Source organism: Escherichia sp. AM3 (assembly GCF_032029835.1).
GTDB classification, from domain to species: domain Bacteria; phylum Pseudomonadota; class Gammaproteobacteria; order Enterobacterales; family Enterobacteriaceae; genus Escherichia; species Escherichia coli.
The window spans coordinates 1-57671 of sequence record NZ_JAVUPQ010000011.1 but is presented as its reverse complement, the minus strand read 5'-3'; the positions used below and the strand labels follow the sequence as shown (position 1 = coordinate 57671).

Sequence of the window (57671 nt, the reverse complement as noted above, 5' to 3'; positions counted from 1 at the left end):
CACTTCTCCGTTAACCAGATGATCAACAAAGAAGCGGTTAAGCAGCGTCTCAACCGTGAAGATCAGGGGATTTCGTTCACTGAGTTTTCCTACAACCTGTTGCAGGGTTATGACTTCGCCTGTCTGAACAAACAGTACGGTGTGGTGCTGCAAATTGGTGGTTCTGACCAGTGGGGTAACATCACTTCTGGTATCGACCTGACCCGTCGTCTGCATCAGAATCAGGTGTTTGGCCTGACCGTTCCGCTGATCACTAAAGCAGATGGCACCAAATTTGGTAAAACTGAAGGCGGCGCAGTCTGGTTGGATCCGAAGAAAACCAGCCCGTACAAATTCTACCAGTTCTGGATCAACACTGCGGATGCCGACGTTTACCGCTTCCTGAAGTTCTTCACCTTTATGAGCATTGAAGAGATCAACGCCCTGGAAGAAGAAGATAAAAACAGCGGTAAAGCACCGCGCGCCCAGTATGTACTGGCGGAGCAGGTGACTCGTCTGGTTCACGGTGAAGAAGGTTTACAGGCGGCAAAACGTATTACCGAATGCCTGTTCAGCGGTTCTTTGAGTGCGCTGAGTGAAGCGGACTTCGAACAGCTGGCGCAGGACGGCGTACCGATGGTTGAGATGGAAAAGGGCGCAGACCTGATGCAGGCACTGGTCGATTCTGAACTGCAACCTTCCCGTGGTCAGGCACGTAAAACTATCGCCTCCAATGCCATCACCATTAACGGTGAAAAACAGTCCGATCCTGAATACTTCTTTAAAGAAGAAGATCGTCTGTTTGGTCGTTTTACCTTACTGCGTCGCGGTAAAAAGAATTACTGTCTGATTTGCTGGAAATAATGCATTAAGTGGAAAGGGGGAGTGAGAAATCACTCCCCCTGGTTTTTATACAGGGAACATGATGAAAAATATTCTCGCTATCCAGTCTCACGTTGTTTATGGTCATGCGGGTAACAGTGCGGCAGAGTTTCCGATGCGCCGCCTGGGCGCGAACGTCTGGCCGCTGAACACCGTTCAATTTTCTAATCACACCCAATACGGCAAATGGACTGGCTGCGTGATGCCGCCCAGCCATTTAACCGAAATTGTGCAAGGCATTGCCGCCATTGATAAATTACACACCTGTGATGCCGTATTAAGTGGCTATCTGGGATCGGCGGAGCAGGGTGAACATATCCTCGGTATCGTCCGTCAGGTGAAAGCCGCGAATCCGCAGGCGAAATATTTTTGCGATCCGGTAATGGGTCATCCGGAAAAAGGCTGTATCGTTGCACCGGGTGTCGCAGAGTTTCATGTGCGGCACGGTTTGCCTGCCAGCGATATCATTGCGCCAAATCTGGTTGAGCTGGAAATACTCTGTGAGCATGCGGTAAATAACGTCGAAGAAGCGGTTCTGGCAGCGCGCGAACTCATTGCGCAAGGGCCACAAATTGTGTTGGTTAAACACCTGGCGCGAGCTGGCTACAGCCGTGACCGTTTTGAAATGCTGCTGGTCACCGCCGATGAAGCCTGGCATATCAGCCGTCCGCTGGTGGATTTTGGTATGCGCCAGCCGGTAGGTGTTGGTGATGTGACGAGCGGTTTACTGCTGGTGAAACTGCTTCAGGGGGCAACGCTGCAGGAGGCGCTGGAACATGTGACCGCTGCAGTCTACGAAATCATGGTGACCACCAAAGCAATGCAGGAATATGAGCTGCAAGTGGTGGCTGCTCAGGATCGTATTGCCAAACCAGAACATTACTTCAGCGCAACAAAGCTCTGAAATATCTCATTTCGGCCCACAACGACCTGTGGGCCGATGGCTATTACTTTAAGCCTTCCGCTGACAGCGCGTCTTGTACTTCCGGACGTTCAGCCATACGTTGCATAAATGCTGCAATGTGCTCTAACCCTTCCAGATTCAGTTTCACCGCGTATGCCCAGCGCAGAACCGTAAACAGATAGGCATCAGCAATTGTAAATCTTTGCCCGCAGATCCAGTGCTCATCCTTCAGTGCCTCGTTCACATATTGCAGCTTCTTCTCCAGCTGCGCGCGAACTGTCGGTTTGTACTCTTCCGGTGTATCAGGGCGAAACAGAGGTGTGAAACCTTTATGCAGCTCGGTGGCGATGTAATTCAGCCATTCGATGGTTTTATAGCGGGAAATACTGTTTACCGGTGCCAGCAACTGGCGGTCGGGGACGCTGTCGGCAAGATACTGCATAATCGCTACGCCTTCCGTCAGCAAAGTACCGTCATCCAGCAGCAATGCAGGCACCTGCCCCTTAGGGTTAACGGCAAAGTAATCGTCACCGTTTTCGAGACGTTTTTTCATTAAATCCACACTGACGAGGGTAAAATCCTTTCCGCTCTCACGCAGGGTGATATGGGAAGCGAGAGAGCAGGCACCCGGTTTGTAGAACAATTTCATCGGTAACTCCTTTTGTCTGTGGTTTAAAGTATGGTAGTGCGTTGCTGAACAAAAAAAAAGCCGCTAACGAAAAGTTAGCGGCTTGTAAAAGAGTTTCCCTGAATTTTACGCTACGGCTGCTTTCGCCGCTTTGTCTGCAGCGTCATCCTGCGTCATGCGGTGCAGTTTCGGCGCGGTCAGCAGCATCAGTACTGCAATAACGGCAGTAGCGACACCAATCTGCAAGAATACGCGACCATAGACTTCCAGTGACATCAGCGGATCGGTAACGTTATCCGGCACAGCCATCATACCCGCAACATAACCACCAATCAGGTTTGCACCGGCAGTGGTCAGGAACCAGCTACCCATAATGAAGCCCATCAGACGCTGCGGAACGAGTTGAGCAACCATTGCCAGACCCAGACCAGAGATCATCAGTTCCCCGATGCTCTGCAGGCCATAGCTTGCGACCAGCCAGCTTACAGACACGATACCAGCGTCAGACGCGAATTTCGCACCCAGCGGCAGAATCAGGAACGCACCAGAACACATCACCATGCCGATTGCAAACTTGGTTGGCATCGGCAGGGTATCGCCCATCTTGTTATAGATAGCGGCCAGAATCGGACTACCGATGATGATCCAGAACGGGTTCAGTGCCTGATACTGCTCAGGTTCTACGGCCAGACCCAGAATGGAGTGCTCAACGTTACGAATCGCAAAGAAGTTCAGTGACGTTGGCATCTGGCTGTACAGCACGAAGAAGATAATGGCTTCGAGCATCAGGATGAAGGCAACGATCATTTTACGACGCGCAGCACCTTTCATCGCGAAGGCTTCTTTACCGAAGATAACCACGATACCGAAGGCAACAACGCCCAGCGCCATACGCGCAACTTCCTGATTGTGCAGCAGCCAGGTGGCGATAGCGATCAGTGCCACAACACCAATAATGGTCAGCAGCAGGTTACGGTAGTTGATAGGCTCGAAGTCTGGTTTTGAACCGTACTGTTTAACCCAGCGTTGGCAGAAGGCGAAGTTAACGATAGTGATCAGCAGGCCTACAACGCTCAACGCAAACGCAACACTCCAGCCGTATTTCGCGGCCAGCCACGGCGTAGCAATCATAGAGAAGAAAGAGCCGATGTTGACGGACATGTAGTACATGGTGAATGCACCGTCCAGACGCGGGTCGTTTTTCTCATAGCATGTAGAAAGCAGAGAAGACGGGTTAGCTTTAAACAGGCCGTTACCGACCGCAATAGCCGCCATACCCATATAAACGATACCGGCGTCGTGACCAGACCAGGCAACCAGAGCATAACCAATCGCCAGCACAATAGCGCCGAGCATAATTACGCGTTTAGTACCCAGTACCTTGTCACCTAACCAGCCGCCGATAGCGACCAGACCATAAACCAGGGCACTAAAGGAAGAGAAAAGGGTGATTGAATCCGCTTCAGACATACCCAGTTGTTTAACCAGGTAAACAGCCATAATTCCTTGTAGGCCGTAATAACCAAAACGTTCCCATAACTCAATCGAGAAGATGAGATAGAACGCCTTCGGTTGTTTGAAAGCGTTCAAACTGACGCTTTCAGTTGGTTTTTGGTTTGCAGTGGACACTTTTACCTCTTTTTTTACATCCCATATTAACGGGGGTGCTTTCTCGCGTTATGTATAAAAAACATACGCGCAATTGTTATAGTGGGAGGGGAAACGGCAGGTAATGTTCACTATCTTGCACTTTCAGACAAGTCCTTTGTAATAATCTGTTACATATAACTGAGGCGGGGAATTCAACCATTCCGGGAAATGTTATCCAGCGTTAAATTTTTCAAAAAACGTAACGGCAGATTTTTTCACTGCACTGAGAGGGGGGTGATGGCTTAACGGCGATATGTTCTGCTATTTAGCGTTTTTACTAGTGAGATAGTCCAGTTTCTTAAAAATAGCCAGTGTAATGTTTTGTAGGTCAATATTTGTTGCGTGTGTAAATTTAAATGATTTTAACCTGATTCTTGCAATGTTTTTACATTGCGACAGCATCGTGATCTTGATCACGAATGAATAGAAAATTTCGCTATTAAAAAAACAATTAACCTGCATTTTTGGTTATCCGCAAACGGATTACCTGATGATAACGCTAAGCAATGGCATCATTGACGTTAAAAAGATGTTTTAAAAGAGGATAAAGAAAGGTTATCAATGGGGTAATCGGTGTTACCCCTTTTCTTCAGATGTCAACTTTCTCTTTGTATTCACAAAGATCTTCAATAATACAAGAGCCACAGCGGGGCTTGCGGGCAATGCAGGTATAACGCCCGTGCAGGATCAACCAATGGTGGCAGTCGACTTTAAACTCTGCCGGAACCACTTTCAGTAGCTTTTCTTCTACCTGTTCGACGTTTTTCCCCGGCGCAAATTGAGTACGATTACAAACGCGGAAAATGTGCGTGTCGACAGCAATAGTCGGCCAGCCGAATGCAGTGTTTAATACGACGTTGGCTGTTTTACGACCTACGCCGGGCAGGGCTTCAAGCGCAGCACGATCTTCCGGAACCTCGCCATTATGCTGCTCCAGCAAGATACGGCAGGTTTTGATGATATTTTCTGCTTTGCTGTTATAAAGCCCAATCGTTTTGATATAGGTTTTCACCCCTTCAACGCCCAGTTCAAGCATCGCTGCAGGCGTATTCGCCACCGGGTAGAGTTTCGCCGTCGCCTTATTAACACTGACATCGGTCGCCTGAGCGGAAAGCAGTACGGCAATCAGCAATTCAAAAGGCGAACTGAAATTAAGCTCGGTGGTGGGATGAGGATTGTTCTCACGCAGGCGAGTGAGGATCTCCAGGCGTTTTGCTTTATTCATCAGACATTCCCTGTTTCACCGTTTGGCAATGCACGTTCTGCAGCTGCTTCAGCACGGCGCTTTTTCATTCTTTCATCAATCAGGTATTTTCCTGCCAGCATCAGTCCCAGACCAATAAATGCACCTGGTGGCAGCATCGCCAGCAGGAAAGGGGAGTCGGTGTGGAAAATCTCCACGCGTAATACTTTTGCCCAGCTACCTAACAGCGCATCTGCACCGTCAAACAATGTGCCATTGCCGATAATTTCGCGTAGTGAACCCAGCACGAACATGGCGCAGGTTGCGCCCATACCAATTGAAAAGCCGTCCAGTGCCGAAAGCGCCGGACCTTTTTTGGCGGCGAAGGCTTCAGCGCGGCCCACAACGATACAGTTAGTGACAATCAGCGGAATAAAAATCCCTAATGATTGATACAGGCCAAAGGCGTAGGCGTTGATCAGCATCTGTACAGCGCTGACCACCGAGGCGATGATCATCACGTAAATGGGAATGCGGATCTCGGCTGGCGTCCAGTGACGCAGCGTCGAAATGGTCAGGTTGGTCAGCGTCAGTACCAGCGTAGTCGCAAGTCCTAAACCCAGAGCGTTAGTGGCAGTGGACGTGACCGCCAACAGAGGACAAAGGCCGAGCAACTGGACCAGCGCAGAGTTGTTTTTCCACAACCCCTGAACAATAACGTCTTTAATTTCGCTCACGCTTTATTCTCCACAGGCAGGAAGTTGAGAAAGTTGTGCCGGTAACGTCTGAGCGTACAATCCGGCGCGTTTTACCGCATTAACCACCGCGCGGGGAGTAATCGTCGCGCCGGTGAACTGGTCGAAATCACCACCATCTTTCTTCACCGCCCAGTGCGCATCATCTGCACCACTGATTTTTTTACCCGCAAAATGGGTGATCCAGTCAGAAAGGCGCAGTTCGATTTTATCGCCAAGCCCTGGCGTTTCGTGGTGCTCTGTCACGCGCGTGCCAAGTACCGTGCCGTTAAAATCGGCTCCCACCAGCAGCTGAATCGCACCGGAATAGCCATCTGGCGCGGTTGCTTCCAGAACGGCGGCTACCGGTTTGTCATCCTGTTTGGCGATGTAAACCCGATGCTCACCTTTACCTAACTCTGGCGCAGTTACCAGATAGCAACTCTGTGCCAGCGCATTGTTATAGCGTTCGGCTGGCAGCACCTGATCAAATAACGCCTTTTGTTGCAGACTGGCCTGTTCAGCAATCGTCGTTTTGGTCATCTGGTTGATGGCCGCAGTTAACCCTGTTGAACCCGCTGCAAATAGCGCCAACGTAATGCCGTGTTTTCGGATAGTTTTCAGCATGGTTTACCCTTTGCGATGGCCGTAGACGCGCGGACGCGTGTAGTAATCGATCAGAGGAACCGTGATGTTCGCCAGCAGGACGGCAAAAGCCACGCCGTCAGGATAGCCGCCGAAACTGCGGATCAACCAGACTAATAAGCCCGCAAGCGCGCCGAAAATAAGACGACCACGATTGGTCGTAGAAGCGGTAACCGGGTCAGTCAAAATAAAGAATGCGCCGAGCATGGTCGCTCCAGACAGCAGATGAATTTGCGGTGCTGCCAGTGTTTCTGGTGAGAACAACCAGCCCAACATTGCGCATAACGCCAGCGTTACTAAGAAGCTGAGGGGAATATGCCAGCGAATCGCTTTCTGCCATAGCAACCATACGCCGCCAGCCAGCCAGGCGAGATTTACCCATTGCCAACCAGCGCCCGCCAGAATACCGCTGTAGATCGGATATTGCATAATCTGTTCAACCGAATGACCGGCACGGACAGAGGTTTTAAATGTATCCAGCGGTGTCGCCTGACTAATGCCATCAATACCTAAGCGTAGTGTGTTCATATCACCACCACTGGCGGTATGACCGCTAAAAATAACCTGGATGGCGTCGATAAAACCAGGGATGTTGACCGCAATTTCATGTGGCGGTAACCAGCTGGTCATCTGCACGGGGAAGGAGATCAGTAAGACCACATAACCAATCATTGCCGGATTAAACGGGTTTTGTCCCAGACCGCCATACAACTGTTTAGCGATGATCACCGCAAACACCGTACCCAGCACGACCATCCACCATGGCGCGAGGGGGGGAATACTTACCGCCAGCAATAAGCCTGTCAGCAATGCTGAGTTATCTTTCAACGTTGCGGCTACCGACTGCTTGCGTAGTTTGAGTACGAGAGCTTCGGCTAACAGAGCACTAACCGATGCCAACAGGATCTGAACGAGAGTACCCCAACCAAAAAACCACAGTTGCGCTGCGATTCCTGGCACGGCTGCGAGCAACACCAACAGCATAATGCGCGATGTCTGGCGCTGGTTATGGGTATAAGGGGAGCTAGCTATTCTGAATACCATTTAGTCCTCGTTTACAACCTTCTGCTGGGCGGCTTTTTTGGCCTGAGCGCGGGCAATAGCCGCGGCAACTGCCGCTTTGCGCGGATCAACCTGTTCTTCTGGTTCTGCGTTAGTCTGTTGCTGTTCCAGCTTGCGCGCTTTGGCACGGGCAATAGCGGCTTCGACGGCGGCTTTGCGCGGATCAACCTGTTCTTCTGGTTCCGCATTAGCCTGTTGCTGTTCCAGCTTGCGCGCTTTGGCACGGGCAATAGCGGCTTCGACGGCGGCTTTGCGCGGATCGACCTGTTGTTCTGGTTCCGCATTAGCCTGTTGCTGTTCCAGCTTGCGCGCTTTGGCGCGGGCGATAGCTGCTTCAACGGCAGTTTTACGTGGATCAGCAACGGTTGCTGCGTCGTTAGTTTGCTGCAGTTCTGCCTGTTTCGCTCTGGCTTGCGCTTTACGGGCTTCCCGTGCTGCAATAATTGCACTGTTATCCGGGCGTTCGCCCGCTTTAATCACAATAGGCTGTGTAGCCTGGGCCTGTTTCTCTTTCACCCGCGCCAGAGCGGCAGCAATCGCATCTTTATCTTTGGCTGCAGGTTGAACGGCTGCGCTCTTATGTCGTTCAAGGCGAGCCGCTTTTTCGCGCTCCAGACGAGCCTGGCGCGCTTCGAAACGCGCTTTGGCTTCTGCGGCGCGCTTTTCTTCCTGACGAATAGCCGCAATTTCAGCTTTTTCCTGACGGAAATATTGCACCAGGGGAATATTGCTCGGGCAAACCCACGCGCAAGCCCCACATTCAATGCAATCAGCAATGTTATGCGTGGTAGCTTTATCGTGTTGCTGACCTTTGCTGAACCAGTACAACTGTTGCGGCAAAAGATCCGCAGGGCAGGCGTCAGCACAGGCGCTACACCGGATGCAGCTTTGTTCTTCCTGTGGTTCGCCAAGTTCATTGGCAGAGGGAGCCAACAGACAGTTGGTAATCTTTACGACCGGGACATCCAGCCATGGCAAGGTAAAGCCCATTAGCGGGCCACCCATAATCACCATTTGATCGGCAGAGGGGCAGAATCCGGCATCATTCAATAAATGACGCACTGGCGTCCCCAGCCGTGCCCAGACGTTGCCCGGGCGAGCGATTGCTTCGCCAGTCAGGGTTACAACACGCTCGGTAATCGGCTCGCCATCAATAACGGCACGTTTCACTGCATAAGCAGTGCCGACGTTTTGCATTAATACGCCGATATCGGATGAACGCCCGCCATGTGGAACCTGCTTCCCGGTCAGAATGTAGGTTAATTGTTTAGCACCGCCAGAAGGATATTTGGTTGGAATCACCCGCAGAGAAATATCGTTAGAGTCCGCCAGCACCGCGCGCAGCATGGAAATCGCCTGCGGTTTGTTATCTTCAATGCCGATAAGAATTTCGCGTGGCTGCAGAATATGCGCAAGAATGCGAATACCCTCTACGACCTGAGCCGCGCAATCCTGCATCAAACGGTCATCGGCGGTAATGTACGGCTCGCACTCAGCCGCGTTGATAATCAACGTTTCAATCTTATCTCCGCCACCCTGCAATTTAACGCCTGTCGGGAATCCTGCACCGCCCAGCCCGGCAACACCAAACTGATGTATGCGCTCGATTAACTCTTCGCGACTGCGAGTGCGATAATCGGCCCAGCCGTCGCGCGGGATCCAGCAGTCTTCACCATCGGCATCAATAATCACGCTTAATTCAGCTAAAGCTGAAGGATGAGCCGTAGAGTGGGGCGCAATAGCCGTAACGGTACCCGAGGTGGGCGCGTGAACAGGCAGCATTTTGCCGCGACCACGGGTAAGCGGCTGGCCGCGCAATACTTTATCGCCGACGCTAACGCACAACTCACCTTCAGCGCCAATATGCTGTTTCAGTGGAATAACAAAACGCTGCGCCAGGGGTACCTGGCGCAGGGGTGTACCGTTGGACTGGGTTTTCATCTCCGGTGGATGGATGCCGCCGTTGAAATCCCAGATTTTATTTTTTCTGAATGCAGAGAATAACTTAAGCATGGTGTTCCACGGGAATGATACGCACGGGAATGGTGTTCAGATCCCATTTCCAGGAGTCAGGTGTTTCTGCGACCGGTTGCAACGAGATGCAGTGCGTCGGGCACGGATCAACACATAAATTGCAGCCCGTACAGAGATCACTCATTACCGTATGCATGGCACGGGTAGCGCCAACGATGGCGTCTACCGGACACGCCTGAATACATTTAGTGCAGCCAATACAGTTATTTTCATCAATAACCGCCACCATCCGCGCAGGCGTTATCTCTTGCGCTTCGCCATCCAGCGGCTGCGGCTCGACATTAAGCAACTCGGCAATTTTTAGCATCACAGCTTCGCCACCTGGGGCGCAACGGTTGATTTTTTCACCGTTACAGCTGATGGCTTCCGCGTAGGGGCGACAGCCGGGATAACCGCACTGACCACACTGGCTCTGCGGTAAGATTTCGTCAATTTTCTCAACGACCGGATCGTCTTCCACCGCAAAACGGCGGGAGGCATAACCCAGAATGGCGCCAAACGCCAGGCCCAGCAGGCTCACGGCGGCAACGGCAATCCAGATAGCATTCATTACAACTTCACCAAACCACTAAAGCCCATAAAGGCCAGAGACATAAGACCTGCGGTAATTAACGCAATGGCATTACCGCGAAAAGGTGCCGGGACATCAGCCACAGCAAGGCGTTCGCGGATGGCGGCGAAGAGCACCATCACCAGCGAGAAACCGACAGCGGCGGAAAAACCGTACAGCGCCGACTGCAAGAAATTGTGCCCGAGATTGATATTCAGCAACGCCACGCCGAGCACTGCACAGTTGGTGGTGATAAGCGGCAAAAAAATCCCCAGCAGACGGTAAAGCACCGGGCTGGTTTTGCGCACCACCATCTCGGTGAACTGCACGACCACAGCAATCACCAGAATAAATGCCAGGGTGCGCAGGTAAATCAGATTAAGTGGGATCAAAATCCACGTATCGATAAGCCAGGCGCAAATAGACGCCAGCGTCATCACAAACGTTGTTGCCAGCCCCATGCCCATCGCGGTTTCCAGTTTTTTGGAAACCCCCATAAACGGACAGAGACCGAGAAACTTGACCAGTACAAAGTTATTGACCAGTACAGTTCCGACAAACAGTAACAGGTAGTCAGTCATTTTTCGGCCTGAAATAAAAAAGCCGCCTATTATCCGTTAATCCAGAGCAGGCGACAACAGGTTAACTGTAAGGTTATTACGGATTCACAAACGTCGCTTTTACCCGCGACGAGCGTTTGAAATAGGGGACGATCAATGCGGTTGCCAACAAAGTAAACAGCAACTGGCGAACGGCTATGCCATCTTCCACGGGTGAAAAAGCGAATGCTTTTACTGCCAGCAATACGGAAATAAGCAGCCAGATAATATAGTGTTTAGGAACACAACGCCGACGTTTAAAGAAAGCGATGGTCAACCACAGTGTGTAATACCACATGGCGATAGCGGTAATAAAAGAAACGCCCCATAAGATTTGTGTCGTCAGTGCTTGTCCGCCGAGCGTTTGAAATGTTTGCGGAGAAGATAACGCAGCGGTATACAGCAACAACGCCAGCGTCGTACTCAACAGAGCGACTAAAAGCCAGGCCAACGGGCCAAGCAACCAGCCTCCAATACGTTGTGGCGTTGTGGTGGTCATAGGTTCTCCAGAATAGCGACGCAAACAGGCAAATCTAATTTTAGGGGCGTTATTATAAGGCTTTTATAACCGATCGCTACTTTCTTTATTGGACATAGTGCCAGACGGACTTCGGTACCTGGCCGAGGTCAAACAAACGCCCGCCAGAAACCAGCTCTGCGCGACGGTGATCGGCAGCACGATACATATTGATCAGTTCCTGATCGTCCGTCAGGGTGTAATTAAGATGGTCGTAGAGTTTTTCCAGACTTTCGAGTGAACTGATTTTGCGAAATTTTAATAAGTAGTCCTGAACAGTCATAAAAGGTCCATAAAATAATTAATACCAAAGGGGTAGGTATTATTAGTGATGATAAAATTTCACCAAAAGTGAACGCTTGTGTTATTACAATAATAAGAATGCGCTGATGGCAAATATTCAGGGATGAAAAACTGCTCTGAAAAGAGTAACGCGCTTTACTATCCCTGACAATCACCAACAACATCGAACAAGATAATAAATTCCTGGTTTAATATCCGACAAGTGAAAACATGCACCCGGACGGGCAGCATGTCGCTCCACAAGTGCAGAGCTTACTTGTGTTGTACCGAAGCACTCTGTTCAGGTGGCTGATAGTTGTCAATGTGACTCGCCACGCCAAGAAGAATGACTGAAACGACAAGAACGATCCAACCTGTTAATTCAATAAGACGATTCATTACAGCCCACATCTCTCTTGATTGATCCATTAACTTCAGGGGGTAAATGTTACTTAGCAATAATAGCTCCAGCAAGATTTTTACTGAGGTTTTTGCGATATTTAGCTTTTGTCGTTGGAAAATTCGCTATTTTTTTGACTTAAGTTAAACAACATCCCTTATTGCTGGCAGGTTATTAAACTGTTGAGCGTGGGTAAAGGATAGTGTCAAATAGCCATCATACTTCAATGAGAGGCAATGACATGAGCGACAACATCCGTGTTGGGTTGATTGGGTATGGTTATGCGAGCAAAACCTTCCATGCGCCCCTGATTGCGGGCACGCCCGGGCTGGAACTGGCGGTAATCTCCAGCAGTGATGAAACAAAAGTAAAAGCCGACTGGCCAACGGTTACGGTTGTCTCTGAGCCGAAGCATCTGTTTAACGATCCCAACATAGACCTGATTGTCATTCCTACACCCAACGATACCCATTTCCCGTTAGCCAAAGCGGCGCTTGAGGCGGGTAAACATGTGGTCGTTGATAAACCCTTTACCGTGACACTGTCACAAGCGCGAGAGCTGGATGCGCTGGCAAAAAGCCTGGGGCGTGTGCTGTCTGTATTCCATAACCGTCGCTGGGATAGCGATTTCTTGACGCTAAAAGGTTTACTCGCGGAAGGCGTGCTGGGTGAAGTTGCTTACTTTGAGTCTCATTTTGACCGCTTCCGTCCGCAGGTGCGCGATCGTTGGCGTGAACAGGGCGGCCCAGGCAGCGGTATCTGGTACGATTTAGCACCACATCTTCTTGATCAGGCCATTACGCTTTTTGGTTTACCGGTCAGCATGACGGTAGATTTGGCACAGTTACGGCCCGGAGCGCAGTCGACCGATTATTTCCACGCCATCTTGTCCTATCCACAGCGGCGAGTCATTTTACACGGTACCATGCTGGCAGCCGCTGAGTCAGCACGGTATATCGTGCATGGATCCCGAGGCAGTTATGTGAAATATGGCCTCGATCCACAGGAAGAACGTCTGAAAAATGGCGAGCGTCTACCGCAGGAAGACTGGGGCTACGATATGCGTGATGGCGTACTTACCCGCGTGGAAGGTGAGGAACGTGTCGAAGAAACGCTGTTGACGGTGCCTGGGAATTATCCGGCTTACTATGCGGCTATTCGTGATGCGTTAAATGGCGATGGTGAAAATCCGGTTCCGGCAAGCCAGGCAATCCAGGTAATGGAGTTGATTGAGCTGGGCATCGAATCCGCCAAACATCGCGCGACTTTGTGCCTTGCATGAAAAATGGATGGTGCATTTGCACCATCCATTTTGTTACTTCGCGGCGACTTTTTCTCGCAGTGCGCGTTTTTCCTCAGCGCTGAGGAAAGCCATTTCCAGACCATTAATCTGTGCCTGGCGGATTTGCTCGCGGGATAACCCAGCAGCTGGCGCGGCAACGGTATATTCGTGAATGATATCCACTCCCTGTACGCCGGGATCGTCAGTGTTAATGCTGGCACGAATGCCATGCTCAAGGAACGTTTTCAGCGGATGTGCAGCCAGCTCTGCTACGGTGCTGGTCTGAATATTGGAGGTCAGACAGGATTCAATACCAATTTGTTGCTCGGCGAGAAAATCCATCAGCGCCCGATCTTCAATGGCTTTTACGCCATGTCCAATACGCTCCGCACCCAGTTCACGAATCGCCTGCCAGATGCTTTCCGGCCCGGCAGCTTCGCCTGCATGGACGGTAATATGCCAGCCCGCATCACGCGCGCGGTTGAAGTGAGAAAGGAACAGACTTCCCGGGAAACCAAGTTCATCACCGGCTAAATCAAGTGCGGTAATCTGGTCACGGTGGGCTAAAAAGGCCTCCAGCTCTTGCTGACAGGCGGCTTCGCCGAAGGTCCGGCTCATAATGCCGATAAGCTTCGCCTGCACACCAAAGGTGCGGCAACCTTCACGTACGCCATCGATCACCGCTTCGACAACACCCGCTACAGGCAGCTGATGTGCCATTGCCATGTAGCCTGGTGAAAAACGCAGCTCGACATAGTGCAGGCCGTGACGGGCTGCATCTTCAATGTTTTCAAATGCCACGCGGCGACAGGCATCAAGAGAGGCGAGAACTTTAACGCCCCAATCAAGTTTGGTCAGAAAGCTCACCAGATCGGGTTCGTTGGCAATGACCTGAACGTGGGGAATCAGTGTTTCCAGGGATTGTGCAGGAAGCGAGATATTATACTGGCGGCCAAGTTCAAGAATGGTCTGGGGACGAATGTTGCCATCAAGGTGGCGATGGATATCAGTTAATGGCAGGGTGGTATCAATCATGGTCGCACTCTTTTTCTGGATATAAAAGTGCGCACCATTATAAAAACAAAGCAGGGTAAAAATCCACGATTGCGCAACGATTTTTTACGTTGCGCAATTGGGGTTAACGAACAGCGCGGATGGCGTTAATTAATCCAGCCACACCTTTTTCCAGTTTCGAACGTGGGCAGCCGGCATTGAGACGGACAAAACCACGACCTTCTTCACCGTAGGTATACCCCGGCATGATCGCGACTTTTTCTTGTTCGATAAGTGCTTTTTGCAACGCGTTGTCGTCAATATTCAACGGACGTAAATCAAGCCATGCCAGATAAGTGGATTGTGGGATCTGCCAGTTGAGTTCAGGAAACGCGGCGTTCATTTTATCTGCGATATACGTCAGGTTATCTTTCAGATAGATGCGTAAGGCATCCAGCCACGGCGCGCCTTGCTGATAGGCGGCGATATGGGCAGTTAACGCCAGTACCGAAGGGGAAGAAAGCCCATCACGGCCTTTCAGTGCCGATAAATAGGCATCGCGGCTACTGCTATTTTCTATAATCCCGTAAGCACCGGTCAGGGCGGGAATATTGAAACTTTTCGAGCCCGACGTTAGCAACGCCCAGTCTCCGCGAGCCACATTACTCCAGGGAATATGCGGCTGCTCGCCCCAAACCATATCCATATGGATTTCATCGGAAATAACCCGCACACCATGACGCTCGCACAGGTCAGCCATGATCTCCAGCTCATCGCACGTCCACACTTTCCCGGTAGGATTCTGTGGGCTACACAGGAGCATAATTTTACATTCTGGTTTCGCCAACACGGCTTCCAACTTGCCCATATCGCAAAACCAACCATCAGCCTGCTTCTCTAAAGCAACGGGCATTACTGTGCGCTGGTTACCTTCAATGGCCTTGTAAAATGCGTCATAGGCGGGTGTGTGGATCACCACGCCTTCACCTGTTTCAGACCACTGACGAATCAGTTCTGAAACCATATAGATGACAGAAGGGCCATACACCACCGTCTGAGAATCGATGGCGGTGTAATGCTGGGTGGAAAACCAGTGGGCAATAGCCGCGAGAAACTCATCGTTTTTCCAGCGGCTGTAGCCAAATACGCCGTGCATCAGGCGCTGATTCAGCGCCTCGATAATGCAGGGGGCAGTGGCAAAATCCATGTCTGAAATCGTGAACGGTAACAGGTCAGCAGTGCCGAAACGGTCAGCGACATAATCCCACTGTGTACACCATGTGCCATGACGATCCACGACCTTTGAAAAATCGAACATATCTTATCCTTATGCCTGGACAGTATGCATCAGACCGGCCATTTCATCTTTTACTGACTGAACTTGTGGCCCGATAACAACCTGCAGGTTATGTTGATTAAGTTGTACTACGCCAATTGCCCGATTGTCCTTCAGTGCCTGCACATTAACAAGCGACATATCTTTCACAGACAAACGCAGACGGGTAATGCAGTTATCGAGGCTGACAATATTGTCGGCACCGCCTAATGCTTCGAGGATTGCAGGAACGTTGTAACCTGATTTACCCGGCGCACCGGCAACGGCTTTTTCGATTGAGCTGGCAACTTCGCTATCGCGCCCCGGGGTTTTCAGATTGAAGCGGGTGATAGCGAAACGGAAGATGACGTAGTAAACGACAAACCAGATTGCCGCCACCACTGGCACCATGTACCACTTGGTTGACAGACCATGCAAAATACCGAACACCACGAAGTCGATGATATTGCCGTCGGTATTACCGATGGTGACGCCGAGCACAGACATGACGGTGAAGCCGAGGCCGGTTAACAGCGCGTGGATGACATACAGAACTGGCGCTACGAACAGGAACAGGAATTCCAGCGGTTCGGTAGTGCCGCCAACGACGCAGGCGATCAGGCCAGAAATCAGCAGACCTTTAATTTTATGGCGATTTTCCGGGCGCGCGCAGTGATACATAGCTAACGCTGCACCTGGCAGACCGCCGAGAAACGCAGGCATTTTACCTTGCGAAAGGAAACGCGTGGCGCTTTCAGAAAAACCGTGAGTGGTCGGGCAACTCAATTGCGCCTGGAAGATGGTCAGTGCGCCGCTGACGGTTTGACCGCAGACTTCCTGCGTGCCGCCTGCGTCGGTAAAGCGAATTAATGCCACCAGAATGTGATGCAGACCAAACGGCAACAGCAGACGTTCACCGGTACCAAACAGCATCGGTCCGAAATCACCCGCGCTGTTTATCATATGGCCCAAGCCGCTAATACCCATGGCGAAAATCGGCCAGACTAATGGAATCACCAGGCCGACAAGGCCCATCACCAGCGAGGAGATAATTGGTACGAAGCGCGTACCGCCGAAGAATGCCAGCGCATCCGGCAGGCGGATATTATGGAAACGCTCATGCAGCATCCAGACGATAATACCGGCGATCACCGCACCGAGGATCCCGGTATCGATCGACTGGATCCCAAGAATGCTCTGGATGTTATTGGCTTTCAGAACCGCGGCATCCGTGGTTGGCAGAATGCCTTTATTGGTCAACCAGAAGTTTACCGCGAGGTTCATTACCGCATAACCGACGAAGCCAGCGAATGCCGCTACGCCTTTATTTTCGCGTGCCAGGCCCAGCGGGATGGCGATACAGAACATGACAGGCAGGAAACTAAAAGCAAACGAGCCAATCTTACTCATCCAGGTAAAGATAGCCTGCAACACGGGGTTGCCCAGGACCGGGATCAGGGTTATGACATCATGGCTGCTAAGAGAACTACCAATGCCGAGCATAATGCCGCAGAACGACAATAATGCCACGGGTAACATGAAGGTTTTGCCTAACTGCTGGAAGAACTCCCACAGCGTGACTTTCGGTGCTGTTTTCGCCGTCATAAAACGACTCCTCGTAGAGAACAATCTGGATTCAGTAAATTGCGCGAGAAGATAAAACGTTTTATCAAATTTTAGTGAGGCATAAATCACATTACGCAACGATAATAGCGGGTATAAGATAAATAAAAGGTAAAACGTTTTATCTGTCACATAATCAGGGAGTAGGTCATCTGCATGGCTACCGCCAAAAAAATAACCATTCATGATGTTGCGCTGGCTGCGGGCGTGTCGGTAAGTACCGTTTCGCTGGTGCTTAGTGGCAAAGGGCGAATCTCTACCGCCACAGGAGAACGCGTTAACGCCGCCATTGAAGAGCTGGGATTTGTGCGCAATCGCCAGGCGTCGGCGCTGCGCGGCGGGCAAAGCGGCGTCATTGGTTTGATCGTCCGTGATTTATCTGCGCCGTTTTACGCCGAATTGACGGCCGGATTGACGGAAGCTCTGGAAGCGCAGGGACGGATGGTTTTTTTGCTTCACGGCGGTAAAGACGGTGAGCAGCTGGCACAGCGGTTTTCACTGTTACTGAATCAGGGTGTCGATGGTGTGGTAATTGCCGGAGCTGCAGGAAGTAGCGATGACCTGCGACGGATGGCAGAAGAAAAAGCTATCCCGGTGATTTTCGCTTCCCGTGCCAGTTATCTTGATGATGTTGATACGGTTCGCCCGGACAACATGCAGGCTGCACAGTTGTTGACGGAGCATCTCATTCGCAATGGGCATCAGCGGATCGCCTGGCTGGGAGGGCAAAGTTCCTCATTAACCCGTGCAGAACGGGTTGGGGGCTATTGTGCAACTCTACTAAAATTTGGCCTGCCGTTTCATAGCGATTGGGTGTTGGAGTGCACTTCCAGCCAGAAGCAAGCCGCGGAAGCTATCACGGCGCTTTTACGTCATAACCCGACCATCAGTGCCGTGGTTTGCTATAACGAAACTATTGCGATGGGGGCATGGTTTGGTTTGCTCAAAGCAGGGCGGCAAAGCGGGGAAAGCGGAGTCGATCGTTACTTTGAGCAACAGGTTTCGCTGGCGGCATTTACCGATGCGACACCAACCACACTTGATGATATACCTGTTACCTGGGCCAGCACGCCAGCGCGGGAACTTGGTATCACACTTGCGGATCGCATGATGCAAAAAATCACCCATGAAGAGACGCATTCACGCAATCTTATTATTCCCGCCCGGCTCATTGCAGCGAAATAATCCTCTCTTTATCTGCTATACCTGGTAGTGTCCTTTCCTCAAGGTTAATGATAAAAAATGTGGCACACAGGCGGTGCCTTTTATTTTTACTGAAGTTCACAGGAGGTTTATGTGTTTAATTCTGACAACCTGAGACTCGACGGAAAATGCGCCATCATCACAGGTGCGGGTGCAGGTATTGGTAAAGAAATCGCAATTACATTCGCGACAGCTGGCGCATCTGTGGTGGTCAGTGATATTAACGCCGACGCAGCTAACCATGTTGTAGACGAAATTCAACAACTGGGTGGTCAGGCATTTGCCTGCCGTTGTGATATTACTTCCGAACAGGAACTCTCTGCACTGGCAGACTTTGCTATCAGTAAGCTGGGTAAAGTTGATATTCTGGTTAACAACGCCGGTGGCGGTGGACCTAAACCGTTTGATATGCCAATGGCGGATTTTCGCCGTGCTTATGAACTGAATGTGTTTTCTTTTTTCCATCTGTCACAACTTGTTGCGCCAGAAATGGAAAAAAATGGCGGTGGCGTTATTCTGACCATCACTTCTATGGCGGCAGAAAATAAAAATATAAACATGACTTCCTATGCATCATCTAAAGCTGCGGCCAGTCATCTGGTCAGAAATATGGCGTTTGACCTGGGTGAAAAAAATATTCGGGTAAATGGCATTGCGCCGGGGGCAATATTAACCGATGCCCTGAAATCCGTTATTACACCAGAAATTGAACAAAAAATGTTACAGCACACGCCGATCAGACGTCTGGGCCAACCGCAAGATATTGCTAACGCAGCGCTGTTCCTTTGCTCGCCTGCTGCGAGCTGGGTAAGCGGACAAATTCTCACCGTCTCCGGTGGTGGGGTACAGGAGCTCAATTAATACACTAACGGACCGGTAAACAACCGTGCGTGTTGTTTACCGGGATAAACTCATCAACGTCTCTGCTAAATAACTGGCAGCCAAATCACGGCTATTGGTTAACCAATTTCAGAGTGAAAAGTATACGAATAGAGTGTGCCTTCGCACTATTCAACAGCAATGATAGGCGCTCACCTGACAACGCGGTAAACTAGTTATTCACGCTAACTATAATGGTTTAATGATGGATAACATGCAGACTGAAGCACAACCGACACGGACCCGGATCCTCAATGCTGCCAGAGAGATTTTTTCAGAAAATGGATTTCACAGTGCCTCGATGAAAGCCATCTGTAAATCTTGCGCCATTAGTCCCGGGACGCTCTATCACCATTTCATCTCCAAAGAAGCCTTGATTCAGGCGATTATCTTACAGGACCAGGAGAGGGCGCTGGCCCGTTTCCGGGAACCGATTGAAGGGATTCATTTCGTTGACTATATGGTCGAGTCCATTGTCTCTCTCACCCATGAAGCCTTTGGACAACGGGCGCTGGTGGTTGAAATTATGGCGGAAGGGATGCGTAACCCACAGGTCGCCGCCATGCTTAAAAATAAGCATATGACGATCACGGAATTTGTTGCCCAGCGGATGCGTGATGCCCAGCAAAAAGGCGAGATAAGCCCAGACATCAACACGGCAATGACTTCACGTTTACTGCTGGATCTGACCTACGGTGTACTGGCCGATATCGAAGCGGAAGACCTGGCGCGTGAAGCGTCGTTTGCTCAGGGATTACGCGCGATGATTGGCGGTATCTTAACCGCATCCTGATTCTCTCTCTTTTTCGGCGGGCTGGTGATAACTGTGCCCGCGTTTCATATCGTAATTTCTCTGTGCAAAAATTATCCTTCCCGGCTTCGGAGAATTCCCCCCAAAATATTCACTGTAGCCATATGTCATGAGAGTTTATCGTTCCCAATACGCTCGAACGAACGTTCGGTTGCTTATTTTATGGCTTCTGTCAACGCTGTTTTAAAGATTAATGCGATCTATATCACGCTGTGGGTATTGCAGTTTTTGGTTTTTTGATCGCGGTGTCAGTTCTTTTTATTTCCATTTCTCTTCCATGGGTTTCTCACAGATAACTGTGTGCAACACAGAATTGGTTAACTAATCAGATTAAAGGTTGACCAGTATTATTATCTTAATGAGGAGTCCCTTATGTTACGTCCTGTAGAAACCCCAACCCGTGAAATCAAAAAACTCGATGGCCTGTGGGCATTCAGTCTGGATCGCGAAAACTGTGGAATTGATCAGCGTTGGTGGGAAAGCGCGTTACAAGAAAGCCGGGCAATTGCTGTGCCAGGCAGTTTTAACGATCAGTTCGCCGATGCAGATATTCGTAATTATGCGGGCAACGTCTGGTATCAGCGCGAAGTCTTTATACCGAAAGGTTGGGCAGGCCAGCGTATCGTGCTGCGTTTCGATGCGGTCACTCATTACGGCAAAGTGTGGGTCAATAATCAGGAAGTGATGGAGCATCAGGGCGGCTATACGCCATTTGAAGCCGATGTCACGCCGTATGTTATTGCCGGGAAAAGTGTACGTATCACCGTTTGTGTGAACAACGAACTGAACTGGCAGACTATCCCGCCGGGAATGGTGATTACCGACGAAAACGGCAAGAAAAAGCAGTCTTACTTCCATGATTTCTTTAACTATGCCGGGATCCATCGCAGCGTAATGCTCTACACCACGCCGAACACCTGGGTGGACGATATCACCGTGGTGACGCATGTCGCGCAAGACTGTAACCACGCGTCTGTTGACTGGCAGGTGGTGACCAATGGTGATGTCAGCGTTGAACTGCGTGATGCGGATCAACAGGTGGTTGCAACTGGACAAGGCACTAGCGGGACTTTGCAAGTGGTGAATCCGCACCTCTGGCAACCGGGTGAAGGTTATCTCTATGAACTGTGCGTCACAGCCAAAAGCCAGACAGAGTATGATATCTACCCGCTTCGCGTCGGCATCCGGTCAGTGGCAGTGAAGGGCGAACAGTTCCTGATTAACCACAAACCGTTCTACTTTACGGGTTTTGGTCGTCATGAAGATGCGGACTTGCGTGGCAAAGGATTCGATAACGTGCTGATGGTGCACGACCACGCATTAATGGACTGGATTGGGGCCAACTCCTACCGTACCTCGCATTACCCTTACGCTGAAGAGATGCTCGACTGGGCAGATGAACATGGCATCGTGGTGATTGATGAAACTGCTGCTGTCGGCTTTAACCTCTCTTTAGGCATTGGTTTCGAAGCGGGCAACAAGCCGAAAGAACTGTACAGCGAAGAGGCAGTCAACGGGGAAACTCAGCAAGCGCACTTACAGGCGATTAAAGAGCTGATAGCGCGTGACAAAAACCACCCAAGCGTGGTGATGTGGAGTATTGCCAACGAACCGGATACCCGTCCGCAAGGTGCACGGGAATATTTCGCGCCACTGGCGGAAGCAACGCGTAAACTCGACCCGACGCGTCAGCGCCGTCGTCGGTGAACAGGTATGGAATTTCGCCGATTTTGCGACCTCGCAAGGCATATTGCGCGTTGGCGGTAACAAGAAAGGGATCTTCACTCGCGACCGCAAACCGAAGTCGGCGGCTTTTCTGCTGCAAAAACGCTGGACTGGCATGAACTTCGGTGAAAAACCGCAGCAGGGAGGCAAACAATGAATCAACAACTCTCCTGGCGCACCATCGTCGGCTACAGCCTCGGTGACGTCGCCAATAACTTCGCCTTCGCAATGGGAGCGCTCTTCCTGTTGAGTTACTACACCGACGTCGCTGGCGTCGGTGCCGCTGCGGCGGGCACCATGCTGTTACTGGTGCGGGTATTCGATGCCTTCGCCGACGTCTTTGCCGGACGAGTGGTGGACAGTGTGAATACCCGCTGGGGAAAATTCCGCCCGTTTTTACTCTTCGGTACTGCGCCGTTAATGATCTTCAGCGTGCTGGTATTCTGGGTGCCGACCGACTGGAGCCATGGTAGCAAAGTGGTGTATGCATATTTGACCTACATGGGCCTCGGGCTTTGCTACAGCCTGGTGAATATTCCTTATGGTTCACTTGCTACCGCGATGACCCAACAACCACAATCCCGCGCCCGTCTGGGCGCGGCTCGTGGGATTGCCGCTTCATTGACCTTTGTCTGCCTGGCATTTCTGATAGGACCGAGCATTAAGAACTCCAGCCCGGAAGAGATGGTGTCGGTATACCATTTCTGGACAATTGTGCTGGCGATTGCCGGAATGGTGCTTTACTTCATCTGCTTCAAATCGACGCGTGAGAATGTGGTACGTATCGTTGCGCAGCCGTCATTGAATATCAGTCTGCAAACCCTGAAACGGAATCGCCCGCTGTTTATGTTGTGCATCGGTGCGCTGTGTGTGCTGATTTCGACCTTTGCGGTCAGCGCCTCGTCGTTGTTCTACGTGCGCTATGTGTTAAATGATACCGGGCTGTTCACTGTGCTGGTACTGGTGCAAAACCTGGTTGGTACTGTGGCATCGGCACCGCTGGTGCCGGGGATGGTCGCGAGGATCGGTAAAAAGAATACCTTCCTGATTGGCGCTTTGCTGGGAACCTGCGGTTATCTGCTGTTCTTCTGGGTTTCCGTCTGGTCACTGCCGGTGGCGTTGGTTGCGTTGGCCATCGCTTCAATTGGTCAGGGCGTTACCATGACCGTGATGTGGGCGCTGGAAGCTGATACCGTAGAATACGGTGAATACCTGACCGGCGTGCGAATTGAAGGGCTCACCTATTCACTATTCTCATTTACCCGTAAATGCGGTCAGGCAATCGGAGGTTCAATTCCTGCCTTTATTTTGGGGTTAAGCGGATATATCGCCAATCAGGTGCAAACGCCGGAAGTTATTATGGGCATCCGCACATCAATTGCCTTAGTACCTTGCGGATTTATGCTACTGGCATTCGTTATTATCTGGTTTTATCCGCTCACGGATAAAAAATTCAAAGAAATCGTGGTTGAAATTGATAATCGTAAAAAAGTGCAGCAGCAATTAATCAGCGATATCACTAATTAATATTCAATAAAAATAATCAGAACATCAAAGGTGCAACTATGAGAAAAATAGTGGCCATGGCCGTTATTTGCCTGACGGCTGCCTCTGGCCTTACCTCTGCTTATGCGGCGCAACTGGCTGACGATGAAGCGGGACTACGCATCAGACTGAAAAACGAATTGCGCAGGGCGGATAAGCCCAGTGCTGGCGCGGGAAGAGATATTTACGCATGGGTACAGGGAGGATTGCTCGATTTCAATAGTGGTTATTATTCCAATATTATTGGCGTTGAAGGCGGGGCGTATTATGTTTATAAATTAGGTGCTCGTGCTGATATGAGTACCCGGTGGTATCTTGATGGTGATAAAAGTTTTGGCTTTGCTCTGGGGGCAGTAAAAATAAAACCCAGTGAAAATAGCCTGCTTAAATTAGGTCGCTTCGGGACGGATTATAGTTATGGTAGCTTACCTTATCGTATTCCGTTAATGGCTGGCAGTTCGCAACGTACATTACCGACAGTTTCTGAAGGAGCATTAGGTTATTGGGCTTTAACACCAAATATTGATCTGTGGGGAATGTGGCGTTCACGAGTATTTTTATGGACTGATTCAACAACCGGTATTCGTGATGAAGGGGTGTATAACAGCCAGACGGGAAAATACGATAAACATCGCGCACGTTCTTTTTTAGCCGCCAGTTGGCATGATGATACCAGTCGCTATTCTCTGGGGGCATCGGTACAGAAAGATGTTTCCAATCAGATGCAAAGTATTCTCGAGAAAAGCATACCGCTCGACCCGAATTATACGTTGAAAGGGGAGTTGCTCGGCTTTTACGCGCAGCTCGAAGGTTTAAGTCGTAATACCAGCCAGCCCAATGAAACGGCGTTGGTTAGTGGACAATTGACCTGGAATGCGCCGTGGGGAAGCGTATTTGGCAGTGGTGGTTATTTGCGCCATGCAATGAATGGTGCCGTGGTGGATACCGACATTGGCTATCCCTTTTCATTAAGTCTTGATCGTAACCGTGAAGGAATGCAGTCCTGGCAATTGGGCGTCAACTATCGTTTAACGCCGCAATTTACGCTGACATTTGCACCGATTGTGACTCGCGGCTATGAATCCAGTAAACGAGATGTGCGGATTGAAGGCACGGGTATCTTAGGTGGTATGAACTATCGGGTCAGCGAAGGGCCGTTACAAGGGATGAATTTCTTTCTTGCTGCCGATAAAGGGCGGGAAAAGCGCGATGGCAGTACGCTGGGCGATCGCCTGAATTACTGGGATGTGAAAATGAGTATTCAGTATGACTTTATGCTGAAGTAAAAAATAACGCCGGAGAGAAAAATCTCCGGCGTTTTGTCTGTGAATTACTGCTGCGGAATAGCGGGTACGACCGGAACATTTAATGCCGGCATTGCAAACATACCAACGAAATCTTCCAGTGGCATTTTCTGCCCGTTTAACGTTATCTGACCGTTAGTATATTGCAGGCTGGTGGTGATGGTATTGTCCTGCAAGGTGGTCAGACGGAACATCTGCCCCATTGCTGATGCACCTTCAACTTGCTGTTTCGCCAGTTTTTTCGCTTGATCTTCCTGATAACCTTCCAGCTTCGCTACCTGAGTCATAAACTCAGTTGCCATATCCACCGGAATGGTCAGTTTCGCATCCAGAGATTTAACCGAACGATCTACTTCCTGCGCCAGCGTTTGCGGCGCTTCTTTAGTCGTTGCCGGATCTTTCAGGAACAGCGACAGATTCAGCGCACTTTCACCCTGACTGTTTTTCCAGCTTAGCGGCGCGATAGTAATCACCGGATCGCCTTTCAACATCAGCGGCAGGGCGCTAAAGAAGGCTTCCGTCACTTTCTCCTGATAAAGTTCGGGATTGTTGGCAATTTCTGGCTGTGCCAGCAGCGCCTGAGTTTGCGCGTTATATTGCTGGCTAAACTGATGCCAGGCTTCACCATCAATCTGGCCGACTTTTAAAGTCAGCTTGCCGCTGCCCAGATCCTGATTCTGTACCTTCAGGCTGTTTAGCGAGTAATCCAGTTGGCTATTGATCGTTTTACCGTCATTGACCAGATCCGATTTACCGCTGATCTCCATGCCTTCCAGCAGTGCCAGTTCTTTGCCTTCCACTGAAATGGTCATTTTTTCCAGTGACAGTTTTTGGTTTCCTACGCGCTCACCAAAACTTGCCAGCGTGCTGGAACCGTCGGTTTTCAGATTATTAAAGGTCAACTGCACTTTCTGGTTGTATTCGTTAACTGCGTCTATCCGACCACTTTGCGCCTCCCCGGAAAGGGAGATGGCTTTGCCGTCTCTGTCAGCATTTAACTGGAACTCGCCGCCGCTAAAGGCGACTTTTTCATCCTTTTGCTCGTAATTCAGTGGCTTGAGCGAAATATCGGAACTGGAATCACCGCTGTAACCAATGCGCGAGTTAATCTCAAAAGGCGTTTCACCTTTTGCCATATCAAACAGTGGTTTGCTTACTTCGTTATTAACCAGCGTGGTTTGAATTGATGCCATCGACGGGATCAGGTTCAGTTTTTTAAGCTGGGCAAGCGGGAAGGGACCATGATCAACCGATTCGTTGAAGATGACGCTCTGACCGCTTTTAATCCACGGATTTTCTTTCCCGGCAATGGGTTTCACCAACAGTTGCAACTGGCTGCTGAATACGCCGCGATGATAGTTTTGATAACTCACTTCCAGGTTGGATTCAGGAGCTGTCAGTTTGAGTTGCGCGTTCGCCTGCGCGACCATGTCTTCGAGATGGGTTTCAATCTTCTTGCCTGTATACCATGCGCCGCCTGTCCAGACTACGCCTAGCGCAACAATGACGCCTACCGCTACCAGCGATTTATTCATAATGATTATCCATAAAATGAAATCAGGCGGACTGGCCGCCTGAAGGTGTTATAAGCCTTTAATAAGCTTAGCAAGAGATGTTAATTTTTTCAGTAAGCTCTTACAGCTTGTTGTAAACACGCGCTAAACGGCCGTGGCCTTTGACAGTCACCGGTGATTCGTTGGCGGCAATAAACGCTGATTCACCCGGTTTAAGCTGTAACTGCTGAGAACCTTTCCACAACGTTGCATCGCCTTCGACGCAGAACAAAATGGCGGCACTCTGCTGGCTAATGGTGGTTTCTTTATCACTAAGGTCATGCAGCGAGAAGGCAAAATCATCCACTGGAATCGGGAAGTCCAGTTCTGCACCTTGTTTCACCGGCTGGGTCAACAACTGGTTAGCCGGTTTGGCTTCGAATTTCACATTGGCAACCAGTTCCGGAATATCAATGTACTTAGGCGTCAGACCCGCACGCAGCACGTTATCGGAGTTCGCCATCACTTCCAGCGCCACGCCTTGCAGGTAAGCGTGCGGTGTTTCAGCGAACAGGAACATCGCTTCGCCAGGATTCAATTTCACCACATTCAGTAACAGCGGGGAGAACAGGCCGCTGTCTTCCGGGTAAAATTCAGAAATTAAACGAATCGTTTGCCACGGTTCACCCTGCTGACTGTCGAGCGCCGATTTTAAAATCGCCAGCGCGCGGGATTTTTCTTCACCCTGCATATTCAACAGGCTGGCGAACAGTTCGCTTAAACGTTCGGCATTAGGCTGTTGTAAAAAGTGAGCAATTGCCGGATGTGCACCTGCGACTGGCTGGAGTAGGGAGACAATCTCGGAAAACTCACGAAACGCGTTCATCGCAAGGAAAGGCGTCAGCGCAAAAACCAGCTCCGGCTTGTGGTTAGGATCTTTATAGTTACGCTCGGCGGCATCCATCGGGATACCTGCGGCATTTTCTTTGGCAAAACCGATTTCAGAATTGCGTTTGTTTGGATGAACCTGAATGGAGAGCGGCTGTGCTGCGCATAATACTTTGAACAGGAAAGGCAGTTCGCCAAAGCGTTTGGCAACGGCCTCTCCGAGCAGAGTCGATTTATCACTCTCAATCACATCACGCAGTGAAACGATATCTCCGGCGGCATTCTGCACTCGTGAACTGCTTTTCGGATGTGCGCCCATCCACAGCTCGGCCATCGGCTGGCTGGACGGATTTTCCATACCATAAAGTTCAGTCAACGCCGTTTTGCTGCCCCAGGCATAGTTTTGCACTGAGTTAATGAGTTTTTGCATGATCAATCCCTGTTTTAATGTGGAAATTAATCCCACTATTAAAGCAAGAATCCTACGGGAAGTAACCTGGAGTCGCAAAAAGTCGTACTAGTCTCAGTTTTTGTTAAAAAAGTGTGTAGGATATTGTTACTCGCTTTTAACAGGGCAACGGAACACCCGCCCAGAGCATAACCAAACCAGGCAGTAAGTGAGAGAACAATGTCAAACAAACCCTTTCATTATCAGGCTCCTTTTCCACTCAAAAAAGATGATACTGAGTATTACCTGCTAACCAGCGAACACGTTAGCGTATCTGAATTTGAAGGGCAGGAGATTTTGAAAGTCGCACCCGAAGCGTTAACTCTGTTGGCGCGTCAGGCGTTTCATGATGCGTCGTTTATGCTGCGTCCGGCTCACCAACAACAGGTGGCCGACATTCTGCGTGACCCGGAGGCCAGCGAAAATGATAAATATGTGGCGCTGCAATTCCTGCGTAACTCCGACATCGCGGCGAAAGGCGTTCTGCCAACCTGTCAGGATACCGGCACTGCGATTATTGTTGGTAAAAAAGGGCAGCGTGTATGGACCGGTGGCTGTGATGAAGCGGCGCTGGCGCGCGGTGTCTATAACACTTATATCGAAGATAATTTGCGCTACTCGCAAAACGCGCCGCTGGATATGTATAAAGAGGTGAATACCGGCACCAATCTGCCAGCGCAGATCGATCTTTATGCCGTTGATGGCGACGAGTACAAATTCCTCTGTATCGCCAAAGGTGGTGGTTCGGCAAACAAGACGTATCTCTATCAGGAAACCAAAGCGTTACTAACGCCGGGGAAACTGAAAAATTACCTGGTTGAGAAGATGCGCACGCTGGGTACGGCGGCCTGTCCTCCGTATCATATTGCGTTCGTAATTGGTGGAACTTCTGCAGAAACTAACCTTAAAACAGTGAAACTGGCTTCCGCTAAATACTATGACGAACTGCCAACGGAAGGGAATGAGCACGGTCAGGCATTCCGCGATGTGGAACTGGAAAAAGAATTGCTGATCGAAGCGCAAAATCTCGGTCTGGGTGCGCAGTTTGGTGGTAAATACTTCGCTCACGACATACGCGTGATTCGCCTGCCACGTCACGGCGCATCCTGTCCGGTTGGTATGGGTGTTTCCTGCTCTGCTGACCGTAATATCAAAGCGAAGATCAACCGTCAGGGGATCTGGATCGAAAAACTGGAACATAATCCAGGTAGATATATCCCTGAAGAGCTGCGTAAAGCGGGAGAAGGCGAAGCGGTGCGCGTTGACCTTAACCGTCCGATGAAAGAGATCCTCGCACAGTTGTCGCAGTATCCCGTTTCTACACGCTTATCGCTTAACGGCACGATTATCGTCGGTCGTGATATTGCTCACGCCAAACTGAAAGAGCGGATGGATAACGGTGAAGGGCTGCCGCAGTACATTAAAGATCATCCGATTTACTACGCGGGTCCGGCCAAAACGCCGGAAGGTTATGCCTCCGGTTCTCTTGGCCCAACGACCGCCGGACGGATGGATTCTTATGTCGATCAACTGCAAGCGCAGGGCGGAAGTATGATCATGCTGGCGAAAGGCAACCGCAGCCAGCAGGTGACGGATGCCTGTAAAAAACACGGCGGCTTCTACCTTGGCAGTATCGGTGGTCCGGCCGCTGTATTGGCGCAGGGAAGTATTAAGAGCCTGGAATGTGTTGAATATCCGGAACTGGGAATGGAAGCCATCTGGAAAATTGAAGTGGAAGATTTCCCGGCGTTTATCCTTGTGGATGATAAAGGAAATGACTTCTTCCAGCAGATACAACTCACACAGTGCACTCGCTGTGTGAAATAAACAGAGCCGCCCTTCGGGGCGGTTTTTTTACATGGCACGAAAGACCAAACATTTGTTATCAAATAGTAAATAATAAGTGAGCTAAAAGTTGCTTAACGAAAGCAAAACAGAAAGAAAAAATTAAACAGGTGAGGAGCAGGCCATGAATACAGTACGCAGCGAAAAAGATTCGATGGGGGCGATTGATGTCCCGGCAGATAAGCTGTGGGGCGCACAAACTCAACGCTCGCTGGAGCATTTCCGCATTTCGACGGAGAAAATGCCCACCTCACTGATTCATGCGCTGGCGCTAACCAAGCGCGCAGCGGCAAAAGTTAATGAAGATTTAGGCTTGTTGTCTGAAGAGAAAGCGAGCGCCATTCGGCAGGCGGCGGATGAAGTACTGGCAGGACAGCATGACGACGAATTCCCGCTGGCTATCTGGCAGACCGGCTCCGGCACGCAAAGTAACATGAACATGAACGAAGTGCTGGCTAACCGGGCCAGTGAATTACTCGGCGGCGTGCGCGGGATGGAACGTAAAGTTCACCCTAACGACGACGTGAACAAAAGCCAAAGTTCCAACGATGTCTTTCCGACGGCGATGCACGTTGCGGCGCTGCTGGCGCTGCGCAAGCAACTCATTCCGCAGCTTAAAACCCTGACACAGACGCTGAGTGAAAAATCGCGTGCATTTGCCGATATCGTCAAAATCGGTCGAACCCACTTGCAGGACGCCACGCCGCTAACACTGGGGCAGGAGATTTCCGGCTGGGTAGCGATGCTCGAGTATAATCTCAAACATATCGAATACAGCCTGCCTCACGTAGCGGAACTGGCTCTTGGCGGTACAGCGGTGGGTACTGGACTAAATACCCATCCGGAGTATGCGCGTCGCGTAGCAGATGAACTGGCAGTCATTACCTGTGCACCGTTTGTTACCGCGCCGAACAAATTTGAAGCGCTGGCGACCTGTGATGCTCTGGTTCAGGCGCACGGCGCGTTGAAAGGGTTGGCTGCGTCACTGATGAAAATCGCCAATGATGTCCGCTGGCTGGCCTCTGGCCCGCGCTGCGGAATTGGTGAAATCTCAATCCCGGAAAATGAGCCGGGCAGCTCAATCATGCCGGGGAAAGTGAATCCAACACAGTGTGAGGCATTAACCATGCTCTGCTGTCAGGTGATGGGGAACGACGTGGCGATCAACATGGGGGGCGCTTCCGGTAACTTTGAACTGAACGTCTTCCGTCCAATGGTGATCCACAATTTCCTGCAATCGGTGCGCTTGCTGGCAGATGGCATGGAAAGTTTTAACAAACACTGCGCAGTGGGTATTGAACCGAATCGTGAGCGAATCAATCAATTACTCAATGAATCGCTGATGCTGGTGACTGCGCTTAACACCCACATTGGTTATGACAAAGCCGCGGAGATCGCCAAAAAAGCGCATAAAGAAGGGCTGACCTTAAAAGCTGCGGCCCTTGCGCTGGGGTATCTTAGCGAAGCCGAGTTTGACAGCTGGGTACGGCCAGAACAGATGGTCGGCAGTATGAAAGCCGGGCGTTAATCCGCAACATACAGGTGCAGCCGGGGAATGATCAAACGAAGCGGCTGCGCCTGTGGTTTATAACGGTGTTGCACATTGTCGGCATCGTAATTTAACAACTCCCCAACATCCGGCACGCCCGCGCCATTATCCCGATTAATCAGCGCAATAAGCGGTGTAGGGCAAGCGTGTTGTACTTGTTTTTGATCTCCTTTGTACCAGACGCGGGCAATCGGCTGCACCTTCACCGGACGTTTGATTTTTAACTTCGCGTTCTGTGGCAGGGCAGCGATATCCTGATACTCTCGCTCCAGTTTTCTTTGCCACTCCTCGCGCGTCCACGGTGCGACACTGCGTGGTGATTTCAGGCTTTTTTCCAGCTGTGCCAGGACTTCATCACGATGCAAATTTTTAATGATATGTTTATTAGCCCAGCCAAAACGTAAAGTGGCGGGGTCGTGCAGAACGGTGAGCGTGCGGTAAGCATTAAGGGTGATCAGCCCCGGCAAATGACGATGCACCCATTCAAAACGTGCCGCGGTGGGGAGTTCTGATTCAACCGTGACGATATGCTCGAACGTGGTCTTGAGTTTATTGATGTGCTGAATATGACTGACCAACGCTGCTTGCGAAAGGTTATCGACCTGGTAACACAACACGCCAGGCAGACGGACAGCGGCCTTGCTGCTGCGATTTTCGGACTGTTGTTGAATAAATAAATGGCGGAAATGACGCAACGCCAGCGACTGCGCGTCGTTGCCGAGATGTTGTTTTACCTCAATACGATTAAGCGGATTATGCTCATCCTCTTTTTTTACCTCCGGCAAAGAGAACACGCGGGCAACCAATAGCTTGTGTTGCTCAAGATGAGCGGCAAATGCAGCCAGCTCTTGTTCCATCTGGCGAAAAGTAGTGTTGAGTCGGTCTACGAGATCGTAACGCGCCATAATATTAACCACTTTAGTTACAACATCCTTAATTTATAGCACAGTGGTGGTGACTTGACCACCGTGCGCGTAGTGTCAAGCAGAGGTAAATTGCGGGATGTTATGCCATAACGGCCAGCTAAACGAGAAGCGGGCACCACCCAGTTCGCTGGTGCCACAATTAACCGTACCGCCCATTGCCAGTGCTATAGAGTGGACAATTGCCAGTCCCAGCCCGCAGCCGCCGGTTGAGCGACCCCGGCTGGGATCGAGGCGAACAAAAGGTTCAAAGATATGTTCGCGGTTTTCTGGGGCAATCCCTGAGCCATCATCCTCAACAATTAATGTCGCTTTATTCCCCGACAGTAGCAGGCTGGTTTCAACCGTTGAATGGCAGTAGCGCAGGGCGTTATTGAGCAAATTATCCAGCACGCGCTCCATTAAGCGCATATCCAACGCCGCATAATGGCCTTGCATGAGCGTTTTTATCCGTACCGTTTTATCGGGCGTTACTGCCTGAATATCTGCCAGATGCGTTGACAGCCACAACGGCAGGTCTGGTTCGCTAAGATGAAGCTCGTTTTGTGGGCGATCGAGTCGGGCATAAGTCAGCAGCTCTTCAATTAAAGCTTCAAGTTGACTGATATCACGATTCAACGCCTGGGATTCGACGGCGCTCAGGTTATCGCTCATCTCCAGTCGATAACGCAGGCGCACTAACGGTGTTCGCAGTTCGTGAGCGATACCGTCAATAAGCTGTTTTTTGCTGGCAATTAAGGCGTTGATATTGTCCGCCATCTGGTTAAATGCGACGCCAAGTCGTTCAAAGCTCGAACCCTCATCAAAGTGGATACGTTCATTGAGATGCCCATCGCCAAATCGTTGCGCCGCTGCTTCCAGTTTTAACATATCCTGCCAGTGCGGACGCATCCAGATAAACACCGGAAAGGCGAGGGAAATAGCAATAAAAGCGATCAGGGCGATATCCAGCAATCGCATTTGATGGAGGTAATAAAGATAAGGAACAGGACCAACTGCCAGCACGTAGTGGCTGCGCGGGATACGCTGCAAAAACGTGTACTGATCGTCCAGGGCGACAATTTCGCCGCCACGCAGTCGGTGCATGGAAATATCATCAAGATGGTATTTACTCAGTGGCTCGACACGCAGATCGAAAGAGAGATTTAAATCCATCTCTTTCAGCGTCTTACCCCAGTCGTGTGGGGGGATCTCACGCAATTCGCTGCGCATCAGATACAGCGAACTGTTCATCAAATCATCCAGCGACTGTTTGCCCGCGCGTTCGGCGGTAAATTTGTACACCAGCCCAACCAGCAGAGACATCACAAGGAAGCAGACAAACAATAACAGGTAAAACTGGATAAACAATTTTTTCATCGCTTATTCCCATGCATGAGGCGCAAAAAGATAGCCTTTGTTACGCACGGTTTTAATGCGATAAGGTTCTGCGGCGTTATCGAGTAGTTTTTTTCTTAACCGCGAAATAGCCACGTCCACGCTACGATCCAGTCCGTCATAACTGACGCCGCGTAAATTTTTCAGCAATGCATCGCGGTCCATGATTTGCCCGGCATGGGTAGCTAATTCCCACAATAATTCGAAATCAGCTGTCGAGAGCGAGATTTCAGTGTTAGCCAGGGTGACTACGCGGTTGATGGGATCGATGGTCAACGTGCCGAAATGCAGGGCTTTGTAGGGAGTCAGAGACGTTTCCTGAAGACCTTTGGTCAGTGTGGCTTGCTCATTCTGACGCAAATGCAAACGTAAACGCGCTAGCAAAACAGCAGGGGGCGTCGTTTTGAGAATATAGTCGCAGGCACCCATTTCCAGTGCCAGGATGTGGTTCATATCGCTATCGAGAGAGGTTAGAAGAACAATCGGTCCAGACCACTTTGCGCGTAAATCACGACAAATGGTCATGCCGTCCTTGCCTGGTAGCATGATGTCGAGTAACACCAAATCCGGATTTTCTCGCAAAATGGTTTCTTCGGCCTGGTCGCCGCGCGGCTCTACGGTAACCTGCATATCATGTTTTGCCAGGTACGCGGCAATCAGTGAACCGACTTCCGCATCATCTTCCACAAATACGATAGTGTTCATAACATTCACGGTAGATATAAAAACGTCACAATACACCGCGCTGTTTTTACTTACTATCAATCGTTTCTAAACAAGTTTTCATCAGGTATTCTACTGATGACTTGTTATGGAAGTGTTAAGGTAAAAAGATGGGGCTGGTAATCAAAGCCGCGCTCGGTGCGCTGGTAGTGCTGTTGATTGGTGTTTTAGCAAAAACGAAAAATTATTATATCGCCGGGCTGATTCCACTTTTCCCGACCTTTGCGCTTATCGCGCATTATATTGTTGCCAGCGAACGCGGCATTGAAGCCTTACGCGCAACCATCATTTTTAGTATGTGGTCGATTATTCCCTATTTTGTTTACCTGGTGTCGCTGTGGTATTTCACCGGAATGATGCGCTTGCCCGCCGCTTTTGTTGGTTCTGTTGCGTGTTGGGGGATAAGCGCATGGGTGTTGATTATATGCTGGATAAAGCTGCATTAACGCAGATGACGGCCGCCATCAAGTGGGAAACTGCGTCCGGTGACAAAGCAACTGGTAAGTAAGTAATCGACCAGGTCGATCACTTCTTTCTCGCCAGGCGCGGTTTTCATCAGTGATTTATTCAGCGCCTGTTGTCGATATTCGGCATCATCATGTTCATTAAACAGGATCAGCGATGGCGCAATAGAATTCACTTTCACTTCCGGTGCCAGCTTGCGGGCAAACGAGCGGGTCATATTATCCAGTGCCGCTTTGCTTGCAGCATACGCAATATGTTTGTCGCTACCGCGCTCCACCACATAATCGGTAAAGTGAATGATATCGCTGGCGGCGTGTCCGTGCCCACGCAGTAATCTTTCCAGCGCATGGTTGAGCAGGTATGGGGTATTAACGTGGATCTGCATCATGCAAGCCAGTACGTCGGCCAGTGGCGCACCCGGTTTTTCCGCCATCCACGCACTGGCGTTATGCAAAATAGCACGCAGACCATGGGTGCTTTTTAGTACTTCATCGGCAAACGCCATCACACCGTCGTTGGTCGAAAAATCAGCCTGAATACACTGCGCACCTGCATTAATCAGTCCATCAATGGCTGGATAGTGTGTCCGATAGCTGACAATCACCGGTTGCTTTTGATTAATGAAATGCCATGCGAGGGCGAGGCCGATGCGACGACCTCCGCCAGTAATTAATATTGGCAAGGGCTGGGTTTTACCCATCGTTATCTCCTTTGCTATCCAACGATGGGATGAACGTTATCCCACCAGCATCCAGGTCGCCGGAACTGAGGCAATTAACAGCATGCCAATCAGCACCATTTCCTGACGGTTCAGTACATTATCATGGGTATGCGTTTTGCGCGCGTACAGGAAAACCAGCAGCCCCGGTGCATACAGAACAACGGATAACAGCAAGTGCATTGGACCAGAGGCGTACAATAACCATAAGCCATAAATGCAGGCACCGACACCTACCGCTTTATGCAGTGGACGGGTTGCGATTTTCAGCAAGAACGCGCCGACCAGGAAATAGGGCACCAGAATCATTTCTGAGGCGATGGTCAGCAACGTGTTGTAATCGGAACCGGTCAGCCAGATGAGTACCAGACAAATTTGCACGCAGATGTTGGTCAACCACAGTGAGGCGGATGGCGCAGCTTGTGCGTTCTGGCGCGCAAAAATGCGCGGGAATGCTTTATGAGTGGCGGCCAGGAACGGTACTTCTGCTGCCATGATGGTCCAGCTTAAGTACGCGCCGCAAACGGAAACGATCAAACCGGCAGCGATGATGATTTCGCCCCATGGTCCCATCATTTCCACCATCAGACCGGCCATTGACGGGTTACGAATTTCAGCCAGTTCAGGACGTGCCACCACACCCAGCGAAAGCAGCGTTACCAGCAAGTAAACGCCCAGAGCGGAGAGAACCGCCAGCAGTGTCGCTTTGCCAACATCACGTTTATTACGCGCACGCGCAGAAACAACCACGGCACCTTCCACACCAATGAAAACCCACAGGGTGATCAGCATGGTGTTTTTCACCTGTTCCCAAACGGGTACGCCAAGTGCAAGTCCGGTGAAGTCGAGCTTGAAGGTATCCAGTTTGAACATCATCATCGCCAGCACAACAAACAGACCCAGCGGCAACAATTTTGCCAGTGTCGCCACCAGGTTAATGCTGGCAGCGGTTTGCACCCCGCGCAGGATCAAAAAGTGAACAATCCACAATAAAGCCGATGCACCGACTATCGATTGCCAGGTATTACCATCGCCAAACAGGCGCAATTCCGGCGTGTCCGTAAAAAAGCTTAACGCGGAAAAAACGATCACCAGATAGGAGACGTTGGCGATGACTGCGCACAGCCAGTATCCCCATGCGGAACAAAAGCCGATTAGCTCGCCAAACCCTTCGCGGGCATAGGTAAAGATACCGCCGTCAAGTTCGGGACGAATGCGCGTGAGGATCAGCATGGCAAAGGCCAGCAATAAAATGCCAGCGCCAGTAATACCCCAGCCGATGAGCAGTGCTGCCGGGCTGGCAACTGCCGCCATATTTTGCGGCAGACTGAAAACACCCGCGCCCAGCATTGAGCTTAATACCAGCGCGGTGAGTGCGCTCAGTCCCAGTTTCTTTTCCATCGATATCCAGTGATTAAAACGTGATAAGAAGAATAAATATTAGGGCAAAACGCATAAAAATGGAGTTTGCCACTGAAGCGCGGGATTTTACGAAGAGATGTGTCTGCATGCAATGGTCGCGGGGAAATTTGTGACTAAAAATGCGAAAGGCGGCATCAAGCCGCCTTATAGGAGTAACTGAATAGTTATTTATACAGATCTGCGCTGACGGTCAGGTTATTACCACGTTCCTGCCACTGGCGGGTGATGTGGTAATACTTAGCACCTTTCTTCGCGGCACGTTTCGCAACCTGATAGGAGACTTCGGTCATGTTGCCGTAGTTGCCAGAGAATTTGATGCTGTCGAACGGGACCATCATCGCTGCGGTCGCTTTGTTCAGTTCTTCGACTTTAGTGCCATCCGGGAGCGTGACGGTGTAACGCCCGCCTTTTGATGACTGGGTTTCAAAGAAGCGACCGACTTCAGAACTTGGTGATGCGGTAGTCGCAACACCCGGGATCTCAACTTTCTTCGCGGCTTCGCCACCGGCAGCCAGAGCTGCACGTCCTGCTTCGGAATCTGCCGGGATCACATCCGGGCTCTGGACAATACGTTTCTTAGCATCTTTTTTATAGATGAATGCAGTAATACGCTGGTTGCCGCCCTGGTTGGCATCGATTTGACGAACGATGTAGAAAGAGTAGGCACCTTTCGCTTTTGCCGCTTTGGTGATGGCATCATTGACTTCTGGCTGGCTACGATAGAAGCCTTGGACGGTGACCGTGTCAAACGGTTCAATCAGAACAGCCTGATCTTTCGGCAGTTCGACAACACCGTTAATTACGCGATTACTTGTTTCTTCTGCTTTTTCAGCATCGGCTTTATAGAGGTCAGCGACCACACGCCAGTTACCGCTGTTACCAAAATCAGAAGTGTCGACAACATAAAAAGAGGCGGCACCTTCTTTATCTGCGCGACGAGAAACGGCTTTCACCGCTTCGCCAATAGCATTAAAACGACCGGTAACCACTACACGGTCAAAAGGTTTAACCGCTGCCGCTTGCTCCGGTGTCAGTTCTGTTGCTGCGTTAACGGAGAATGCCGTAGCAGAAAGCAGTGCCGACGCCAGGAGGGTGTTCTTAAGCTTCATAAAAATAATCCTTCGCCTTGCGCAAACCAGGTACTGGTATTGTTATTAACGAGAAACGTGGCTGATTATTGCATTTAAACGGTGTAACTGTCTGCGTCATTTTTCATATCACATTCCTTAAGCCAATTTTAATCCTGCTCAAATGACCGTCTATGCTTAAAAAACAGCCGTATCAGCATCATTACTACTGAAGCAACTGAATTGTATAAGTTAATTTAATGTTAAGTAGTGATTCGTGCCGGGGCGATGTCTCGTTTTACCCGACCGTCGAAGACAATTATCAGTCTTTATCCGGCGTTCTAAGGTGTTTATCCCACTATCACGGCTGAATCGTTAATATTTTGCGAGTTCACGCCGAAATACTGATTTTTGGCGCTAGATCACAGGCATAATTTTCAGTACGTTATAGGGCGTTTGTTACTAATTTATTTTAACGGAGTAACATTTAGCTCGTACATGAGCAGCTTGTGTGGCTCCTGACACAGGCAAACCATCATCAATAAAACCGATGGAAGGGAATATCATGCGAATTGGCATACCAAGAGAACGGTTAACCAATGAAACCCGTGTTGCAGCAACGCCAAAAACAGTGGAACAGCTGCTGAAACTGGGTTTTACCGTCGCGGTAGAGAGCGGCGCGGGTCAACTGGCAAGTTTTGACGATAAAGCGTTTGTGCAAGCGGGCGCTGAAATTGTAGAAGGGAATAGCGTCTGGCAGTCAGAGATCATTCTGAAGGTCAATGCGCCGTTAGATGATGAAATTGCGTTACTGAATCCTGGGACAACGCTGGTGAGTTTTATCTGGCCTGCGCAGAATCCGGAATTAATGCAAAAACTTGCGGAACGTAACGTGACCGTGATGGCGATGGACTCTGTGCCGCGTATCTCACGCGCACAATCGCTGGACGCACTAAGCTCGATGGCGAACATCGCCGGTTATCGCGCCATTGTTGAAGCGGCACATGAATTTGGGCGCTTCTTTACCGGGCAAATTACTGCGGCCGGGAAAGTGCCACCGGCAAAAGTGATGGTGATTGGTGCGGGTGTTGCAGGTCTGGCCGCCATTGGCGCAGCAAACAGTCTCGGCGCGATTGTGCGTGCATTCGACACCCGCCCGGAAGTGAAAGAACAAGTTCAAAGTATGGGCGCGGAATTCCTCGAGCTGGATTTTAAAGAGGAAGCTGGCAGCGGCGATGGCTATGCCAAAGTGATGTCGGACGCGTTCATCAAAGCGGAAATGGAACTCTTTGCCGCCCAGGCAAAAGAGGTCGATATCATTGTCACCACCGCGCTTATTCCAGGCAAACCAGCGCCGAAGCTAATTACCCGTGAAATGGTTGACTCCATGAAGGCGGGCAGTGTGATTGTCGACCTGGCAGCCCAAAACGGCGGCAACTGTGAATACACCGTGCCGGGTGAAATCTTCACTACGGAAAATGGTGTCAAAGTGATTGGTTATACCGATCTTCCGGGCCGTCTGCCGACGCAATCCTCACAGCTTTACGGCACAAACCTCGTTAATCTGCTGAAACTGTTGTGCAAAGAGAAAGACGGCAATATCACTGTTGATTTTGATGATGTGGTGATTCGCGGCGTGACCGTGATCCGTGCGGGCGAAATTACCTGGCCGGCACCGCCGATTCAGGTATCAGCTCAGCCGCAGGCGGCACAAAAAGCGGCACCGGAAGTGAAAACTGAGGAAAAATGTACCTGCTCACCGTGGCGTAAATACGCGTTGATGGCGCTGGCAATCATTCTTTTTGGCTGGATGGCAAGCGTTGCGCCGAAAGAATTCCTTGGGCACTTCACCGTTTTCGCGCTGGCCTGCGTTGTCGGTTATTACGTGGTGTGGAATGTATCGCACGCGCTGCATACACCGTTGATGTCGGTCACCAACGCGATTTCAGGGATTATTGTTGTCGGAGCACTGTTGCAGATTGGCCAGGGCGGCTGGGTTAGCTTCCTTAGTTTTATCGCGGTGCTTATAGCCAGCATTAATATTTTCGGTGGCTTCACCGTGACTCAGCGCATGCTGAAAATGTTCCGCAAAAATTAAGGGGTAACATATGTCTGGAGGATTAGTTACAGCTGCATACATTGTTGCCGCGATCCTGTTTATCTTCAGTCTGGCCGGTCTTTCGAAACATGAAACGTCTCGCCAGGGTAACAACTTCGGTATCGCCGGGATGGCGATTGCGTTAATCGCAACCATTTTTGGACCGGATACGGGTAATGTTGGCTGGATCTTGCTGGCGATGGTCATTGGTGGGGCAATTGGTATCCGTCTGGCGAAGAAAGTTGAAATGACCGAAATGCCAGAACTGGTGGCGATCCTGCATAGCTTCGTGGGTCTGGCGGCAGTGCTGGTTGGCTTTAACAGCTATCTGCATCATGACGCGGGAATGGCACCGATTCTGGTCAATATTCACCTGACGGAAGTGTTCCTCGGTATCTTCATCGGGGCGGTAACGTTCACGGGTTCGGTGGTGGCGTTCGGCAAACTGTGTGGCAAGATTTCGTCTAAACCATTGATGCTGCCAAACCGTCACAAAATGAACCTGGCGGCTCTGGTCGTTTCCTTCCTGCTGCTGATTGTATTTGTTCGCACGGACAGCGTCGGCCTGCAAGTGCTGGCATTGCTGATAATGACCGCAATTGCGCTGGTATTCGGCTGGCATTTAGTCGCCTCCATCGGTGGTGCAGATATGCCAGTGGTGGTGTCGATGCTGAACTCGTACTCCGGCTGGGCGGCTGCGGCTGCGGGCTTTATGCTCAGCAACGACCTGCTGATTGTGACCGGTGCGCTGGTCGGTTCTTCGGGGGCTATCCTTTCTTACATTATGTGTAAGGCGATGAACCGTTCCTTTATCAGCGTTATTGCGGGTGGTTTCGGCACCGACGGCTCTTCTACTGGCGATGATCAGGAAGTAGGTGAGCACCGCGAAATCACCGCAGAAGAGACAGCGGAACTGCTGAAAAACTCCCATTCAGTGATCATTACTCCGGGGTACGGCATGGCAGTCGCGCAGGCGCAATATCCTGTCGCTGAAATTACTGAGAAATTGCGCGCTCGTGGTATTAATGTGCGTTTCGGTATCCACCCGGTCGCGGGGCGTTTGCCTGGACATATGAACGTATTGCTGGCTGAAGCAAAAGTACCGTATGACATCGTGCTGGAAATGGACGAGATCAATGATGACTTTGCTGATACCGATACCGTACTGGTGATTGGTGCTAACGATACGGTTAACCCGGCGGCGCAGGATGATCCGAAGAGTCCGATTGCTGGTATGCCTGTGCTGGAAGTGTGGAAAGCGCAGAACGTGATTGTCTTTAAACGTTCGATGAACACTGGCTATGCTGGTGTGCAAAACCCGCTGTTCTTCAAGGAAAACACCCACATGCTGTTTGGTGACGCCAAAGCCAGCGTGGATGCAATCCTGAAAGCTCTGTAACCCTGACGGCCTCTGCTGAGGCCGTCACTCTTTATTGAGATCGCTTAACAGAACGGCGATGCTTTGACCTCCCGCTGTTTGTTCAAGCGCAATTTTGACAATAATTGTCAACGGCACGGAAAGCAGCATACCCACCGGTCCTAACAACCATCCCCAAAAAATCAACGACAAAAATACCACCAATGTGGAAAGCCCCAGCCCACGCCCCATGATACGCGGCTCCAGAATATTGCCGAAGACCAGATTAATCAGCAGATATCCCGCCAGCACCAGCAACGCTTCGTAGAAGCCATTAAACACCAGTACCTGAGCGATAGGGGGGATTGCCGCGAGGACTGAACCAATATTCGGGATGTAATTAAGCGCAAAGGCCAGCAATCCCCAGACAAAAGCGAAGCGAACATCGAGTGCGGCGAGCATCGCCCAGGCGACCAGGCCGGTGATGATGCTGATGGCTGTTTTCAGCACCAGATAATGAGAAACACTGTCAATCGCACGTTGAATCGCCGCCATCCCTTCAACCGGACGCGCCATCATTTGCTGAAATTTTCCGGGCAATTGTGGCACTTCGAGCAGCATAAACAGCACCGTCAGCAGCAATAAAAATATTGATGACATGGCATTAGATAACTGCGTCAATAAGTTGGTGAGCAACGTCATCGCCGCGTTCGGATCAATATAATGCGCCAGCTGGTCAACTGAGACGTCAATCCCTACGCGTTGCAACAACGGTTCAAGCGCTTGCAGCGGCGTCATAATAGAGTTGCGATATTGCGGTAACGTCCGCGTCAACTCGTTGAGCGCGGAACCCAGATAAGCTAATAGCAACACCATCGCCATCACGATGATGGTCATCAAAATCGACACCGCCAGTACACGCGGCACACGCCAGCGGACCATGTGTTGCACCAGCGGGTTAAGAATAACAGCAATAAATAATGCGAGAATAAACGGCACGATGATCTCGGCGGCAAAACGGATACCGCAGAGAATAATGACCAGCATTCCCAACATAATGACGATTTTTAGGCCATTGAGCGTGATGATCGGCTTTGCCATGCTTGTCCCCGTTTTTTCTTCCTTTGCTAATAATAATGTCTTTTTCGCTCCGTCATCATAACGAAAATCAAACCGCTCAGGTAAAGAAGTGAAAATATTTTGAGTTAATTCTTAAGCTATGATACAAATCAGGCGTGTTCAACTACCGAGGACAATTATCATCCGCGATGACGAGAAGCAACACTGCGGATAATTGTAATATTATGGACAATTTGTTCAGGACGTTATTTTCTACATTTACCCATCTTCGTACCTCATCCACTATCTTGCTCGTAGGTGAGCAGCACTGGCGCAACGCGCTTTAGTCCTTTCTTCTGCCAAAGCTTGCGCTATGCGCGGGGCTTGACCACTTTACTTTGGTTTCGCTGAATTAAGCGAAAATTAAAATAATTCTCTTGCAGGAGAAGGACAATGTATATTTATTGGATTTTATTAGGTCTGGCTATTGCTACAGAAATTACCGGTACGCTGTCAATGAAATGGGCGAGCGTCAGTGAGGGAAATGGCGGCTTTATTTTAATGCTGGTGATGATTTCTCTGTCGTATATATTTCTCTCTTTCGCCGTTAAAAAAATCGCCTTAGGCGTAGCTTATGCGCTGTGGGAAGGTATCGGTATTTTATTTATTACCTTGTTTAGCGTTTTGTTATTCGACGAAAGTTTATCGCTGATGAAAATTGCCGGGTTAACCACCCTGGTCGCCGGGATTGTGTTGATAAAATCAGGTACCCGTAAAGCGCGTAAACCTGAACTGGAGGTGAACCATGGCGCAGTTTGAATGGGTTCACGCCGCCTGGCTGGCATTGGCAATCGTGCTGGAAATCGTTGCTAACGTCTTTTTGAAATTTTCTGACGGCTTTCGTCGCAAAATATTTGGCTTGCTCTCCCTGGCGGCGGTGCTGGCTGCCTTTAGTGCGCTTTCTCAAGCCGTTAAAGGGATCGACTTGTCTGTCGCTTATGCATTGTGGGGCGGGTTTGGTATTGCCGCCACGTTAGCCGCAGGTTGGATCTTGTTTGGTCAACGGTTAAATCGTAAAGGCTGGATTGGCCTGGTCTTGCTGTTGGCTGGAATGATCATGGTGAAACTTGCCTGATGAAGACGCTGCCCGCGCTGTCGGGCAGCGTTTGAACATTATTTTTGCGACAGTTGATCCAGCTTGTCGCGAAAACCGGTAACAGAAATGGCCCGGTTATCGGCGCGCCAGCGATCTTTCGCGGCAGGAGCCGAACTTTGCACCCCAATTAATTGCCAGCCGTCATCGGTATGCAACATCAGAGGCGAACCGCTGTCACCCGGCAAGGTATCGCACTGATGTGACATCACCGACGTTTGCGCCCAGCCAGTCACTTCACAGTTTTGATGACTGTACAACGTATCGAGATGATCTTCAGGGTAGCCTGCCTGAGTCACTTTACGACCTGCCGCTTTTAATGCGGCGGTAAGCGCGGCTTTATCTCCCTCAAATAACGGCAACGGCGTAATGCCAGAAGGGGGATTACGTAGCACAATCAATCCGAAGTCCCACGGCGCGGCTGCGGGAGGTACAATCCAACCATCCCCATCTGCTTTTAACCGCTTTCCCAGTGTCGGATCAACGCGGCCTTCTATGTCGTGGATCTCATAGCGCCAAAGACCTTTATTTGACACAAAACGCAGCGCCACTGCTTTATCGGCTTTACCCTTTGGAGGTGTCAATAAACAGTGTCCTGCCGTTAATGCCAGATTGGGTGCAATCAGCGTCGCCGTACATAAATTGCCGCTGGCCGTTTCCAGTTGCCCAACCGCATCCCACGGTGATTGGGTCGTGTCATTCACTGGCACACGATCATCATGACCAAAAAACAGGGTGCTGACCTCATCGTTTGCCGATTTGGCAACGTCTGGTTTATCTGCAAACACAAAAGCAGACGTCAAACTAATTGCACCCAACACTACAGCAATGGTTGTACGCATATCACACTCTGGTGGGTAATTATGATTATTAAAAGCAAACCCTCATAAATACTATAGACGGGACGGGATGAAAGTGGGAGTAAAATCAGATGACTACAGTCAGGAAAGATAAAAACGGGCGGCAATCAGTGCGCATAAAATAAGAATGATAAGAATGAACTCAAAGCGATAACGGCCCACCATACTACCCTCCGCTAAAGGCGGTGCTAAACGTTACCCGCTTAGCACCGTAATTTTCAGGCGCGAGGGGGCGCGCCAGCATTACTGTTGAAAACTTACGCTGCGGGTTGTGCAGCAGGTTTTGCCGGTTGCTGATGGCTGTGTTTCTTGGCGTGTTTCTTCGCTGCCTGCGCTTTTTGTTCAGGGGCTTTCTGTTCAGCTTTCGTATTTTTATGATGCTTTTTAGCCGCCTGCGCTTTCTGGGCAGGTGCTGCTTTATGCTGTTTTTTATGATGTGTAGTTTTCGCCGGCGCTGCTTTGGTGGTCGTCGCAGTCGGAGCAGGTGTGGTCGCAGTCTCTGCAGCAAAGGCGGCAGAAGACAGACCCATAGCAGCGGCAACAACCAGAGCTAATACTTTTTTCATTGTCATACCCTCAATTTGTTTTTTCATTTAACCCCACTGCGGGGCCGTTGAAATAACTATATCCCTGGGAATGGCAGACTTCCGTGAGTGGTTGGTTTCAGCGTGTAACGATATGTACAAACGCTGAATAAATTACAGCGTTGATAATAACGTATTGTGACTTAAGGAAAATTTAGCTACCAATAATAGTAGTCTTGATCGGGTTAACTATTTTACTACTTACAAAGCGGTAGAATAACTGCGCATCAGTAATAAATGACACACAGCAAAATGAATCCGTTTATTTGGGTACTTATAATCCTTATGACGCTAGATGCGCTGCGGGAATTGGCTGGCGCTTCGTCTATTTTAGGATGGCTATTAACGTTGGTTTGAGCTGGCAATAAGTCCGGACGGGTATTTACCGCAGTCCGGACTTATTTTTCAGGCGTGCAGACGACGATGCAAACGCGTCCCGACCAGCAGAGCAATGACCAGCATCAGAGCAATAAATGCGCCGACGCCGTTCCAGCCATAGTTATGCCAGAAAACACCACCCAGCGTCCCGGCAATACTCGACCCCAGATAGTAACTGAACAGATACAGCGAGGAGGCCTGGCCTTTAGCGCGTTTTGCGCGGGGGCCGATCCAGCTGCTGGCTACTGAGTGGGCTGCGAAGAATCCTGCTGAGAAGAGTAACATTCCGGCAAAGATCAGCCACAGCGAGCTGAATAAGGTCATCAGTAAACCAAACAGCATAACCCCCGTCGAAAACAACATCACTGGACCACGCCCATAGCGGGTGGTCATGGTTCCGGCTTTGGGTGAGCTCCATGTACCGGTCAAATAAGCCAGCGATAATAAGCCAACCACGGCCTGACTGACATGCCAGGGGGAGAGCATCAACCGATAGCCGATGTAATTAAACAGCGTGACGAACGACCCCATCAGCAAAAAGCCTTCTGCGAACAATAACGGTAATCCCCGGTCACGCCAGTGCAGACGAAAGTTGATAAACAACGTCTTAGGGCGCAGCGAAGTCGGGCGAAAATGGCGTGATTCAGGGAGGATTTTCCAGAACATCAACGCCGAGGCCAGCGCGAAACAACCGATTGCCGCCAGAGCAATTCGCCAGTTGAAAAAGTCCGTGAAGACACCGCTAATTAAGCGTCCGCTCATGCCGCCAATTGAGTTGCCGCTGATATACAACCCCATTGAAAAGGCCACGAAACTGGGATGGATTTCCTCGCTAAGATAAGTCATGCCAACAGCTGCCACGCCACTTAACGAAAGCCCAATCAAGGCGCGCATAATCAAAATGCCGTGCCAGCTGGTCATCATTGTCGAAAGTAACGTACAAATGGAGGCCAACAGTAGCGCCGTGACCATCACTGGTTTGCGACCAATGGCATCGGATAGCGGGCCAGTAAACAGCAAACCAATAGCCAACATCGCCGTGGAAATGGACAGTGAAATACTACTGTTCGCGGGGGTTAAGCCAAACTCCTGCGAAAGCACCGGAAGGATAGGCTGCACACAATAGAGAAGTGCAAATGTTGCCAGTCCGGCAGAGAACAGCGCCAGGGTGACGCGCATAAATTGCGGCGTACCGCGTTTAATAAATTGATTTGGCTGAGAAATGCTTTGCTTGTCAGTGTCGCTTGCCGGAGCGCCATCAACAGTTGTAGTACGGCTCACTTGAAATCCTTGCTAAATATGCCTGTAGATCAGGCTTATACATAGGGTAGGAAAATCGAATTGTTCTGTCTAATATATTAATAATCTCAAATAAGATGTTTTAAATATGAATATTGAACTTCGTCATCTGCGTTACTTTGTTGCTGTTGCGGAAGAGCTGCATTTCGGGCGCGCCGCTGCCCGCCTGAATATTTCGCAACCGCCGCTAAGTCAGCAGATTCAGGCGCTGGAGCAACAAATTGGTGCCCGACTGCTGGCACGAACCAATCGCAGTGTATTGCTGACGGCAGCAGGAAAACAGTTTCTTGCAGATAGTCGGCAAATCCTGTCTATGGTGGATGACGCTGCCGCTCGCGCTGAAAGGCTGCATCAGGGTGAAGCGGGGGAGTTGCGCATTGGTTTTACTTCGTCGGCTCCTTTTATTCGGGCGGTGTCCGATACGTTATCGCTGTTTCGCCGTGATTATCCTGATGTCCATTTACAAACCCGCGAAATGAACACTCGCGAGCAAATCGCTCCGCTCATTGAAGGAACGCTGGATATGGGATTGCTGCGTAACACAGCGTTACCGGAGTCGCTTGAACACGCAGTCATCGTCCATGAACCGCTTATGGCGATGATCCCGCACGATCATCCCCTGGCAAATAACCCGAATGTAACGCTGGCTGAACTGGCGAAAGAACCCTTTGTCTTTTTTGATCCGCACGTCGGGACAGGGCTGTATGACGATATTCTCGGGCTGATGCGACGTTACCATTTGACGCCCGTCATCACTCAGGAGGTGGGCGAGGCAATGACCATCATCGGTCTGGTTTCCGCCGGTCTGGGTGTTTCAATTTTGCCTGCGTCATTTAAACGTGTTCAGCTCAACGAAATGCGCTGGGTGCCGATTGCTGAAGAGGATGCGGTTTCTGAAATGTGGTTGGTCTGGCCGAAACATCATGAACAAAGTCCGGCTGCGCGTAACTTTCGTATTCATCTGCTGAATGCTCTCAGGTGAGGGAAATTTCAGCGAAAAAGCCCGAAAAATGTGCTGTTAATCACATGCCTAAGTAAAAATTTGACGACACGTATTGAAGTGCTTCACCATAGCCTACAGATTATTTCGGAGCGCGAAAATATAGGGAGTATGCGGTGGTTGCTGAAAACCAGCCTGGGCACATTGATCAAATAAAGCAGACCAACGCGGGCGCGGTTTATCGCCTGATTGATCAGCTTGGTCCAGTCTCGCGTATCGATCTTTCCCGTCTGGCGCAACTGGCTCCTGCCAGTATCACTAAAATTGTCCGTGAGATGCTCGAAGCACACCTGGTGCAAGAGCTGGAAATCAAAGAAGCGGGGAACCGTGGCCGTCCGGCGGTGGGGCTGGTGGTTGAAACTGAAGCTTGGCACTATCTTTCTCTGCGCATTAGTCGCGGGGAGATTTTCCTTGCTCTGCGCGATCTGAGCAGCAAACTGGTGGTGGAAGAGTCGCAGGAACTGGCGTTAAAAGATGACTTGCCATTGCTGGATCGTATTATTTCCCATATCGATCAGTTTTTTATCCGCCACCAGAAAAAACTTGAGCGTCTAACTTCGATTGCCATAACCTTGCCGGGAATTATTGATACGGAAAATGGTATTGTACATCGCATGCCGTTCTACGAGGATGTAAAAGAGATGCCGCTCGGCGAGGCGCTGGAGCAGCATACCGGCGTTCCGGTTTATATTCAGCATGATATCAGCGCATGGACGATGGCAGAGGCCTTGTTTGGTGCCTCACGCGGGGCGCGCGATGTGATTCAGGTGGTTATCGATCACAACGTGGGGGCGGGCGTCATTACCGATGGTCATCTGCTACACGCAGGCAGCAGTAGTCTCGTGGAAATAGGCCACACACAGGTCGACCCGTATGGGAAACGCTGTTATTGCGGGAATCACGGCTGCCTCGAAACCATCGCCAGCGTGGACAGTATTCTTGAGCTGGCACAGCTGCGTCTTAATCAATCCATGAGCTCGATGTTACATGGACAACCGTTAACCGTGGACTCATTGTGTCAGGCGGCATTGCGCGGCGATCTACTGGCAAAAGACATCATTACCGGGGTGGGCGCGCATGTCGGGCGCATTCTTGCCATCATGGTGAATTTATTTAACCCACAAAAAATACTGATTGGCTCACCGTTAAGTAAAGCGGCAGATATCCTCTTCCCGGTCATCTCAGACAGCATCCGTCAGCAGGCCCTTCCTGCGTATAGTCAGCACATCAGCGTTGAGAGTACTCAGTTTTCTAACCAGGGCACGATGGCAGGCGCTGCACTGGTAAAAGACGCGATGTATAACGGTTCTTTGTTGATTCGTCTGTTGCAGGGTTAACATTTTTTAACTGTTCTACCAAAATTTGCGCTATCTCAATTTGGGCCAGGAAAGCATAACTTAGACTTTCAAGGTTAATTATTTTCCTGGTTTATATTTGTGAAGCATAACGGTGGAGTTAGTGATGCTGAAGCGTTTCTTTATTACCGGTACAGACACTTCTGTAGGGAAAACGGTGGTTTCCCGCGCATTGCTACAAGCGTTAGCCTCCCAGGGAAAAACGGTTGCGGGATATAAACCCGTAGCGAAGGGGAGCAAAGAGACACCCGAAGGGCTGCGTAATAAAGATGCCCTGGTGTTGCAGAGTGTTTCAACCATCGAACTGCCTTATGAAGCAGTTAATCCTATCGCGTTAAGCGAAGAAGAAAGTAGCGTGGCGCACAGTTGCCCAATCAATTACACCCTCATTTCAAACGGCCTGGCAAACCTGACCGAAAAAGTCGATCATGTCGTGGTAGAAGGGACTGGCGGCTGGCGCAGTCTGATGAATGATTTGCGTCCACTCTCTGAATGGGTAGTGCAGGAACAACTGCCGGTGTTGATGGTTGTCGGTATTCAGGAAGGTTGCATTAACCATGCACTGCTAACAGCTCAGGCGATCGCCAACGACGGGCTGCCGCTCATTGGCTGGGTGGCTAACCGAATCAACCCAGGACTGGCGCATTATGCGGAAATCATTGATGTGCTGGGTAAAAAACTTCCGGCACCGCTCATTGGTGAACTGCCTTATCTGCCGCGCGCCGAACAGCGTGAACTGGGGCAATACATCCGCTTAGCTATGCTGCGCAGTGTGCTGGCGGTAGATAGAGTCACGGTGTAACGTCCGCGAAATTACCGACGCAATTACGCAGGCAATCAATAAACCGGGGAGTAGCTGATACTCCCCGGTCATTTCACATATCATCAACGTCGACATAATCGGCGCGTGCGTGGTCGCCGCCAACAGTGTCGCCATCCCGGTCAATCCGAGTAAAAGTGTAATTTCTTCGCCATCAGGGAACCATAATCCCAGGCTACGACCATACAACATGCCAATGGCAAGACCGATAAATAGCGTCGGTGTAAAGACCCCACCGGGTGCGCCGGAACCGCTACTCGCCAGCACGGCACACAGTTTACAAAGGAAGATCCCGGCAATGATCATTAACAGTGGTGGGGCGGTTAAAAAGGATTGTACGGTGCTATAGCCGTTGCCCCACACTGCAGGTGTGAACAGGGAAAGCAGACCCACGATCAACCCGCCTAGTGCCAGTTGCCAGGGCGGCGCAAGTTTGAGACTCACAAATCCACGATGACAGGCGTTCATTAACGTTAACAACAGTGGTCCGCACAGACCTGCCAGCACACCTGTACTGATAATCAGCGCATAGTCACGAGCCTGAACCGTCACTGAGAGTTGTACGTTGTAGAGTAACGCGTCGCTATGATTAATCAGATTGCTAACCAGCAATGCCACGACGGCGGAAATAATCACCGGGCCGAGAGAGGCCAACATCATAGTGCCAAACAGCACTTCGGCTATAAATAAACTGCCAGCAAGCGGGGCACGATAGGCCGCAGCCATTCCCGCCGCGGCCCCACAGGCGATCCATAATTTCCACTCCTGGCGTGGCGTAAAACGTTGGGCAAAACAGGAGGCGGCAAGGGCAGCTAAAAGAATCATCGCACCTTCGCGACCAATTGCACTGCCGCTGGTTACTACCAGCAGAGAGGCAAGCGATTTAACCAGGCTTGCTGCGTAATCGAACTGTCCATCGGTTTGCAACGCTTCCATGTAATCGGTCGGCGCATGAGGGCGTTGTTGGGTAAATTTCTGCCAGCCCATCAGCAACAAACCCGCCGCCAGTCCGCCGAGCGCCGGAGTTAGCAACCGTCGCCAGGGGGAAAGGTTTGTCGCTGCATTGACCAGACTGCCGGAGTCATTATTGAGGAACAACCACTCCAGTAGCAGCATCGCATGACGAAACCCGGCAACGGCAAAGGCCGCGAGAATACCGACGACTGTTGCGATAAGCAGACGGCGGAACATAGTGCGCAGATCCGGATAGATGTGTAGATGATGCATGAGCAGAAATGGGCAATGAAACACGGGCGACTATTTTGCGGCAAAAGAGGCCAGCCGCAAAAGCAGTGCGTGCTTTAAGAGATAAAAAAACGTGACACTGTAACCTATTATTGCCGGATTGCGCGTAATCGTCACCATCCGGCAATATTACGGTGATCCTATCGAAACAGCGGTTTAACCGCGACAGGAATTAACAGTTGTGATTGCCATTGCGCCAGCGTTAAGCGAGCCAGTTCACCCAGTGCACGGTAGAAAGGGTGTTCTGCTTTTTCGATAAAAACATCAAGAAAACGTGTTGACCACGGAAAAAGGTGCCATGCCAGCAATTCTTCGCATTCTGTCTGGCGACCATTCTCCGCCAACCACGCAGCCATCAACAGCAGTGAACCAAAATGATCTTCCGGTTCGTTTTGCTTCATTTCAAACTGAATGCCTTTCTCGCGCATCCACTGACGAAGTGCCAATGTTGAATCGCCAAACAGCACAGATTCGCGATCCAGCCAGACCGACCCCCACGGCGGAGACGGCAGTGCCCACGGGCCGACAAACAAACGCTGCCAGGCCTGGGCGTGAGTCTCTTCACACTGTGTCTGAAAAGCCGTCACCAGCGGCGCTAGTGACGCTTCTGGTAGAGGCCACTGAGTTTCCCAGCCGTCACTGGTGAGTACCGCAACCAGAGGTGCGGCTTCCGCACTCTCTGGAGCGTAATAAAACAGCGCGCCCAACACGCGCGCCGCGACAGAAAAATTATCTTGCTGTGAAAAATGGGTCATTCCTAACATCCTGAAATGTGCGGGTTGCCCCGCACCAATTTGTTAACCTGCAATAGCCATTCCTACTGTCATGTGCAGGCCATAAAAGAGCACACGCCCGATCATCTCACCGCCAAGTATGAGGATTAGCCCCAGAATAAGTCCGGCAACGTGAGGTTCACGGCGACGAATGAGCGGGCAAAGCCAGCATCCAAGACCTGCGCATAACAATACCACACGCCAGACCTGTAAGGAGGCGTAATCTGGTACCAGTGCGCTGGCTTGTTGCACGGATGAGTGAATAGACGCCAGAGACAAACCTTGCAGCACAATCACCCCGGCACAAGCGATCAGCGCCAGAACGCTAATGATGGCAAATGGTGTGGTATTAAATGTAACGCGAGCTGCCCGCAGAATTGCGGCAGCAAGTATTGGACCGCTCAACAATACCGTCAGGAAGAAAGCCAGCGTAGTGTAACCGTTATGCCAGGTTGGCACGGTGTCGATTTGATACACGCAGGTCATCATCCAGACGAAAATGACGCCGAGCGCCATGCTGAAAAGTAACCAGAGTTTCCCCAACGCTTGCGGCATTTTACCGATGACTGCCACCAGCCACCATAATCCGCCAACGGCAAAAATATGGAACCGGCAGCAATCTCGTTACTCAGACCAGAAGCTCCGATTCGATTCAGCGAGTTAAACGCCCGCAGTGGCGATCCCAGGTGCATGACAGAGGCAATAAACCCGACGCCCATCAACAGCCAGAGGAAAAACATGCCACGGACAATACGCTGACGGTCTGCGTCATTTTTGGCGGCGAACCAGCCAATTCCGCTAACAATCAGCGCGCCTACTACGCATTGACCCAATACGGTAAAGATAACCAGTGGCCACTCATGCCATCCATTTCCCATTTTACACTTCCTCCGGATTAGCCAGATAACCAGTGGTATCGCCGGTCGGGCGGCTGTTGGCGTTAGGTTTGATAACGATATTGGGTTTTGTGAAATGCGCGCGCGGCAGTGGCGCGACGGCAGCAAGAGTGCCGTGCTTCTGGCGCAGCTCTTCAATTGGACCGAACTCAAGTGCACGCAGCGGGCAGGATTCGACACATATGGGTTGTTTCCCCTCGGCGACGCGCGAATAACAACCATCGCACTTCGTCATGTGCCCTTTTTCAGCATTGTACTGTGGCGCGCCGTACGGACAAGCCATGTGGCAGTAGCGGCAGCCGATACAAACATCTTCATCAACCACCACAAAGCCATCTTCACGCTTATGCATTGCGCCGCTGGGGCAGACTTTTGTACATGCGGGGTCATCGCAATGGTTACAGGAGATGGAGAGATAATAAGCGAACACGTTCTGGTGCCAGACGCCATTATCTTCCTGCCAGTCGCCGCCAGCGTATTCATAAATACGGCGGAAACTGACTTCCGGGCCAAGATCTTTAAAATCTTTGCACGCCAGTTCGCAGGTTTTACAGCCAGTACAGCGGCTGGAATCGATAAAAAATCCATATTGTGTGGTCATGGGCTACTCCTTAAACCTTTTCGATCTGGACAAGATTGCTGTGCGACGGGTTTCCCTTTGCCAGCGGTGAAGGGCGGTGAGAGGTCAGAATATTGATACTGCCGCCGTGATCGACCCGGTCACCAAACATATCCGCTTTAAGCCACGCACCTTGCCCGATGGCGGTAACGCCAGGCAGAATACGCGGAGTCACTTTTGCGGCAATCAGCATTTCTCCATTATTGTTAAATACCCGCACGGTATCGCCATGACGGATACCGCGTGCCTGAGCATCAATGGGGTTGATCCACACCTCTTGTGGGCAGGCCTGCTGTAACACATCAATATTGCCGTAGCTGGAGTGGGTACGCGCTTTGTAATGGAAGCCCGTTAACTGCAGTGGATAGGTTTTCCGCAGGGGATCGTCCCAGCCATCAAAACCTGGGGTATACGCAGGAAGGGGATGAATAATTTCATCTTTTTTCAATTCCCAGGTATCTGCAATCTTCGCCAGTCGTTCAGAATAAATTTCGATTTTCCCCGAAGGTGTTTTCAACGGGTTTGCCTGTGGATCTTCACGGAATGCGCGGAAAGCGACGTAGTGTTCTTCCGGGCATTTTTTCTTAAAGATCCCGGTCGTTTTCATCTCCTCGTAGTCGGGCATCTCAGGGTTACGTTCCTTCGTTTTCGCATGGAGATATTTGATCCATTCATGCTGACTGCGACCTTCAGTAAAGGTTTGATAAACGTCTGGTCCTAAGCGTTTGGCGACTTCACTCAGCATCCAGTAGATGGGTTTGCGTTCAAATTTTGCTGAGGTTGCGGGTTGGGCGAGGATCACATAGCCCATATTCCCTGCAGATTCATGAGAGATAAGGTCTTCTTGCTCTGTTGGCATCAGGTCGGGCAACAGGATATCGCAATACTTAGCCGAGGCCGTCATGAAGTGGTCAATGCCAACAATCATCTCGCACTTGCTGTCATCCTGAAGCACCTCATGGGTGTGATTGATGTCGCCATGTTGATTGATCAATGTGTTACTGGCGTAGCACCATAAAAACTTGATGGGGACATCCAGTTTTTCTTTTCCACGAACACCATCACGGGTCGCGGTCATTTCCGTACCATGGTCGATGGCATCTGTCCATGTAAAGACGGAAATCTGTGTTTTAACAGGATTCTCGAGCATCGGGAACCATTCTACCCCCAGATCCCAGCTACCTTCGCGTACGCCTGAGTTGCCGCCGTTTATGCCGACGTTGCCGGTGAGAACGGAAAGCATGGCAATAGCGCGGGATGTTTGCTCGCCGTTGGAATGTCGTTGTGGCCCCCAACCCTGACAAATATAAGCAGGTTTTGCTGAACCGATCTCTCGTGCCAACTGGATAATTTTTTCTGCCGGGATGCTGGTGATTTTTGCTGCCCATTCCGGCGTTTTAGCTATGCCGTCAGGCCCTTCGCCCAGAATATAGGCTTTATAATGCGCGTTACGTGGTGCGTTGGCGGGCAGCGTTTTTTCATCGTAACCAACACAATATTTGTCGAGAAATGGCTGATCGACCATGTTTTCAGTAATCAGTACCCAGGCAATCGCACAGGCCAGTGCGCCATCGGTGCCAGGGCGAATGGGCAGCCATTCATCTTCACGCCCGGCAGCAGTGTCGTTATAACGTGGATCGATGACGATCATGCGTGCGTTTGAACGTTCGCGGGCTTGCTCGACGTAGTAAGTGACACCACCGCCGCTCATCCGCGTTTCTGCCGGGTTATTTCCGAACATAACGACCAGTTTCGTATTGGCGATATCATCCGGGCTGTTGCCATCATTGGCACCGAACATATAACTCATTGCGGCACTGATCTGTGCGGTACTGTAGCTGCCATAGCGACTGAGAAAACCACCGCAAGAGTTCATCAGACGGTACGGGACGTTTGAGTTGGTGATGTTTCCGCCATCTACACCTGTTCCGTACAGGACATGTACAGCCTCATTGCCGTAATCTTTTAGGATCCGCCGAAGATTATCACTGATGGTATCCAGGGCTTCGTCCCAACTTATCCGTTCAAATTTACCTTCACCGCGCTTGCCGACGCGCTTCATGGGATATTTCAACCTATCAGGATGATTCATCCGTCGGCGGATAGAGCGCCCGCGTAAACACGCGCGAACCTGATGATTACCGTAGACGTCGTCACCTGTCGTATCAGACTCCACCCAGTACACGGTGTCATCTTTCACATGCAAACGTAACAGACAGCGGCTCCCGCAGTTAACGGTGCAGGAACTCCAGACCGCTTTCTCTTCTACCGGAACCTCTGCCGCCCGAACCATTTGGGAAAATGGCAGAGTGAAAGCACTGCTTGCCAGCGCGAGACTGCCAAGTGCGGAGGTTTTCATCAGACTTCTACGGCTGATTTCAGCCTTCATGAGCGCCTCTGTGGTATGGATTTTCATCATTACTCACTTATTGCTTTTCAAACAAAATGTCATGCCAGAATTTATGGTTGTAGTGGGTTATATTTTTTCGATCTCGACCAGATTAGTGTGCTGCGGGTTTCCCTTCGCCAGTGGTGAAGGGCGCAGAGTGGTTAGCGTATTCACACAGCCGCCATGGTCGATTTTATCGCCAGACATATTGGCCTCGTGCCAGGCTCCCTGGCCCATAGCGCTAACTCCAGGGAGAATACGTGGTGTCACTTTGGCTGGTAGCCGAACTTCGCCACGATGGTTAAACACCCGCACCATATCGCCGTTGGCAATCCCACGTTTCTGCGCATCTATAGGGTTGATCCACACCTCCTGACGGCAGGCTGCTTTCAGGACATCAATGTTGCCGTAGGTCGAGTGAGTACGGGATTTGTAATGGAAACCAAACAGTTGCAGTGGGAAGGTTCTACGTTCAGGGGAGTCCCAGCCTTCAAAGGTAGAGGCATAAACTGGCAGTGGGCTTATCACTTCATCTTTTTCCAGTTCCCAGGTACGGGCAATTTCCGCCAGCTTGCTGGAATAAATTTCAATCTTACCGGAAGGTGTTTTAAGTGGATTTGCCTCGGGGTCGTCACGAAATGCTTTGTAGGCGACAAAATGACCATTGGGATCTTTACGCTTATAGATACCCATTTTTTTCAGTTCGTCGTAAGACGGTAACGCCGGATCTTTGGCAAGCATTTTGGCGTACAGATGTTGTAACCATTGTTCCTGCGTGCGACCTTCAGTGAACTTTTGATAGACGTCAGGTCCAAGACGTTTCGCGACTTCACTCAGGATCCAGTAAATCGGTTTGCGTTCGAATTTTTCGCTGGTGACAGGCTGGAGGAAAATGAGATATCCCATGTTACCGGCGTAGTCGTTAGGAATAATATCTTCCTGCTCAACGGTCATCAGGTCTGGCAGCAGAATGTCGGCATATTTTGCCGATGAGGTCATAAAGTTTTCGATGACCACAATCATTTCGCATTTCGATTCGTCCTGCAGAATTTCATGCGTTTTGTTGATGTCAGAATGCTGATTAACGAGGGTATTTCCCGCGAAGTTCCAGATGAACTTAATGGGCACATCCAGTTTATCTTTGCCCCGGACGCCGTCGCGGATTGCCGTCATTTTGGGGCCATGATCGATAGCATCTGTCCAGCTGAAGCAGGAAATTGACGTTTTGACCGGATTATCCAGCACCGGCAGGCGCTCTATGGTAATGGTATAGGTCGATTCACGCGCGCCACTATTTCCGCCGCTGATGCCGACATTGCCCGTCAGAATAGGCAACATAGCAATAGCGCGTGCGGTCAGCTCGCCGTTTGCCTGGCGTTGTGGCCCCCAGCCCTGGCAGGTATAAGCGGGTTTTGCTGTGCCAATTTCACGCGCCAGTTTGATGATACGGTCCACCGGGATACCGGTAATTTGCGAAGCCCACTGCGGCGTTTTCGCTGTTTTATCGTCACCTTCACCAAGAATATAGGCTTTATAGTGACCATTTTTGGGTGCATCTGCGGGTAAGGTTTTTTCGTCATAGCCGACGCAGTATTTATCGAGAAAAGGTTGATCAACGAGATTTTCGTTAATCAATACCCAGGCAATACCCGCAACCAGCGCGGCATCGGTGCCCGGGCGAATAGGAAGCCATTCATCTTCACGACCAGCAGCCGTATCGGTATATCGCGGATCGATAACAATCATTTTGGCGTTCGATTTCTCGCGCGCTTTTTCAAGAAGATAAGTGATGCCACCGCCGCTCATGCGGGTTTCTGCCGGGTTGTTACCAAACATCACGACCAGCTTGCTGTTTTCAATATCCGTGGTGCTGTTGCCATCATTACTGCCGTAGGTGTAGGGCATGGCACAGGAAATTTGCGCAGTGCTGTAGGAGCCATACTGGTTGAGTGAACCGCCGTAGCAGTTCATCAGGCGTTTGACCGCCGAGGCTGATGGCGAAGAGCGGGTCATATTGCCGCCAACAATCCCCGAAGAGTACTGAATATATACAGCCTCATTGCCAGGTAATGACTCCAACTTATTGATAGTGTTTTATGTTCAGATAATGCCCGATGACTTTGTCATGCAGCTCCACCG

Annotated in this window: 53 protein-coding genes and 2 pseudogenes (1 of these 55 running past the window's edge); 20 read left to right on the top strand and 35 right to left on the bottom strand. The window is 50.5% G+C overall.

All coding sequences use genetic code 11. From position 1 onward, the window contains the following. Both tyrS and pdxY read left to right on the top strand, forming a co-directional pair. On the top strand, window positions 1–843 hold the 3' portion of the coding sequence (gene tyrS / locus RTW80_RS07260) for a tyrosine--tRNA ligase (protein WP_001295400.1). The gene continues 432 nt to the left of window position 1, outside the view; 843 of the gene's 1275 nt are visible here — the last part of the coding sequence; its start codon lies beyond the left edge, outside the window; it ends in the stop codon at window positions 841–843. Between the two features lie 58 nt (window positions 844–901). Further along, a complete protein-coding gene (gene pdxY, locus RTW80_RS07255) occupies window positions 902–1765 on the top strand; it encodes a pyridoxal kinase (protein ID WP_001307229.1) in 864 nt (287 codons plus the stop codon). A gap of 43 nt (window positions 1766–1808) precedes the next feature. Here the strand turns inward: pdxY and gstA are convergent, their stop codons facing one another. The 12 genes from gstA to blr all read right to left on the bottom strand — a co-directional run bounded on the left by gstA (window position 1809) and on the right by blr (window position 12048). Then, window positions 1809–2414: a glutathione transferase GstA gene (gene gstA, locus RTW80_RS07250; protein WP_000765749.1), complete on the bottom strand. Its 606-nt coding sequence runs from the start codon at window positions 2412–2414 to the stop codon at window positions 1809–1811. 105 nt (window positions 2415–2519) lie between these two features. Next, the gene (gene dtpA / locus RTW80_RS07245; RefSeq protein ID WP_000100932.1) at window positions 2520–4022 is read right to left on the bottom strand and encodes a dipeptide/tripeptide permease DtpA; all 1503 of its coding nucleotides are present in this window, start codon (window positions 4020–4022) and stop codon (window positions 2520–2522) included. Between the two features lie 610 nt (window positions 4023–4632). Next, window positions 4633–5268: an endonuclease III gene (nth, locus tag RTW80_RS07240; RefSeq protein WP_001030339.1), complete on the bottom strand. Its 636-nt coding sequence runs from the start codon at window positions 5266–5268 to the stop codon at window positions 4633–4635. Beyond that, window positions 5268–5963 carry an electron transport complex subunit RsxE gene (gene rsxE, locus RTW80_RS07235; protein ID WP_001289652.1) on the bottom strand — a complete coding sequence of 232 codons (696 nt, stop codon included), beginning with the start codon at window positions 5961–5963 and terminating at the stop codon, window positions 5268–5270. The genes nth and rsxE overlap by 1 nt, the downstream gene beginning before the upstream one ends. Window positions 5964–5966: 3 nt before the next feature. Continuing rightward, on the bottom strand, window positions 5967–6587 hold the full coding sequence (gene rsxG, locus RTW80_RS07230) for an electron transport complex subunit RsxG (protein ID WP_000920784.1): 621 nt from the start codon (window positions 6585–6587) through the stop codon (window positions 5967–5969). A gap of 3 nt (window positions 6588–6590) precedes the next feature. Continuing rightward, complete coding sequence (rsxD, locus tag RTW80_RS07225) at window positions 6591–7649, bottom strand: electron transport complex subunit RsxD (protein WP_000231927.1); 1059 nt, start codon at window positions 7647–7649, stop codon at window positions 6591–6593. Beyond that, window positions 7650–9680 carry an electron transport complex subunit RsxC gene (gene rsxC, locus RTW80_RS07220; RefSeq protein WP_024250378.1) on the bottom strand — a complete coding sequence of 677 codons (2031 nt, stop codon included), beginning with the start codon at window positions 9678–9680 and terminating at the stop codon, window positions 7650–7652. Next, window positions 9673–10251, bottom strand: a complete 579-nt coding sequence (gene rsxB / locus RTW80_RS07215) for an electron transport complex subunit RsxB (RefSeq protein ID WP_000991805.1) — start codon at window positions 10249–10251, stop codon at window positions 9673–9675. The genes rsxC and rsxB overlap by 8 nt, the downstream gene beginning before the upstream one ends. After that, on the bottom strand, window positions 10251–10832 hold the full coding sequence (gene rsxA, locus RTW80_RS07210) for an electron transport complex subunit RsxA (protein WP_000133193.1): 582 nt from the start codon (window positions 10830–10832) through the stop codon (window positions 10251–10253). Before rsxA ends, rsxB begins: the two co-directional genes overlap by 1 nt. 76 nt (window positions 10833–10908) lie before the next feature. Beyond that, window positions 10909–11349 (bottom strand): DUF2569 domain-containing protein, encoded by a 441-nt coding sequence (locus tag RTW80_RS07205; RefSeq protein ID WP_000214176.1) that lies wholly within the window; start codon window positions 11347–11349, stop codon window positions 10909–10911. Window positions 11350–11434: 85 nt separating this feature from the next. Further along, window positions 11435–11650, bottom strand: coding sequence for a transcription modulator YdgT (ydgT, locus tag RTW80_RS07200; RefSeq protein WP_000217950.1), 216 nt, complete (start codon window positions 11648–11650; stop codon window positions 11435–11437). Window positions 11651–11922: 272 nt separating this feature from the next. After that, window positions 11923–12048 carry a division septum protein Blr gene (blr, locus tag RTW80_RS07195; RefSeq protein ID WP_001300888.1) on the bottom strand — a complete coding sequence of 42 codons (126 nt, stop codon included), beginning with the start codon at window positions 12046–12048 and terminating at the stop codon, window positions 11923–11925. Between the two features lie 242 nt (window positions 12049–12290). Between blr and RTW80_RS07190 the strand changes: the two genes are divergently transcribed. Beyond that, a complete protein-coding gene (locus RTW80_RS07190) occupies window positions 12291–13331 on the top strand; it encodes an oxidoreductase (protein ID WP_001282516.1) in 1041 nt (346 codons plus the stop codon). A 33-nt stretch (window positions 13332–13364) separates the two neighbouring features. Here the strand turns inward: RTW80_RS07190 and add are convergent, their stop codons facing one another. The 3 genes from add to malX form a co-directional block, all read right to left on the bottom strand. Beyond that, window positions 13365–14366 carry an adenosine deaminase gene (gene add / locus RTW80_RS07185; protein ID WP_000567490.1) on the bottom strand — a complete coding sequence of 334 codons (1002 nt, stop codon included), beginning with the start codon at window positions 14364–14366 and terminating at the stop codon, window positions 13365–13367. 103 nt (window positions 14367–14469) lie between these two features. Continuing rightward, a complete protein-coding gene (gene malY, locus RTW80_RS07180) occupies window positions 14470–15642 on the bottom strand; it encodes a bifunctional maltose regulon transcriptional repressor/cystathionine beta-lyase MalY (RefSeq protein ID WP_000459379.1) in 1173 nt (390 codons plus the stop codon). Window positions 15643–15651: 9 nt separating this feature from the next. Further along, window positions 15652–17244 (bottom strand): PTS maltose transporter subunit IICB, encoded by a 1593-nt coding sequence (gene malX / locus RTW80_RS07175; RefSeq protein WP_000125609.1) that lies wholly within the window; start codon window positions 17242–17244, stop codon window positions 15652–15654. Window positions 17245–17418: 174 nt separating this feature from the next. On the opposite strand from malX, the gene malI reads away from it, so the two are divergent. The 6 genes and pseudogenes from malI (at window position 17419) to uidC (ending at window position 24711) form a co-directional block, all read left to right on the top strand. Further along, window positions 17419–18447 (top strand): mal regulon transcriptional regulator MalI, encoded by a 1029-nt coding sequence (gene malI, locus RTW80_RS07170; RefSeq protein WP_000179510.1) that lies wholly within the window; start codon window positions 17419–17421, stop codon window positions 18445–18447. A 111-nt stretch (window positions 18448–18558) separates the two neighbouring features. Then, complete coding sequence (gene hdhA / locus RTW80_RS07165) at window positions 18559–19326, top strand: 7-alpha-hydroxysteroid dehydrogenase (RefSeq protein WP_000483353.1); 768 nt, start codon at window positions 18559–18561, stop codon at window positions 19324–19326. 220 nt (window positions 19327–19546) lie between these two features. Then, on the top strand, window positions 19547–20137 hold the full coding sequence (uidR, locus tag RTW80_RS07160) for a DNA-binding transcriptional regulator UidR (RefSeq protein ID WP_000969092.1): 591 nt from the start codon (window positions 19547–19549) through the stop codon (window positions 20135–20137). Between the two features lie 390 nt (window positions 20138–20527). Beyond that, window positions 20528–22037: pseudogene (gene uidA / locus RTW80_RS07155) on the top strand (beta-glucuronidase). Further along, window positions 22034–23407 carry a glucuronide transporter gene (gene uidB / locus RTW80_RS07150; protein WP_001075863.1) on the top strand — a complete coding sequence of 458 codons (1374 nt, stop codon included), beginning with the start codon at window positions 22034–22036 and terminating at the stop codon, window positions 23405–23407. The pseudogene uidA and the gene uidB overlap by 4 nt, the downstream one beginning before the upstream one ends. A gap of 38 nt (window positions 23408–23445) precedes the next feature. Further along, on the top strand, window positions 23446–24711 hold the full coding sequence (uidC, locus tag RTW80_RS07145) for a glucuronide uptake porin UidC (RefSeq protein WP_312718763.1): 1266 nt from the start codon (window positions 23446–23448) through the stop codon (window positions 24709–24711). Between the two features lie 44 nt (window positions 24712–24755). Here the strand turns inward: uidC and RTW80_RS07140 are convergent, their stop codons facing one another. Both RTW80_RS07140 and manA read right to left on the bottom strand, forming a co-directional pair. After that, the gene (locus tag RTW80_RS07140) at window positions 24756–26264 is read right to left on the bottom strand and encodes a YdgA family protein (protein ID WP_001043342.1); all 1509 of its coding nucleotides are present in this window, start codon (window positions 26262–26264) and stop codon (window positions 24756–24758) included. 100 nt (window positions 26265–26364) lie between these two features. After that, a complete protein-coding gene (gene manA, locus RTW80_RS07135) occupies window positions 26365–27540 on the bottom strand; it encodes a mannose-6-phosphate isomerase (protein ID WP_001170683.1) in 1176 nt (391 codons plus the stop codon). Between the two features lie 198 nt (window positions 27541–27738). Here manA and fumB point away from each other — a divergent pair, with 198 nt between their 5' ends. Together fumB and fumC are read left to right on the top strand one after the other, a co-directional pair. Next, window positions 27739–29385: a class I fumarate hydratase gene (gene fumB, locus RTW80_RS07130; protein ID WP_032247481.1), complete on the top strand. Its 1647-nt coding sequence runs from the start codon at window positions 27739–27741 to the stop codon at window positions 29383–29385. Between the two features lie 142 nt (window positions 29386–29527). After that, entirely contained in the window at window positions 29528–30931 is a 1404-nt protein-coding gene (gene fumC / locus RTW80_RS07125; protein WP_001099115.1) for a class II fumarate hydratase, read from the top strand. Here the strand turns inward: fumC and tus are convergent. The 3 genes from tus to rstA form a co-directional block, all read right to left on the bottom strand. Beyond that, a complete protein-coding gene (tus, locus tag RTW80_RS07120) occupies window positions 30928–31857 on the bottom strand; it encodes a DNA replication terminus site-binding protein (RefSeq protein WP_001295399.1) in 930 nt (309 codons plus the stop codon). The genes fumC and tus overlap by 4 nt on opposite strands. A gap of 75 nt (window positions 31858–31932) precedes the next feature. After that, complete coding sequence (gene rstB / locus RTW80_RS07115) at window positions 31933–33234, bottom strand: two-component system sensor histidine kinase RstB (RefSeq protein ID WP_063119285.1); 1302 nt, start codon at window positions 33232–33234, stop codon at window positions 31933–31935. Between the two features lie 3 nt (window positions 33235–33237). Then, on the bottom strand, window positions 33238–33957 hold the full coding sequence (gene rstA / locus RTW80_RS07110) for a two-component system response regulator RstA (RefSeq protein WP_001092508.1): 720 nt from the start codon (window positions 33955–33957) through the stop codon (window positions 33238–33240). A 128-nt stretch (window positions 33958–34085) separates the two neighbouring features. On the opposite strand from rstA, the gene RTW80_RS07105 reads away from it, so the two are divergent. Then, window positions 34086–34421, top strand: coding sequence for a GlpM family protein (locus RTW80_RS07105; RefSeq protein ID WP_000524868.1), 336 nt, complete (start codon window positions 34086–34088; stop codon window positions 34419–34421). Here RTW80_RS07105 and folM read toward each other — a convergent pair. From folM to ydgH, 3 genes are all read right to left on the bottom strand, one after another. Further along, entirely contained in the window at window positions 34418–35140 is a 723-nt protein-coding gene (gene folM, locus RTW80_RS07100) for a dihydromonapterin reductase (RefSeq protein WP_000520804.1), read from the bottom strand. The two genes, RTW80_RS07105 and folM, sit on opposite strands and share 4 nt — an antisense overlap. A 36-nt stretch (window positions 35141–35176) precedes the next feature. Further along, window positions 35177–36559: an amino acid permease gene (locus tag RTW80_RS07095; RefSeq protein WP_000412379.1), complete on the bottom strand. Its 1383-nt coding sequence runs from the start codon at window positions 36557–36559 to the stop codon at window positions 35177–35179. 185 nt (window positions 36560–36744) lie between these two features. Further along, a complete protein-coding gene (gene ydgH, locus RTW80_RS07090) occupies window positions 36745–37689 on the bottom strand; it encodes a DUF1471 family protein YdgH (RefSeq protein ID WP_000769322.1) in 945 nt (314 codons plus the stop codon). A 523-nt stretch (window positions 37690–38212) separates the two neighbouring features. On the opposite strand from ydgH, the gene pntA reads away from it, so the two are divergent. Next, the gene (gene pntA / locus RTW80_RS07085; protein ID WP_001300486.1) at window positions 38213–39745 is read left to right on the top strand and encodes a Re/Si-specific NAD(P)(+) transhydrogenase subunit alpha; all 1533 of its coding nucleotides are present in this window, start codon (window positions 38213–38215) and stop codon (window positions 39743–39745) included. A gap of 10 nt (window positions 39746–39755) precedes the next feature. Then, window positions 39756–41144 carry a Re/Si-specific NAD(P)(+) transhydrogenase subunit beta gene (gene pntB, locus RTW80_RS07080; RefSeq protein WP_000014036.1) on the top strand — a complete coding sequence of 463 codons (1389 nt, stop codon included), beginning with the start codon at window positions 39756–39758 and terminating at the stop codon, window positions 41142–41144. A 24-nt stretch (window positions 41145–41168) separates the two neighbouring features. Here pntB and tqsA read toward each other — a convergent pair whose 3' ends face one another. Continuing rightward, the gene (gene tqsA, locus RTW80_RS07075) at window positions 41169–42203 is read right to left on the bottom strand and encodes an AI-2 transporter TqsA (protein WP_001118241.1); all 1035 of its coding nucleotides are present in this window, start codon (window positions 42201–42203) and stop codon (window positions 41169–41171) included. 411 nt (window positions 42204–42614) lie between these two features. On the opposite strand from tqsA, the gene mdtJ reads away from it, so the two are divergent. Both mdtJ and mdtI read left to right on the top strand, forming a co-directional pair. Further along, window positions 42615–42980, top strand: coding sequence for a multidrug/spermidine efflux SMR transporter subunit MdtJ (gene mdtJ, locus RTW80_RS07070; protein ID WP_000276149.1), 366 nt, complete (start codon window positions 42615–42617; stop codon window positions 42978–42980). Then, window positions 42967–43296, top strand: a complete 330-nt coding sequence (gene mdtI / locus RTW80_RS07065) for a multidrug/spermidine efflux SMR transporter subunit MdtI (protein WP_000046661.1) — start codon at window positions 42967–42969, stop codon at window positions 43294–43296. Before mdtJ ends, mdtI begins: the two co-directional genes overlap by 14 nt. A gap of 38 nt (window positions 43297–43334) precedes the next feature. Here the strand turns inward: mdtI and RTW80_RS07060 are convergent, their stop codons facing one another. From RTW80_RS07060 to asr, 3 genes are all read right to left on the bottom strand, one after another. Further along, window positions 43335–44156 carry a trypsin-like serine peptidase gene (locus tag RTW80_RS07060; RefSeq protein ID WP_001260849.1) on the bottom strand — a complete coding sequence of 274 codons (822 nt, stop codon included), beginning with the start codon at window positions 44154–44156 and terminating at the stop codon, window positions 43335–43337. A gap of 99 nt (window positions 44157–44255) precedes the next feature. Further along, a complete protein-coding gene (locus RTW80_RS07055; protein WP_000233090.1) occupies window positions 44256–44339 on the bottom strand; it encodes a hypothetical protein in 84 nt (27 codons plus the stop codon). Window positions 44340–44431: 92 nt separating this feature from the next. Continuing rightward, complete coding sequence (gene asr, locus RTW80_RS07050; protein WP_001414237.1) at window positions 44432–44740, bottom strand: acid resistance repetitive basic protein Asr; 309 nt, start codon at window positions 44738–44740, stop codon at window positions 44432–44434. A 255-nt stretch (window positions 44741–44995) separates the two neighbouring features. Here asr and RTW80_RS31275 point away from each other — a divergent pair, with 255 nt between their 5' ends. After that, entirely contained in the window at window positions 44996–45115 is a 120-nt protein-coding gene (locus RTW80_RS31275; protein ID WP_001299090.1) for a KPN_01571 family protein, read from the top strand. A 48-nt stretch (window positions 45116–45163) separates the two neighbouring features. On the opposite strand, the gene RTW80_RS07045 is transcribed toward RTW80_RS31275, so the two are convergent. Next, window positions 45164–46417: an MFS transporter gene (locus RTW80_RS07045; RefSeq protein ID WP_000091840.1), complete on the bottom strand. Its 1254-nt coding sequence runs from the start codon at window positions 46415–46417 to the stop codon at window positions 45164–45166. A 106-nt stretch (window positions 46418–46523) separates the two neighbouring features. Between RTW80_RS07045 and RTW80_RS07040 the strand changes: the two genes are divergently transcribed. The 3 genes from RTW80_RS07040 to bioD all read left to right on the top strand — a co-directional run bounded on the left by RTW80_RS07040 (window position 46524) and on the right by bioD (window position 49592). After that, window positions 46524–47417: a LysR family transcriptional regulator gene (locus RTW80_RS07040; protein WP_001019525.1), complete on the top strand. Its 894-nt coding sequence runs from the start codon at window positions 46524–46526 to the stop codon at window positions 47415–47417. Window positions 47418–47551: 134 nt separating this feature from the next. Further along, window positions 47552–48772 carry a sugar metabolism global transcriptional regulator Mlc gene (gene mlc, locus RTW80_RS07035; protein WP_000225262.1) on the top strand — a complete coding sequence of 407 codons (1221 nt, stop codon included), beginning with the start codon at window positions 47552–47554 and terminating at the stop codon, window positions 48770–48772. 124 nt (window positions 48773–48896) lie between these two features. After that, on the top strand, window positions 48897–49592 hold the full coding sequence (gene bioD, locus RTW80_RS07030; RefSeq protein WP_000919231.1) for a dethiobiotin synthase: 696 nt from the start codon (window positions 48897–48899) through the stop codon (window positions 49590–49592). Here the strand turns inward: bioD and clcB are convergent. The 7 genes and pseudogenes from clcB to RTW80_RS31270 all read right to left on the bottom strand — a co-directional run bounded on the left by clcB (window position 49545) and on the right by RTW80_RS31270 (window position 57669). Further along, window positions 49545–50837, bottom strand: a complete 1293-nt coding sequence (clcB, locus tag RTW80_RS07025; RefSeq protein ID WP_001315626.1) for a voltage-gated ClC-type chloride channel ClcB — start codon at window positions 50835–50837, stop codon at window positions 49545–49547. The two genes, bioD and clcB, sit on opposite strands and share 48 nt — an antisense overlap. A 158-nt stretch (window positions 50838–50995) precedes the next feature. Beyond that, window positions 50996–51610 (bottom strand): Tat proofreading chaperone DmsD, encoded by a 615-nt coding sequence (dmsD, locus tag RTW80_RS07020; RefSeq protein WP_000148710.1) that lies wholly within the window; start codon window positions 51608–51610, stop codon window positions 50996–50998. A 42-nt stretch (window positions 51611–51652) separates the two neighbouring features. After that, a pseudogene (ynfH, locus tag RTW80_RS07015) lies at window positions 51653–52506 on the bottom strand (selenate reductase membrane anchor subunit YnfH). 1 nt (window position 52507) lies between these two features. Then, complete coding sequence (gene ynfG / locus RTW80_RS07010; RefSeq protein ID WP_000213028.1) at window positions 52508–53125, bottom strand: DMSO reductase like molybdoenzyme iron-sulfur subunit YnfG; 618 nt, start codon at window positions 53123–53125, stop codon at window positions 52508–52510. A 10-nt stretch (window positions 53126–53135) separates the two neighbouring features. Next, entirely contained in the window at window positions 53136–55559 is a 2424-nt protein-coding gene (gene ynfF / locus RTW80_RS07005) for a selenate/tellurate reductase subunit YnfF (RefSeq protein WP_001433342.1), read from the bottom strand. A gap of 60 nt (window positions 55560–55619) precedes the next feature. Continuing rightward, the gene (locus tag RTW80_RS07000; RefSeq protein WP_074152923.1) at window positions 55620–57611 is read right to left on the bottom strand and encodes a DMSO/selenate family reductase complex A subunit; all 1992 of its coding nucleotides are present in this window, start codon (window positions 57609–57611) and stop codon (window positions 55620–55622) included. A 1-nt stretch (window position 57612) separates the two neighbouring features. Then, window positions 57613–57669: an IS1 family transposase gene (locus RTW80_RS31270; RefSeq protein WP_003032489.1), complete on the bottom strand. Its 57-nt coding sequence runs from the start codon at window positions 57667–57669 to the stop codon at window positions 57613–57615. Between the last annotated feature and the right edge of the window lie 2 nt (window positions 57670–57671).

What these genes read in the sequence shown, in the direction of transcription:
- pdxY (WP_001307229.1), top strand. Translation starts at nt 902, where the DNA reads ATGATGAAAAATATTCTCGCTATCCAGTCTCACGTTGTTTATGGTCAT.
- gstA (WP_000765749.1), bottom strand. Translation starts at nt 2,414, where the DNA reads ATGAAATTGTTCTACAAACCGGGTGCCTGCTCTCTCGCTTCCCATATC.
- nth (WP_001030339.1), bottom strand. Translation starts at nt 5,268, where the DNA reads ATGAATAAAGCAAAACGCCTGGAGATCCTCACTCGCCTGCGTGAGAAC.
- rsxG (WP_000920784.1), bottom strand. Translation starts at nt 6,587, where the DNA reads ATGCTGAAAACTATCCGAAAACACGGCATTACGTTGGCGCTATTTGCA.
- rsxD (WP_000231927.1), bottom strand. Translation starts at nt 7,649, where the DNA reads ATGGTATTCAGAATAGCTAGCTCCCCTTATACCCATAACCAGCGCCAG.
- rsxC (WP_024250378.1), bottom strand. Translation starts at nt 9,680, where the DNA reads ATGCTTAAGTTATTCTCTGCATTCAGAAAAAATAAAATCTGGGATTTC.
- rsxB (WP_000991805.1), bottom strand. Translation starts at nt 10,251, where the DNA reads ATGAATGCTATCTGGATTGCCGTTGCCGCCGTGAGCCTGCTGGGCCTG.
- rsxA (WP_000133193.1), bottom strand. Translation starts at nt 10,832, where the DNA reads ATGACTGACTACCTGTTACTGTTTGTCGGAACTGTACTGGTCAATAAC.
- RTW80_RS07205 (WP_000214176.1), bottom strand. Translation starts at nt 11,349, where the DNA reads ATGACCACCACAACGCCACAACGTATTGGAGGCTGGTTGCTTGGCCCG.
- ydgT (WP_000217950.1), bottom strand. Translation starts at nt 11,650, where the DNA reads ATGACTGTTCAGGACTACTTATTAAAATTTCGCAAAATCAGTTCACTC.
- blr (WP_001300888.1), bottom strand. Translation starts at nt 12,048, where the DNA reads ATGAATCGTCTTATTGAATTAACAGGTTGGATCGTTCTTGTCGTTTCA.
- RTW80_RS07190 (WP_001282516.1), top strand. Translation starts at nt 12,291, where the DNA reads ATGAGCGACAACATCCGTGTTGGGTTGATTGGGTATGGTTATGCGAGC.
- add (WP_000567490.1), bottom strand. Translation starts at nt 14,366, where the DNA reads ATGATTGATACCACCCTGCCATTAACTGATATCCATCGCCACCTTGAT.
- malY (WP_000459379.1), bottom strand. Translation starts at nt 15,642, where the DNA reads ATGTTCGATTTTTCAAAGGTCGTGGATCGTCATGGCACATGGTGTACA.
- malX (WP_000125609.1), bottom strand. Translation starts at nt 17,244, where the DNA reads ATGACGGCGAAAACAGCACCGAAAGTCACGCTGTGGGAGTTCTTCCAG.
- malI (WP_000179510.1), top strand. Translation starts at nt 17,419, where the DNA reads ATGGCTACCGCCAAAAAAATAACCATTCATGATGTTGCGCTGGCTGCG.
- uidR (WP_000969092.1), top strand. Translation starts at nt 19,547, where the DNA reads ATGATGGATAACATGCAGACTGAAGCACAACCGACACGGACCCGGATC.
- uidB (WP_001075863.1), top strand. Translation starts at nt 22,034, where the DNA reads ATGAATCAACAACTCTCCTGGCGCACCATCGTCGGCTACAGCCTCGGT.
- uidC (WP_312718763.1), top strand. Translation starts at nt 23,446, where the DNA reads ATGAGAAAAATAGTGGCCATGGCCGTTATTTGCCTGACGGCTGCCTCT.
- RTW80_RS07140 (WP_001043342.1), bottom strand. Translation starts at nt 26,264, where the DNA reads ATGAATAAATCGCTGGTAGCGGTAGGCGTCATTGTTGCGCTAGGCGTA.
- manA (WP_001170683.1), bottom strand. Translation starts at nt 27,540, where the DNA reads ATGCAAAAACTCATTAACTCAGTGCAAAACTATGCCTGGGGCAGCAAA.
- fumB (WP_032247481.1), top strand. Translation starts at nt 27,739, where the DNA reads ATGTCAAACAAACCCTTTCATTATCAGGCTCCTTTTCCACTCAAAAAA.
- fumC (WP_001099115.1), top strand. Translation starts at nt 29,528, where the DNA reads ATGAATACAGTACGCAGCGAAAAAGATTCGATGGGGGCGATTGATGTC.
- tus (WP_001295399.1), bottom strand. Translation starts at nt 31,857, where the DNA reads ATGGCGCGTTACGATCTCGTAGACCGACTCAACACTACTTTTCGCCAG.
- rstB (WP_063119285.1), bottom strand. Translation starts at nt 33,234, where the DNA reads ATGAAAAAATTGTTTATCCAGTTTTACCTGTTATTGTTTGTCTGCTTC.
- rstA (WP_001092508.1), bottom strand. Translation starts at nt 33,957, where the DNA reads ATGAACACTATCGTATTTGTGGAAGATGATGCGGAAGTCGGTTCACTG.
- RTW80_RS07105 (WP_000524868.1), top strand. Translation starts at nt 34,086, where the DNA reads ATGGGGCTGGTAATCAAAGCCGCGCTCGGTGCGCTGGTAGTGCTGTTG.
- folM (WP_000520804.1), bottom strand. Translation starts at nt 35,140, where the DNA reads ATGGGTAAAACCCAGCCCTTGCCAATATTAATTACTGGCGGAGGTCGT.
- RTW80_RS07095 (WP_000412379.1), bottom strand. Translation starts at nt 36,559, where the DNA reads ATGGAAAAGAAACTGGGACTGAGCGCACTCACCGCGCTGGTATTAAGC.
- ydgH (WP_000769322.1), bottom strand. Translation starts at nt 37,689, where the DNA reads ATGAAGCTTAAGAACACCCTCCTGGCGTCGGCACTGCTTTCTGCTACG.
- pntA (WP_001300486.1), top strand. Translation starts at nt 38,213, where the DNA reads ATGCGAATTGGCATACCAAGAGAACGGTTAACCAATGAAACCCGTGTT.
- pntB (WP_000014036.1), top strand. Translation starts at nt 39,756, where the DNA reads ATGTCTGGAGGATTAGTTACAGCTGCATACATTGTTGCCGCGATCCTG.
- tqsA (WP_001118241.1), bottom strand. Translation starts at nt 42,203, where the DNA reads ATGGCAAAGCCGATCATCACGCTCAATGGCCTAAAAATCGTCATTATG.
- mdtJ (WP_000276149.1), top strand. Translation starts at nt 42,615, where the DNA reads ATGTATATTTATTGGATTTTATTAGGTCTGGCTATTGCTACAGAAATT.
- mdtI (WP_000046661.1), top strand. Translation starts at nt 42,967, where the DNA reads ATGGCGCAGTTTGAATGGGTTCACGCCGCCTGGCTGGCATTGGCAATC.
- RTW80_RS07060 (WP_001260849.1), bottom strand. Translation starts at nt 44,156, where the DNA reads ATGCGTACAACCATTGCTGTAGTGTTGGGTGCAATTAGTTTGACGTCT.
- RTW80_RS07055 (WP_000233090.1), bottom strand. Translation starts at nt 44,339, where the DNA reads ATGGTGGGCCGTTATCGCTTTGAGTTCATTCTTATCATTCTTATTTTA.
- asr (WP_001414237.1), bottom strand. Translation starts at nt 44,740, where the DNA reads ATGAAAAAAGTATTAGCTCTGGTTGTTGCCGCTGCTATGGGTCTGTCT.
- RTW80_RS31275 (WP_001299090.1), top strand. Translation starts at nt 44,996, where the DNA reads ATGACACACAGCAAAATGAATCCGTTTATTTGGGTACTTATAATCCTT.
- RTW80_RS07040 (WP_001019525.1), top strand. Translation starts at nt 46,524, where the DNA reads ATGAATATTGAACTTCGTCATCTGCGTTACTTTGTTGCTGTTGCGGAA.
- bioD (WP_000919231.1), top strand. Translation starts at nt 48,897, where the DNA reads ATGCTGAAGCGTTTCTTTATTACCGGTACAGACACTTCTGTAGGGAAA.
- clcB (WP_001315626.1), bottom strand. Translation starts at nt 50,837, where the DNA reads ATGCATCATCTACACATCTATCCGGATCTGCGCACTATGTTCCGCCGT.
- dmsD (WP_000148710.1), bottom strand. Translation starts at nt 51,610, where the DNA reads ATGACCCATTTTTCACAGCAAGATAATTTTTCTGTCGCGGCGCGCGTG.
- ynfG (WP_000213028.1), bottom strand. Translation starts at nt 53,125, where the DNA reads ATGACCACACAATATGGATTTTTTATCGATTCCAGCCGCTGTACTGGC.
- ynfF (WP_001433342.1), bottom strand. Translation starts at nt 55,559, where the DNA reads ATGAAAATCCATACCACAGAGGCGCTCATGAAGGCTGAAATCAGCCGT.